Source organism: Anaerocolumna sp., assembly GCF_032079385.1.
Taxonomy (GTDB): Bacteria; Bacillota; Clostridia; order Lachnospirales; family Lachnospiraceae; genus Anaerocolumna.
In genome coordinates this window covers 8,951-66,621 of the sequence record NZ_DAMAUC010000010.1, presented here as the reverse complement: position 1 = coordinate 66,621, position 57,671 = coordinate 8,951, and the positions used below count along the sequence as shown (strand labels likewise).

At 36.3% G+C, this 57,671-nt stretch carries 44 protein-coding genes (1 of these 44 cut by a window edge); 6 read left to right on the top strand and 38 right to left on the bottom strand.

The window, feature by feature from the left end:
- The 8 genes from rpsA to rimO all read right to left on the bottom strand — a co-directional run.
- Window positions 1–671, bottom strand: the 5' portion of a protein-coding gene (gene rpsA / locus RT261_RS09755) for a 30S ribosomal protein S1 (protein WP_313132152.1). Its footprint begins 433 nt before the window's first position; the window shows 671 of its 1,104 coding nt (coding positions 1–671); the start codon lies at window positions 669–671; its stop codon lies beyond the left edge, outside the window.
- Window positions 659–1,504 (bottom strand): 4-hydroxy-3-methylbut-2-enyl diphosphate reductase, encoded by an 846-nt coding sequence (gene ispH / locus RT261_RS09750; RefSeq protein ID WP_313132151.1) that lies wholly within the window; start codon window positions 1,502–1,504, stop codon window positions 659–661. The genes rpsA and ispH overlap by 13 nt, the downstream gene beginning before the upstream one ends.
- A gap of 70 nt (window positions 1,505–1,574) precedes the next feature.
- Complete coding sequence (gene cmk, locus RT261_RS09745) at window positions 1,575–2,252, bottom strand: (d)CMP kinase (RefSeq protein ID WP_331665448.1); 678 nt, start codon at window positions 2,250–2,252, stop codon at window positions 1,575–1,577.
- 75 nt (window positions 2,253–2,327) lie between these two features.
- Window positions 2,328–3,578, bottom strand: a complete 1,251-nt coding sequence (locus RT261_RS09740; RefSeq protein WP_313132149.1) for an NAD(P)/FAD-dependent oxidoreductase — start codon at window positions 3,576–3,578, stop codon at window positions 2,328–2,330.
- Window positions 3,579–3,798: 220 nt separating this feature from the next.
- Entirely contained in the window at window positions 3,799–4,428 is a 630-nt protein-coding gene (locus RT261_RS09735; protein ID WP_313132147.1) for a hypothetical protein, read from the bottom strand.
- 292 nt (window positions 4,429–4,720) lie between these two features.
- Window positions 4,721–6,025, bottom strand: coding sequence for a competence/damage-inducible protein A (locus tag RT261_RS09730; RefSeq protein WP_313132146.1), 1,305 nt, complete (start codon window positions 6,023–6,025; stop codon window positions 4,721–4,723).
- 23 nt (window positions 6,026–6,048) lie between these two features.
- The gene (gene pgsA / locus RT261_RS09725; RefSeq protein WP_313132144.1) at window positions 6,049–6,588 is read right to left on the bottom strand and encodes a CDP-diacylglycerol--glycerol-3-phosphate 3-phosphatidyltransferase; all 540 of its coding nucleotides are present in this window, start codon (window positions 6,586–6,588) and stop codon (window positions 6,049–6,051) included.
- A gap of 65 nt (window positions 6,589–6,653) precedes the next feature.
- Window positions 6,654–8,027 (bottom strand): 30S ribosomal protein S12 methylthiotransferase RimO, encoded by a 1,374-nt coding sequence (gene rimO, locus RT261_RS09720; protein WP_313132142.1) that lies wholly within the window; start codon window positions 8,025–8,027, stop codon window positions 6,654–6,656.
- A 286-nt stretch (window positions 8,028–8,313) separates the two neighbouring features.
- Here rimO and RT261_RS09715 point away from each other — a divergent pair, with 286 nt between their 5' ends.
- Window positions 8,314–9,930: a tripartite tricarboxylate transporter TctB family protein gene (locus tag RT261_RS09715; protein WP_313132141.1), complete on the top strand. Its 1,617-nt coding sequence runs from the start codon at window positions 8,314–8,316 to the stop codon at window positions 9,928–9,930.
- 99 nt (window positions 9,931–10,029) lie between these two features.
- On the opposite strand, the gene RT261_RS09710 is transcribed toward RT261_RS09715, so the two are convergent.
- The 4 genes from RT261_RS09710 to RT261_RS09695 form a co-directional block, all read right to left on the bottom strand.
- On the bottom strand, window positions 10,030–11,400 hold the full coding sequence (locus RT261_RS09710; RefSeq protein WP_313132140.1) for a hypothetical protein: 1,371 nt from the start codon (window positions 11,398–11,400) through the stop codon (window positions 10,030–10,032).
- Between the two features lie 54 nt (window positions 11,401–11,454).
- The gene (folD, locus tag RT261_RS09705; RefSeq protein WP_313132139.1) at window positions 11,455–12,297 is read right to left on the bottom strand and encodes a bifunctional methylenetetrahydrofolate dehydrogenase/methenyltetrahydrofolate cyclohydrolase FolD; all 843 of its coding nucleotides are present in this window, start codon (window positions 12,295–12,297) and stop codon (window positions 11,455–11,457) included.
- Window positions 12,298–12,746: 449 nt separating this feature from the next.
- Window positions 12,747–15,035 carry a hydratase gene (locus RT261_RS09700; RefSeq protein ID WP_313132138.1) on the bottom strand — a complete coding sequence of 763 codons (2,289 nt, stop codon included), beginning with the start codon at window positions 15,033–15,035 and terminating at the stop codon, window positions 12,747–12,749.
- A gap of 371 nt (window positions 15,036–15,406) precedes the next feature.
- The gene (locus RT261_RS09695) at window positions 15,407–16,429 is read right to left on the bottom strand and encodes a sugar kinase (RefSeq protein WP_313132137.1); all 1,023 of its coding nucleotides are present in this window, start codon (window positions 16,427–16,429) and stop codon (window positions 15,407–15,409) included.
- A 340-nt stretch (window positions 16,430–16,769) separates the two neighbouring features.
- Between RT261_RS09695 and RT261_RS09690 the strand changes: the two genes are divergently transcribed.
- The 3 genes from RT261_RS09690 (at window position 16,770) to RT261_RS09680 (ending at window position 18,550) form a co-directional block, all read left to right on the top strand.
- The gene (locus RT261_RS09690) at window positions 16,770–16,961 is read left to right on the top strand and encodes a ferredoxin (protein ID WP_313132135.1); all 192 of its coding nucleotides are present in this window, start codon (window positions 16,770–16,772) and stop codon (window positions 16,959–16,961) included.
- Window positions 16,962–17,213: 252 nt separating this feature from the next.
- Entirely contained in the window at window positions 17,214–18,134 is a 921-nt protein-coding gene (pyrB, locus tag RT261_RS09685) for an aspartate carbamoyltransferase (protein ID WP_313132134.1), read from the top strand.
- Window positions 18,128–18,550 carry an aspartate carbamoyltransferase regulatory subunit gene (locus RT261_RS09680; protein WP_313132133.1) on the top strand — a complete coding sequence of 141 codons (423 nt, stop codon included), beginning with the start codon at window positions 18,128–18,130 and terminating at the stop codon, window positions 18,548–18,550. The genes pyrB and RT261_RS09680 overlap by 7 nt, the downstream gene beginning before the upstream one ends.
- A gap of 205 nt (window positions 18,551–18,755) precedes the next feature.
- Here RT261_RS09680 and RT261_RS09675 read toward each other — a convergent pair whose 3' ends face one another.
- Window positions 18,756–19,343, bottom strand: a complete 588-nt coding sequence (locus RT261_RS09675) for a superoxide dismutase (protein ID WP_313132132.1) — start codon at window positions 19,341–19,343, stop codon at window positions 18,756–18,758.
- A gap of 127 nt (window positions 19,344–19,470) precedes the next feature.
- Window positions 19,471–21,141, bottom strand: coding sequence for a formate--tetrahydrofolate ligase (locus RT261_RS09670; protein ID WP_313132131.1), 1,671 nt, complete (start codon window positions 21,139–21,141; stop codon window positions 19,471–19,473).
- A gap of 360 nt (window positions 21,142–21,501) precedes the next feature.
- On the opposite strand from RT261_RS09670, the gene RT261_RS09665 reads away from it, so the two are divergent.
- Entirely contained in the window at window positions 21,502–22,155 is a 654-nt protein-coding gene (locus tag RT261_RS09665; protein ID WP_313132130.1) for an HAD family hydrolase, read from the top strand.
- A 300-nt stretch (window positions 22,156–22,455) separates the two neighbouring features.
- Here RT261_RS09665 and RT261_RS09660 read toward each other — a convergent pair whose 3' ends face one another.
- The 21 genes from RT261_RS09660 to RT261_RS09560 all read right to left on the bottom strand — a co-directional run bounded on the left by RT261_RS09660 (window position 22,456) and on the right by RT261_RS09560 (window position 52,188).
- A complete protein-coding gene (locus RT261_RS09660; RefSeq protein WP_313132129.1) occupies window positions 22,456–23,841 on the bottom strand; it encodes a sensor histidine kinase in 1,386 nt (461 codons plus the stop codon).
- Entirely contained in the window at window positions 23,838–24,524 is a 687-nt protein-coding gene (locus tag RT261_RS09655) for a response regulator transcription factor (RefSeq protein WP_313132127.1), read from the bottom strand. Before RT261_RS09655 ends, RT261_RS09660 begins: the two co-directional genes overlap by 4 nt.
- Before the next feature lie 24 nt (window positions 24,525–24,548).
- The gene (locus RT261_RS09650; protein WP_313132126.1) at window positions 24,549–24,818 is read right to left on the bottom strand and encodes an SHOCT domain-containing protein; all 270 of its coding nucleotides are present in this window, start codon (window positions 24,816–24,818) and stop codon (window positions 24,549–24,551) included.
- A gap of 267 nt (window positions 24,819–25,085) precedes the next feature.
- Window positions 25,086–25,817 carry an HAD family hydrolase gene (locus tag RT261_RS09645; RefSeq protein ID WP_313132124.1) on the bottom strand — a complete coding sequence of 244 codons (732 nt, stop codon included), beginning with the start codon at window positions 25,815–25,817 and terminating at the stop codon, window positions 25,086–25,088.
- A 140-nt stretch (window positions 25,818–25,957) separates the two neighbouring features.
- The gene (locus RT261_RS09640; RefSeq protein ID WP_313132123.1) at window positions 25,958–26,872 is read right to left on the bottom strand and encodes an ATP-grasp domain-containing protein; all 915 of its coding nucleotides are present in this window, start codon (window positions 26,870–26,872) and stop codon (window positions 25,958–25,960) included.
- Window positions 26,873–27,267: 395 nt separating this feature from the next.
- Window positions 27,268–28,266, bottom strand: coding sequence for an ATP-grasp domain-containing protein (locus tag RT261_RS09635; protein WP_313132121.1), 999 nt, complete (start codon window positions 28,264–28,266; stop codon window positions 27,268–27,270).
- A 74-nt stretch (window positions 28,267–28,340) separates the two neighbouring features.
- On the bottom strand, window positions 28,341–31,127 hold the full coding sequence (locus RT261_RS09630; RefSeq protein ID WP_313132119.1) for an FtsK/SpoIIIE family DNA translocase: 2,787 nt from the start codon (window positions 31,125–31,127) through the stop codon (window positions 28,341–28,343).
- A gap of 260 nt (window positions 31,128–31,387) precedes the next feature.
- On the bottom strand, window positions 31,388–33,049 hold the full coding sequence (locus RT261_RS09625; protein ID WP_313132118.1) for a DUF4091 domain-containing protein: 1,662 nt from the start codon (window positions 33,047–33,049) through the stop codon (window positions 31,388–31,390).
- Window positions 33,050–33,311: 262 nt separating this feature from the next.
- Complete coding sequence (locus RT261_RS09620) at window positions 33,312–34,199, bottom strand: sugar phosphate isomerase/epimerase family protein (RefSeq protein ID WP_313132116.1); 888 nt, start codon at window positions 34,197–34,199, stop codon at window positions 33,312–33,314.
- Between the two features lie 57 nt (window positions 34,200–34,256).
- Entirely contained in the window at window positions 34,257–36,392 is a 2,136-nt protein-coding gene (locus RT261_RS09615; protein ID WP_313132114.1) for a discoidin domain-containing protein, read from the bottom strand.
- Between the two features lie 47 nt (window positions 36,393–36,439).
- Entirely contained in the window at window positions 36,440–37,519 is a 1,080-nt protein-coding gene (locus RT261_RS09610) for a peptidylprolyl isomerase (protein ID WP_313132113.1), read from the bottom strand.
- 22 nt (window positions 37,520–37,541) lie between these two features.
- On the bottom strand, window positions 37,542–39,854 hold the full coding sequence (locus RT261_RS09605) for a hypothetical protein (protein WP_313132111.1): 2,313 nt from the start codon (window positions 39,852–39,854) through the stop codon (window positions 37,542–37,544).
- A gap of 53 nt (window positions 39,855–39,907) precedes the next feature.
- Window positions 39,908–40,798, bottom strand: coding sequence for a carbohydrate ABC transporter permease (locus RT261_RS09600; protein ID WP_313132109.1), 891 nt, complete (start codon window positions 40,796–40,798; stop codon window positions 39,908–39,910).
- Window positions 40,799–40,812: 14 nt separating this feature from the next.
- Window positions 40,813–41,739 (bottom strand): ABC transporter permease, encoded by a 927-nt coding sequence (locus tag RT261_RS09595; protein ID WP_313132108.1) that lies wholly within the window; start codon window positions 41,737–41,739, stop codon window positions 40,813–40,815.
- 155 nt (window positions 41,740–41,894) lie between these two features.
- The gene (locus RT261_RS09590; RefSeq protein ID WP_313132107.1) at window positions 41,895–43,676 is read right to left on the bottom strand and encodes an extracellular solute-binding protein; all 1,782 of its coding nucleotides are present in this window, start codon (window positions 43,674–43,676) and stop codon (window positions 41,895–41,897) included.
- 179 nt (window positions 43,677–43,855) lie between these two features.
- Complete coding sequence (locus RT261_RS09585; RefSeq protein WP_313132106.1) at window positions 43,856–45,217, bottom strand: helix-turn-helix domain-containing protein; 1,362 nt, start codon at window positions 45,215–45,217, stop codon at window positions 43,856–43,858.
- Window positions 45,214–46,995: a sensor histidine kinase gene (locus RT261_RS09580; RefSeq protein ID WP_313132105.1), complete on the bottom strand. Its 1,782-nt coding sequence runs from the start codon at window positions 46,993–46,995 to the stop codon at window positions 45,214–45,216. Before RT261_RS09580 ends, RT261_RS09585 begins: the two co-directional genes overlap by 4 nt.
- 947 nt (window positions 46,996–47,942) lie before the next feature.
- Window positions 47,943–48,191 (bottom strand): YlzJ-like family protein, encoded by a 249-nt coding sequence (locus tag RT261_RS09575; RefSeq protein WP_313132104.1) that lies wholly within the window; start codon window positions 48,189–48,191, stop codon window positions 47,943–47,945.
- Between the two features lie 52 nt (window positions 48,192–48,243).
- Entirely contained in the window at window positions 48,244–49,161 is a 918-nt protein-coding gene (locus RT261_RS09570; protein ID WP_313132103.1) for a ClpP family protease, read from the bottom strand.
- 382 nt (window positions 49,162–49,543) lie between these two features.
- A complete protein-coding gene (locus RT261_RS09565) occupies window positions 49,544–50,818 on the bottom strand; it encodes an O-acetylhomoserine aminocarboxypropyltransferase/cysteine synthase family protein (protein WP_313132101.1) in 1,275 nt (424 codons plus the stop codon).
- Between the two features lie 122 nt (window positions 50,819–50,940).
- Complete coding sequence (locus RT261_RS09560) at window positions 50,941–52,188, bottom strand: M16 family metallopeptidase (RefSeq protein ID WP_313132100.1); 1,248 nt, start codon at window positions 52,186–52,188, stop codon at window positions 50,941–50,943.
- A gap of 306 nt (window positions 52,189–52,494) precedes the next feature.
- Here RT261_RS09560 and RT261_RS09555 point away from each other — a divergent pair, with 306 nt between their 5' ends.
- A complete protein-coding gene (locus RT261_RS09555) occupies window positions 52,495–53,289 on the top strand; it encodes a cell wall hydrolase (protein ID WP_313132099.1) in 795 nt (264 codons plus the stop codon).
- Between the two features lie 202 nt (window positions 53,290–53,491).
- Here RT261_RS09555 and RT261_RS09550 read toward each other — a convergent pair whose 3' ends face one another.
- The 3 genes from RT261_RS09550 to RT261_RS09540 all read right to left on the bottom strand — a co-directional run.
- Window positions 53,492–56,110: an ABC transporter permease gene (locus RT261_RS09550; protein ID WP_313132098.1), complete on the bottom strand. Its 2,619-nt coding sequence runs from the start codon at window positions 56,108–56,110 to the stop codon at window positions 53,492–53,494.
- A gap of 150 nt (window positions 56,111–56,260) precedes the next feature.
- A complete protein-coding gene (locus tag RT261_RS09545) occupies window positions 56,261–56,929 on the bottom strand; it encodes an ABC transporter ATP-binding protein (protein WP_313132285.1) in 669 nt (222 codons plus the stop codon).
- Window positions 56,930–57,287: 358 nt separating this feature from the next.
- Window positions 57,288–57,671, bottom strand: a 384-nt coding sequence (locus tag RT261_RS09540; RefSeq protein WP_313132097.1) for a sensor histidine kinase, incomplete at its 5' end; no start/stop codon positions are given.

Below are 57,671 nucleotides of genomic sequence, written 5' to 3'. Positions count from 1 at the left end.
TCTGATATATGAAGAAGACCGTCAGCGCCACCTAAATCAATAAATACACCGAAATCAGTAACGTTCTTTACAACGCCTTCTACTGTCATTCCTACGCTGATTCTTTCGAATAATTCTTTTTGCATAGCTTTTTTCTTCTCAACGATTAATTGCTTACGATCGCCGATAATTCTTCTTCTCTTAGGGTTAAATTCGCTGATTACGAACTCAATTTCTTGTCCTGCATATTTTGCTAAATTCTTTTCATAAGTATCGGAAACTAAGCTTGCAGGAATAAAGATTCTGGCTTCATCAATAATTACACTTAAGCCTCCGTCTAATACTGCAGCAACTTTCGCTTTTAATACTTCTTTGTTGTTAAATGCTTCCTCTAATCTCTTGTTTCCTTTTTCAGCGGCCAATCTTTTATAAGTTAAAAGAACTTGTCCTTCGCCGTCATTTACTTTCAATACTTTGGCTTGCATAACTTCGCCTTCGTGAACAAGTGTAGTTAAATCTACGTTAGGGGTATTAGTATATTCATTTCTAGTAATAATACCATCTGCTTTGTAGCCTATATTTAAGACGATTTCGTCTTCTTTTACACGTATTACAGTGCCCTCTACTACCTCTCCATTGTGTATTGTTTTAAATGATTCCTCTAATAATTGTTCAAAACTCATTTCTGACATGCGGTATGAACCTCCTTGATAATATTGTTTGGGGTGGATGCCCCTGCTGTAATACCTACGCTACGAAAAGATTGGAGTTTCTCCAAATCCAGGTCTCTAAGTGTCTGTATATAGTAAGTATTTTCACATTCTAATTTAGATATTTCGTAAAGCTTTTGGGTATTCGAACTATGCTTGCCACCAATGATAATCATGGCATCTGACTCTTTTGCAAGCTGTCTGACTTCTGTCTGACGTTCTTCAGTAGCATTACATATCGTATTTAAAACAATTATATCATAACCCTTTTTAGAGATAATTTCAACTAAATCTTGAAATTTCTTGTAATTATATGTCGTCTGGGATACAATACATACTGTTTTTCCTTTCGGTATTTTTAAATGCTCAATTTCGTCGGCATTTTTTATTACAGAATAGTTATTTTTTTCACACCATCCCTTGATTCCTTCCACTTCTGGGTGGATATCATTTCCAACGATTACGATATAATGCCCTAATTCACTGTGTTCTTTTACAACCCTATGGATTTTTAATACATAAGGGCAAGTGGCATCAACTAAATTCAGCCCCTGCGCTTTAATGATATCATAGATTTCTCTTGATACACCGTGGGAACGTATAATTATTGTGCCCTCAGTAATTCCTTTTAATTCTTCTATTGTATGAATCAATTCCACACCTTTGGAAGCTAGATCATCCACCACTTCTTCGTTATGAATAATCGGTCCAAAAGTATAGACTTTTTTGCCCTTTTCAGCTTCTTTATAAACCATATCAACAGCTCGTTTTACACCGAAACAAAATCCTGCTGTTTTTGCTAATGTTACTTTCATGACCATGCTCCTTTCAAAGCCTGGAGACTTTGCGGATAGCACAAATCTCCGGTTGAATGAACTTCAACCTTTAACCTATTTCTAGTCTTTCACGGTATAGAGCAATGATAGTATCAACCACTTCTTCTATGTTCATATGGGAGGAATCAACCAGCACCGCATCTTCAGCCTGACAAAGAGGAGATATCTCCCTGTTCATATCTTGTTTGTCCCTGGCTATAATATCTTGTTCAATTTCATCTATATTACAAGGAATACCTTTTAGTCTCAGTTCATTCTGACGTCTTTTGGCCCTTTCTCCGGAATCGGCTGTTAAATATATCTTTAATCCAGCATCGGGAAGTACAACTGTTCCAATGTCTCTTCCATCCATAATAACCGTTCTGATTTTGGCTAAATTTTGCTGTAACTCCACCATTTTTTTTCTAACTTCATAATGTTTTGCCACAGAAGATGCCATTTTTCCTACTTCTTCCTTTCGAAGAAGATTTGTTACATTTTCATTATTTAAAATAACCTGTTGATCCTTATTCTTGTAATCAATAGTAATTTCAAGAGAATCACAAGCTTTTTTTATCTCTTCCTGACTTTCGGTATTTATATTATGTCTTATAAAATACAACGCCACTGCCCGATACATGGCACCTGTATCTACGTATACAATTTGAAGTTTCTTTGCTATACTTTTTGCTATAGTGCTTTTTCCTGCACCTGCAGGTCCGTCAATAGCTATATTTTTATTTATCATTCTACTTGTCCTATCTGCCTTTATTTTGTAAAACCAAATTGGTCATAAATTTATTTTATGATAATTCAATCCAATTTACACTGCGTTTCCTGCAATATATCCGGTTGACCAGGCAATTTGAAGATTAAAGCCACCGGTTAGCGCATCTAAATCAAGTACTTCTCCTGCAAAAAACACATTGGAAACCAATTTGGATTCCATAGTGGATGGATTGATTTCTTTTACTTTTATACCGCCTCTTGTTATAACCGCTTCATTATATTCACGCAAGGTGGTTATATGGAAAGTAAGACCTTTTAATAAGTTAACAAGTCTGATTCTTTCATCTTTAGTAATCAAATTAACTTTTTTTTCTGGATCAATAAAACTTAATGCTATTATAACTGGAATCAGTTTATGTGGCAATAGTTTATCTAACGCATTCTTAAATTGTCTGTTATTAAATTCTCCAAAATCTCTTAAAACCCTGTCATCTAATTGTTCCAGGGTAAGTGCCGGTTTTAAATCTATGGAAAGAGTCAAATCTTTATTCTCCATATAGGGAATACAATAGCTGCTGGCACTTAATATAACGGGCCCGCTGACTCCAAAATGAGTAAATAGCAGCTCTCCAAAGTCTTTATATATCTGTTTCTTTTTTGAAGTAATTTGTATTTCGATGTTTTTTAATGATAAACCCTGCAGTTCTTTTATTGCTTCTATCTCTTTTATATTCATAGGAACTAAAGATGGATTACATTTTGTTATGGTATGGCCCATAGACTTTGCAAATTCATATCCGTCTCCGGTAGAGCCAGTTGTTTTATACGAAAGCCCTCCTGTAGCAATTATGATTTTATCTCCACATAATATATCGGAATTATTCTTTATAACTACACCTTTAAAGGCATTGTTTTCTATTAGTATGTGGTCTACTTCCTGCTCAAAGCGAATATCTACATGTAAGCGGTTTAATTCTCTGGATAATGCAGAAATAACATCGGAAGATTTATCAGATTCGGGAAAAACACGATTACCTCTTTCAATTTTAGTCCTTAATCCCAGCTCTTCAAAGAATGCAATCAGATCATAATTACTAAATGTATAAAAAGCACCATAGAGAAATTTGGAATTTGTAACTACGTTATGAAATAATTCTTCAGTATCGCAGGCATTTGTAATATTACATCTGCCTTTTCCGGTAATATATAATTTTTTACCTAACTTATTGTTCTTCTCCAATAAGATTACTTCATGATTATTCCGGGCAGCAATAATCGCCGCTATCATACCAGCAGCTCCTCCACCTACCACAATTACTTTTTTTCTTGAAAACGCCTCTAGCATATATCCTCTTTTCTCATATGGTATTTCCATATATTTTATCTTTGTAGATTATTTATCTTTAATTTCCCAGGCTATTATAAAACATCTTAAATTCATGATACAAGAAAGAATTTTGACCTCAATAATATGTATATAGTAAAAGTCAAAATTCTTATTGTTTTTATTCATAATCTAAATTAGAAAAATACTATAATCCATATTAAATGACATAAAGTCTATATTATTTGGAGGTGTTTCCATCCAGATATACTTCATTTACTTTAAATTTATAATGGCCTGATTCATAGCTTTTCCCTTCCACCCGGTAAATTACTTTTGGATATTCAGGAAAATTTTCAATGATACTTTGGGCAATGGCATCCAAAATAGTTGTTTCCAGAGAGGATCCCACATTTACCAGTGGTGCCTGATCAGAAAGAAAACTTACAACAACCGTATCTTCTTCTATGAGAATTTTATCAATTCCCACGGTAATAGAACGATCTGCAAAGGAATCCACTACCATATTCACTACCAATTCAGGAGTCAATTCAGTTTCTTCCGGTACTAATGCGATTGCAGGCTCGATTTCAAGGCTGATATCATTAAAAGTATAGATAGGAATTTCTTTATTGGCCACCGGTGCGACGATTTCCTTTTCTCCGGAAGCTTCCGCTTCTTTGTATTCAACCGGATCATCACTTAACGTTTTGGATGTATCTTCTTCTGTTGTCTTCCCTTCTACAGTATCTACTTGTGTGTTTGGTGTACTTTCATTAGATTTGTCAGCGTTGGAAGAACAGGCGGTTATGAATAACATACAAGATATAGATAAAATTATACCTACTTTCATAATTGAGTTCTTTTTCATAAACTTCGCTCCTTACTTAAGTTCAATTAGCTTAAGAGCACTAAATATATTTCTTTTAAAAAGAATTATATTTCAGTATCATCATTAGCATATCAATATATTTAAACATGACTTCTTATTATTATTTATACTTTATATAGGTAAATACAATTTGGGGTACAATTTATTAACCTACACCTCTACAATAAAATATTATGCTTTAACTTTGTCATTTCTATGTTAAAACCTTGATATTTTATGGTCAACATCATATCTTAATTATTTGATTGATCTGAAATACGCTAATTTGAGTTTATTCGAATTCTTCAATTATGGAAGTCCTTAATAAATCCAGTCCATTAATAACAGAATATTCTCTAACTTTTTGCCTGTTACCTTTGAATTGATATTTTTTCACTCTAACATGTCCATTTACCATACAGCCAATGTAGACGGTTCCAACCGGTTTTTCTTCCGTGCCGCCTCCTGGTCCTGCAATACCTGTAATTGCTAAAGATGTTTTTCTGCCAGTGTTATTATCGTCTCCGTCATTAACGTCAACAGTATAGCCGTCATAGCCTGATATATTCTCGCATGCACCACTTGCCATTTCAGCAGCAGTTTCTTTACTTACCGCCCCGTATTTTTCTAAAGTTTTGTGACTTACCTTCAAATATTTTTCTTTCGCTTCATTAGAATACGTAATAAAGCCTTCCCCAAGGACTTCCGATGCACCTGCTACATTAACTAATCTTCCGGTTAAAAGTCCTCCTGTGCAGGATTCTGCTGTGGAAATGGTCAGCTTATGTTTTGCCAGCAGGTTTACTACCACATCTTCCAGATTTTCTTCTTCTTTGTTGGTGTAAATATGTGTGGAAAAACGCTTTTGGAGTTCTTCTACAACTGGTTTTACCAAAGCTTTCCCTTCTGTCATATCAGAAGCACTTGCCGTAATTCTTAAATGCACTTCTCCGGTTTTGGCATAAGGTGCTATGGTAGGATTGGTCTGATGAGCAATTAAATCCTGTATCATTGTCTCTGCTTTACTTTCTCCGATACCACATATTTTCACCATTTCTGAATACAGAACTCCTGGTTGAAGTTTATTTAAATACGGGAATATAGCTTCCTCAAACATTGGGTGCAATTCATTGGGGGGACCCGGTAACAAAATAATAATTTTTTCTTCTTCTGTCTTTACAATAAGGCCCGGTGCTGTTCCATTGTGATTATCTACAACAGTAGAACCTTCTATTATTAAGGCTTGCTTCCAATTGTTCTCCGTAATCTCCAGGCCTTTTTTTCTGGTGAAGTATTCTCTTATCCTCTCTTTGGTATGAGAATCTTCTATTAATTTTTTGTTTAAAACTTTTGCTGTAACTTCTTTTGTTAAATCATCTTTTGTGGGCCCAAGACCCCCTGTAAAAATCAGAATCTGGGAACGTGATAATGCTGTCTTAATAACATCTGTTAAACGTTCTTCATTATCTCCCACAGATACCTGATAGTAATTTGTAATACCTAACTCAGCGCATTTTCTTGCTAAGTAGTTGGCATTGGTATTTACAATATTTCCAAGTAAGATCTCTGTGCCTACACTTATTAGTTCTGCAATCATGATTAATCACCTTCGTTTTATATTTACTTATTTTCTGAAAGTACTTTCCTATTCTTATATAAATAATCCACCAAGGAAATAACCGTAAGAGCCAATGCCAAATAAGTAAATATCAACTCTAACACATTAAAGAACGGGTTATCCAGGTTAATGATTAAAAGAATACACATAATCATCTGAGAGGTGGTTTTAAATTTTCCCCAATAACTTGCCGCAATCACAACTCCGTTATCAGAAGCAACCAGGCGGAACCCACTAATGATAAATTCTCTGGATATAATAACTATTATAATCCATGCGGGTACTAGCTGTAATTGTACAAAACAAATCAAAGCTGCACTTACTAAAAGTTTATCTGCCAACGGATCTGCAAATTTACCAAAGTTTGTGACTAAATGATACTTTCTTGCTATATATCCATCAATAAAGTCAGTTAGACTTGCTGTAATAAATATAATTGCAGCAATCAATTTTCCGTAAGGTATACCAGGAACCAGAAAAAATATTAAAAATATTGGAATCATAAAAACTCGTAATATGGTTATTTTATTTGGTAAATTCATGACAAACCTTCCTTTCAAAGATCAACTATTTTATTTTCTTTTGTGTATTCTTTCATTGTCATTAACTAAATTAGTTCTCCTATTAAATCATAACCGTTTGCATCCGTAACCAGTACTTCAACAAATTCTCCTGACATTAATTCAGCACGAGTTGGAACAAAAATATAACCATCTACATTTGGTGCATCTTTATAAGTTCTTCCTATATAAACATTTCCCATGGACATTACTTCTTCCTCGGAAAGCTGTGTTTTGTCTGCATATTCTTCAGCAGGTAATTTACCTTCAATCATAACCTTTAGTTTTTGACTTATCATATCTTTTGCTTTTGTAAATGCGATTCCCTGTTGCAATTCCATAATTTCAGCCTGACGGCGCTTTTTAATATGTCTGCGAATCTGGTGCTTCATTTTAGCTGCCGGTGTTTCTTCTTCTTTAGAATAAGTAAATACGCCTAAACGATCAAACTTCATTTCATTTACAAAATCCTTTAATTCATTATGTTCTTCATCTGTTTCCCCCGGGAAACCTGTAATCAAAGTAGTTCTAAGTGCAATATCCGGTATTTCTTTTCTTAACTTACTAATAATATTAACCAGCTCTTCTTTGTTGGTTCTTCTTCCCATTCTTTTTAAGATATTATCGGAAGCATGCTGTATCGGCATATCTAAATAGCTACAGACTTTATCTTCTTCCTTTATTACCTGAATCAGCTCATCTGTAATTTCTTCCGGATAGCAATACAGAATACGAATCCATTCAATTCCTTCAATTTTACATAATTCTCTTAAAAGTTTTGGAAGAGACTTCTCTCCATATAAATCTTTACCATATAAAGTGGTTTCCTGTGCTACCAATATCAGTTCTTTTACTCCGTTTTCGGCAAGTTTTGCAGCCTCTTCTAACAGAATTTCCATAGGTACACTTCTATAGTTTCCGCGAATCTTAGGAATAATACAGTAAGTACAATGTTTATCACAGCCTTCTGCAATCTTTAGGTAGGAAAAATATCCACCCGTCGTATTCACTCTGTTGGTTTTTACCTGTAAGGAACTATTGTTATCTTTTACAGCCACTGCCTTTTTACCTTCTAATACTGCATCGATAACATTCCCGATTTCATCATAACTGGTAGTACCAACAATTGCATCCACTTCCGGTATCTCATTCTGAATATCTTCTTTGTATCTCTGGGCCATACATCCGGTTACAATTAGCCCTTTTAATCTTCCGCTTTTTTTATATTCGGCCATTTCAAGGATGGTATTAATACTCTCTTCCTTTGCATCATTTATAAAACAGCAGGTGTTAACAATAATAATATCTGCCTGATCTTCATCATTAGTGATTGTAATGCCTTTCTCGCGAATAAGACCAAGCATTACTTCGCTATCTACTAAATTTTTATCACAACCTAGTGATATAAATAATATATTCATATAATCCTCCAAAAATAAATAACTTAACAATTTATCAAAATTAACATGCTCGCATGCCCAAAGACATTTTAACAGTTTTCTTTTTAAAATGGAACCTTAATTTCATTCTTTTATAAATTTTAAATATTTCTAATCTTATTCTAATTGACTTTACCATTTATTTTGTTATGATATATCTTATAAATAGTCAAAAAATGGACATTCCACCCAAATAACCGCCCGTCAAATAAGTTTGTCCTTTGATTGCATGTACAAATGGCGCTAAAGCGCCGGAAGCGAGGTTTCTATGAAAAAATTTATAAAACGATTAATTGCGGTATTAGTTTTAATATTCATTGTATTTATTTATTACTATATTGCATTGCCGCCAATTAACATCCATTCACCAGGTTTTTGGTTCTTCATTATCGGGGGGCTGCTGATACTTTCCATTGTTATTGGTTTTGCTACTGCAAATATAGATAAAAATGGGCATCGAATTCCAGGTCCTGTATTTTTTAAAAACAATTATTTTAAAATATCTTTAAGTATAACCGGCATTATCATCGCCTTATTTATTATTGGAAGTATTTTATCTTCTGCTATTATAAATGCAAATAAATATCAAAGTTTACTTACCATTACGGAAAGAGACTTTAATGAAGATATTAAAGAAATTTCTTATGATGAAATTCCTATTCTTGATAAAGATTCTGCCTCCTTACTTGGCTCAAGAAAAATGGGAAGCATGGTGGAATATGTATCACAGTTTGAAGTTGCAGACAACTATACTCAGATTAACTATCAGGGTAAGCCAGTTCGAGTAACTCCGTTAAAATATGGGGGCTTGATAAAATGGTTAACGAATCGTAATAAAGGTATTCCGGCTTACTTAAGAATAGATATGACCTCACAGGAAGTTGTACCGGTTAAATTACAAAAAGGTATCCGATATTCAGAATCCGAGCATTTTGGGAGAAATATATACCGTCATTTAAGATTTAATTATCCTACTTATATCTTTGATACCATTAATTTTGAAATTGATGACGAAGGCACTCCTTATTGGATTTGCCCTGCAAAAGATTATACTATTGGCTTATTTGGGGGACAAATGGTTGGCAGTGTTGTGGTTGTCAATGCAATAACCGGAGAACATGTTTCTTATAAAGTTGAAGATACACCAAAATGGATTGACCGGGTCTACTCAGCAGAACTTTTAATCCAGCTATATGATTACTATGGTACATTAAGGCACGGTTTCTTCAATTCAGTATTTGGTCAAAGGGACGCATTACAGACTACAGACGGTTATAATTACCTTGCCTTGGAAGACGATGTATGGGTATATACCGGTGTCACTTCCGTTGGCAGGGATGAATCCAATGTAGGTTTTGTATTGATGAATCAAAGAACTGCAGAAACTCGTTACTATTCCATTGCCGGTGCAGAAGAATACTCTGCAATGGCCTCTGCGGAAGGCCAGGTACAACACTTAGGATATAGAGCAACTTTCCCGTTACTCCTTAATACTGGCGGAGAACCTACCTATTTTATAGCTTTAAAAGATGCAGCCGGCTTAGTTAAAAAATATGCTATGGTAAATATTGAGCAATATAATATTGTAGCCATTGGAGATTCTGTCAGCCAGTGCGAAAAAATATATGACGAATTACTGCAATCCAACGGCTTCACTATAAAGAACGTTACAAATTTATCCAAGGTCACAGGCCGTATTAGGAAAATAGCTGAAGGTGTTATTGAAGGAAATTCCCATTACTATATTTTATTGGATTCCAGTGATGAAATATTCGATGTTGAAGTAGTTGATCTCATAGATATTATTAAATACAATGTGGGAGATTTAATAACCTTTACTTATTCAAAAGGCACCAAATCAAATACTGTATTAGAAATTGAATAAACAAACTAAAAATTTCTAAGATAAACAAATTTCAAAGATGAACAAATTTCAAAGATGAAGGAGTGAATAATCTGCAAATCGCAAATTATTCACTCCTATTTATTTGGAGCCAAATTTTATTAAATTCTGTTTTATTTTATCAAAATATGTTCTTTTACCGGATTCCATAATATGTACATCTTTATTTTTAACATTTTTACTCTTACTAGTATCTTTCCAAATTCCCTTTTGCTTTTTCTTCTGATACTGATAATCGCCGATAAAAGAAACTTTGATGAATTTTTTAATACAATTGATATCCTGTTTTTTATCAAGGGAACGCAAACCTAAATCAATATTTTTTCTGATACGACGCATTGCCTTGTTATGGTTTACTGATGTAATAAGTTTGCCTTCATCAAAAATTAATTCACCAACAAACTTATAGCTAAAACATGGTGGGTTGTACAAATCCATATGGTAGGGTAATCTATAATCCTTAACTAAAGAATTAGCAAACATAATTGCACCGGAATATTCCATTGGTTCATTTATATTTATATACTGCACCGTTTCAAAGCCATGTTCTAAATTACAAACCTCAGGTTTTACACCATTAATAATAGGATATCCTCTGTCACAAGTTGCCTGAAAGCTTTTTAAATAAAGCTGATGATCTTCTAATTCAAACAGACATTTATATCGGAAATTTGAATCGTTTGTCCAGGTTGGTGATATACCAAAGTATTCAGGATGAAACACATAAGAATGTTCACAGGCCAAAATTTCATATCTTTCTTTGTTAATGATAATTATATCCCTATCACTGTCAGATAAAATTTCCTTTTGCTTCTGAATCTCCATGGCATCTTCTTTTTGGCCTATTATATCATCCAAAATTAATTCCAAATCTGCTACCTCTGATATAGTATTGACTATTGTCTCTGGGGTAGTATCTGATGGTGCTTTTTCTATTGCTTCTGGAATAGTATCTTTTATTGTTTCCTTTATAGTTTCCGAAGTAGTATCTGATATTATTTCTTTTTCTTCTAAAGTAGTATTTGGTTTTGTTTCTTTTGTTATTTCCGGAGCATTATTTGATATTATTTCTTTTGTTACTTCTGGAGTAGTATCCAATATTATTTCTTTTGTTACTTCCAGAGTAGTATCTGACATTGCTTTTTTTATTTTTTCTGGAGTGGTATTTGATATAGCCTCTGCCATCATTTCTGGTATATCCGAATCTGTAATCTTTTGGATTGGATTATTTTTCTTATTTTTCTTTGTATTATTATCTATATCTTTATCCAAATTAGCTTCTGCTGTATTTATTAATGTATCTTCTTTGTTTTGATCAATATTTGGTTCACTTTCTGTATTAGTAGGAATATTCACACCGGAATCCGTAACATCTTTCACGCTTTCTGCAGCTTGGTTCTCATTACCCGGTCTATAATACGGTCGATTATTTGGTCTATAATTTCTTCTCATAATAATTTAAAAACCCCTCAAATTCATATAATGAAATGTTGAAAAATTAATAGTTTACAAAAGTTCAATACTGTCTACACAATTATGCATCAGCATTGCAATGGTCATAGGGCCAACTCCGCCCGGAACCGGTGTAATTGCGCTGACATGGTCTACTACGTCATCAAAGTCTACGTCACCGCATAACTTATTATTTTCATCACGGTGAATTCCAACATCAATCACTACAGCGCCTTCTTTTATATATTCTTTATTAATAAACTTTGGCTTTCCAATTGCGGCAATTAGAATATCCCCGCGTTTTGCAACTTCTTTTAAGTTTTTAGTTTTAGAATGGCATACTGTAACTGTTCCATTCTCTCTTAACAGCAACATTGACATTGGTTTACCTACAATATTGCTTCTTCCAATAATAACACATTCTTTTCCTTCAATGGATATACCGGAACGCTTTAACAATTGAATAATTCCGGCAGGTGTACAAGAAACAAACCCTTTTTGTCCAATGCTAAGGCGTCCTACACTTTGAGGATGAAAACCATCAACATCCTTTAAGGGTGAAATAGTCTCAATCACTTTATCTTCATGAATATGTTTTGGCAATGGTAATTGAACTAAGATTCCATTTACTTTTCTATCCCGGTTAAGCTTATCTACTAATTGTAATAATTCTTCTTCTGTAGTTTCTTCCGGCATTTCATAAGATAATGAGTTAATACCAATATATTCACATGCTTTCTTTTTATTACCCACATATACGCTGGAAGCAGGATCATTGCCCACTTGAATTACGGCAAGAGTAATTTCAACACCATCTTTTTTAAGAGCCAAAACCTTATCTTTTAGTTCCTCTTTAATTTCATTTGATATTTTTTTACCATCAATAATTAGTGCCATATTATCACTCTCCTATATAGTTTACATAATAATTATATGTTATATCTGTTTTATCTGCTATGTATAAGTTTTTATTATTACATTTTTATTATTACTTTATTGTAATACATTTCTAAGTATATCACAAGTATATTAATTCTTAATATTTCTTGATTAGTACATTACCTGTAATGTCAGCATTATTCTATACTATGCTAACATAATTTAAAAGCTGTCAACAAAAGGTTTCCGAGAATTAATATCCCGAAAACCTTTTGTTGACAGCCTGATACCACTCAACTGAGTAGCCATATATTTTTATTAATCAAAAACACAATACATAGTTCCTGAGTATACTACCGAATATCCTGTAGATGTACTTGTTACACTTTTTAAAGATAAATTTCCGGATGCCCATCCATAATCTTTATAATACTCCGTATAGAAATATGTTATATACTTTGTATTCCTTAATTTTTATCTCTATAATAATTGATTAAACATCCACTTTGAATAATATCTCTTTCGTCTTCTGTCAATTCGCCTAAACTCAAAGTAAATTCCTTCATATCTTTGCCTACAACATAAGCTTTTATTTCAGAAGTCTTTTCAGCTACTGCCTTTTTAATATCTTTTATATAAATATAATCTCCATTGTCAAAAGCTATCTCTTCTTTTAATAAGAAAGGAAGCATACCCCAGTTAATAAGATTAGAACGGTATCTTTTCGTAGCATATTCTTTTGCGATATTAGCAAGTCCCCCCAGAACCTTCTGACAGCTTGCTGCCTGCTCTCTTGCAGAACCGTCGCCTGGTTTTACAGCATAGATCACGCTTCCGATTTCTGTAATCTTAGGATCTACTGGGAATTTTTCATTTATTTTTTCAAAGATTCTTTTTACTTCCTTGTAAGCACCATAGATATCTTCTTCTGCAATCCTTGCTTTCTCTGCTTTTTGAATCTCTTTAGCACGTCCCACATAAGAAGGGTCTTTTCTTGATAGGGTAAATTCTGCTAACTTTAATGGGTTTGAACGGTAAGAGGAAGTTTCGCCGGAAGGAATTAATTCATCTGTTGTAGTTACCGGATCATGGATAACCGAAACCACTTTAAGCACCAAATCCTCTGTTAAAGGTGACATGGCAGGCCAGTCCACAATACCCGGGCCAAACTTTAATTCCACGGAAGGATCCGCTTTTCCTGCTCCGTTATATACACGGTTATCATATATTTTACTGTCAAAGAAATATTTAGGTTTATTAAAGTCTACATCTATATTCTCAGCAGATGTTAAATACCCTTTGTTCGCTGCAGTGGCTGCAATGGAACGTGCATCCATTAAAGCTACGGAAGCAACCTGTCCGTTGGTAATCTTAGAGCCCTCTCGATTAGGGAAGTTTCTTGTTGTATGACGAATACTAAAGCTGTTATTAGACGGAACATCTCCCGCACCAAAACATGGTCCACAGAAGGCAGTCCTTATCGTGGCGCCTGTCTCCATTAATTTTGCAACACTGCCATTCTTAACTAGTTCCATAAAAATCGGCTGACTTGCAGGATAGACACTCAGGGAGAATTCGTCTGCACCAATATAAGCTCCATTTAAAATATCTGTGGCATCGCATATATTTTCAAAACCGCCTCCGGCACATCCGGCAATAACACCCTGTTCTACATAAAGCTTTCCATTTCTGATTTTATCTTTCAATGTATATTTTATATCATTATTATCCAGACTAATTCCGGCTTTCTTTTCAACTTCATCAAGAATATCATATAAGTTAGCATTCACATCATCAATAGTATATACATTGCTTGGATGGAAAGGCATGGCTATCATTGGCTTAACTTCTGATAGATCCACATAAATGAAACCGTCATAATAAGCAACATTCTTTGGTTTTAATTCTTTGTAATCTTCCGCTCTATTATGTATCTCATAGAATTCTTCTACCTTTTCATCTGTAGTCCATACGGAAGACAGACAAGTTGTTTCTGTTGTCATAACATCAATACCAATACGGTAATCTACACTTAGATTCTTAACGCCGTCTCCTATGAACTCCATAACTTTATTATTAACATAACCATTGGAAAATACCTCTCCTATAATGGCCAACGCAATATCCTGAGGTCCAACACCTTTTCTTGGAGTTCCTGTTAAATAAACACCAACCACACCTGGCATATTAATATCATAGGTTCTGGAAAGCAACTGTTTAACAAGTTCGGGGCCCCCTTCTCCAATAGCCATAGTTCCCAATGCACCATATCGGGTATGACTGTCAGAGCCTAAAATCATCTTTCCTCCGCCAGCTAACATTTCTCTGGCAAATTGATGAATAACTGCCTGATGGGGTGGAACATAGATTCCGCCATATTTCTTCGCACAAGATAAGCCAAACATGTGATCATCTTCATTTATGGTACCGCCTACGGCACACAAGCTATTATGACAATTGGTAAGTACATAAGGTACTGGGAATTTTTCTAATCCGCTTGCCCTTGCTGTCTGAATAATCCCTACAAATGTAATATCATGAGAGGTTAATTTATCGAACTTAATTTTTAATTTTTCCATGTTACCGGAAGTATTGTGAGCTTCCAATATTTCATAAGCTAATGTATTTTTAGCTGCTGATTCTTTGGTCCACTCTTTCCCAAGCTTTTGAAATAAAAGTTCTGAAGTTACATTTTGTTCATCCATAATTTCAGTACCATTTAATACATAGGCACCTTTTTCATAAAGTTTAATCATATGCTTCTCCTTCTAATCTATGTAAATGTGCTTTCTCTATTCCGTTTTTATATATAATAATAGTTCATTGTGAAATAATCAAGATATTTTTATATTTATATAAAATATTTTTTATAAATTTACATTTTTATAAATTATCGAAAATAATATACATAAATAAAAAAAATAAAAAAGAACTACTTCTAATCCTATCATTCTTAAAACCAATTCAGCAAAGGCGGGTTTACGCTGGAAGAATCTACATTTCACATGAGGTTCTTCCACCCAAACTTTAAAAAGCTGAACCGGTTCTTAGAATAACAGATAAGAAATAGTTCTTTCCTGACATTTAAGATACAGTAAAAAATTAATTTTTATTCATAATTATCGAATTATCTTTGTACACGTCCGGAAGCATCTCCACCAACTAATGTTTCAACATCAGCACGGGTAACTAAGTTATAGTCTCCAGGAATGGTATGTTTTAATGCAGATGCTGCAACTCCGAATTCTAGCGCATCTTTCATGTTCTTTCCATCGATTAAACCGCAGATTAATCCGGCTGCAAAGGAGTCACCGCCGCCTACACGGTCTACGATTCTTACATTGTATTTTCTTGAATGATAGAATTCTTTTCCGTCATAGATGCATGCTGACCAGCCATTATCAGATGCGGAATAGCTTTCTCTTAAGGAGCTTACTACATATTTGAAGCCAAATTTATCAATCATTTGTTTGAAGATGTCTTGGTATCCTGCTAATTCAAGTTCACCACTGGTTACATCTGTGCCGCTTGGTTTAAAGCCTAATACTTTTTCAGCATCTTCTTCGTTACCAATACATACATCAACATATTGCATTAAGTTAGTCATAACCTTTTGAGCTTTTTCAGAAGTCCATAGTTTCTTACGGAAGTTTAAGTCAACAGATACTGTGATTCCCTTTGCCTTTGCTGCCTTTAAAGCTGCTTCTGTTAATTCTGCCGCTCCATCACTTAAGGCTGGAGTAATACCTGTAAAATGGAACCAATCAGCGCCATCAAAAATAGCGTCAAAATCAAAGTCAGCTGCAGTTGCTTCTGCGATAGAAGAATGAGCACGGTCATAAACTACATTGGAAGCTCTCATGGAAGCACCAGTCTCTAAGTAATAGATACCTAATCTCTCTCCGCCTTTCGCAATAAAGTTAGTATTTACATTATATTTTCTTAATGATGCAATCGCGCAATCACCAATAGGATTCTTTGGAACTTTTGTTACAAAATGAGCTTCATGTCCATAATTAGCTAATGATACTGCTACATTTGCTTCTCCACCACCATAATTTACATCAAAACTGTCAGCCTGAATAAATTTTTCATATCCTGGAGTAGATAATCTTAACATAATCTCTCCCATTGTTACTATTTTTGCCATAATAATATCTCCTTTATTTATTATTTGGACGTCTATTTTTGACGTTATTCCCATTAAGTTTAATTTTATACAACAATAAATTAACCTGGCTATTTACAATAACTAGGTTAACCAAAAGATAAAATTATCATTCTTTTCCTGTTGCCTTCACATTAATCCTTAATCCCATGTAATACACTAGTATACATGAATATTCTACATATAAATCCATCCTATGTCAATTACTATTTTCTATTAAAACAAAACACTGTGTCTATTCTAACATTATTTGCTTATTCCTTGCATAATTTACAAGTGTTTTTGCAATAATAGGATGGATAATTAGGAAGGAGGCATTTATATGAAATCAAAAGTAGATCCGGATTTATGTATCGGATGCGGGTTATGCCCAAGTGTATGTCCGGAAGTTTTTAGTATGGGTGATGACGGTTTAGCACATGCAATTGAAGAAGATATTCCAGAAGATCAATTAAAAGATGCGGAAGATGCCCGTGACGGCTGTCCTGTTAGTGCAATTGATATATTTGAATAATATTAGTTCATTAATATAGGTGATTAAATTCCTATACCCCTGTTAATAATATGAGATGTTGCATATATAAGAAATATACTTGCAGCATCTCATTTTTACTTTTGTAAATACATATTTATTTATCTTTTATTAAAATTTACTATGAAAATCATAAAAAATACTAATAATTAAAGCAAAAATAACTATTGTAATCGAAAAAACGCTATAGTATAATATGCAGTTGAATACAAAACAATTATTATGGAGGTGCTCATGAAACATTTGATTAGTCCCCTTGATTTAACTGTTTCAGAATTGGATGAAATCTTAGATTTAGCGGAAAGCATAATTCAAGATCCCAAAAAATTTGCTAATGTTTGTCATCATAAAAAATTAGCTACCCTATTCTATGAACCAAGTACAAGAACTCGATTAAGTTTTGAAGCTGCTATGTTGAATTTAGGTGGCAGTGTATTAGGTTTTTCTTCAGCAGATTCAAGCTCCGCTGCAAAAGGCGAAAGCGTTGCTGATACCATTCGTGTTATATCTGGTTATGCCGATATATGTGCTATGCGACATCCAAAAGAAGGTGCTCCTTTAGTCGCTTCTAAATACTCTTCTATTCCTGTAATCAATGCTGGTGACGGTGGTCACAATCATCCTACTCAAACCCTTACAGATTTATTAACAATTAAACAATTAAAAGGCAAATTGAATAATTTAACGGTAGGTTTATGCGGTGATTTAAAATTTGGACGAACCGTTCATTCATTAATCAACGCATTGGTTCGTTACGAAAATGTATCATTTGTACTTATATCACCGGAAGAATTAAGAATACCTAATTATATTAGAGAAGAAGTTCTAGAAGCAAATAACATTCCTTATAAAGAAGTAAATGTATTGGAAGAGGTTCTGCCTGAATTGGATTTACTCTACATGACAAGAGTGCAAAAAGAACGTTTCTTTAATGAAGAGGATTATATTCGTTTAAAAGATTCCTTTATCTTAGACAGAAAGAAGATGGAATATGCAAAACCGGATATGCTTGTGTTACATCCTCTTCCACGTGTAAATGAAATCTCAACAGAAATAGACAATGACCCAAGAGCCGTATATTTTAAGCAAGCTCAGTTTGGTGTGTATGTAAGAATGGCTCTTATTATGAAACTATTGGAGGTGGAAGCATGCTAAACATTGGTGGATTAACACATGGTATCGTAATTGACCATATTGCAGTTGGGGGCGCTATGAAGATATACGAATATCTGAATTTAGAAAATAGAGATTGCAGCGTTGCCATTATCAAAAATGCAAAAAGCAATAAAATGGGAAGAAAAGATATTATTAAAATTGAAACACTTGACATTGATATCGACAATCTTGGTGTATGGGACCGTGATATTACTATTAATATCATAGAAAATGGAGTCATTAAAGAAAAACGTAATCCCAGACTTCCTGAACAAGTAACGAATATTATTAAATGCAAAAATCCAAGATGTATCACTTCCATCGAACAGGAATTAAAGCATGTCTTTAAGTTAACTGATCGTAGTAAAGGTATCTACCGCTGTGTTTATTGCGAACAAGCCTTTAAAAAGAATTAAAGAACATATCTCATAAATGTAATTTATTTGAACATCCCACAAAAAAGAGGGAATGGTGCTTGACATTTTAAAATGTTAAGCACCATTCTTTCAAAATTCGATATGATTCTTTCTAGAACTATTTTATACGGTATTCTTCTATCCAGCATTATTTTTCAGTGTATGACATTACTCTTTTTTATGTCAACACTATATACATCTACTACTACATACAACTTTCAAAACGTGCTTTTATTACTTCCCAATCAATATTTTTCATGAAATTATTGATATATTCTGCCTTGTTATCTGCATATTGCAGAAAATAGGCGTGCTCATACATATCTAATACAATAAGAGGTATGGATATTTGAATATTACCAACGTCATGAGCATCTAAACTGATATTCCGGTAACGGTTGGAACGTGGATCAAAGCAAAGGATAGCCCATCCCCTGCTAGCTGTAGCTGTAGCTACAAAATATTTTTTCCACTTTTCATAGCTGCCAAAATCTCTGTCTAAAGCTTTTTTTATCATTTCATCCGGCTCTTTCTCATATCCACCTATATTCTCAAAATAATACTCATGAAGTATTACTCCGTCTAGTGCATAAGTTTCTCCTCTTTTTAATCCTCTGAATTTACTGTACGTGGAATTGGCATTTTCCAAATCCGGATCTTTCATTAAAATTTTATCAACTTCATTTATTTTATTAATATATCCTTCGTATAATCTCATATGAACATCAAATTGTTCCCTGTTGATAACAGTTACATCATCTGTATATTGGAATTCTAATTTTACTAATTCCAATTTACACCTCCAAAAAATTGTTTTTCTATATTATACGCAAGATATTTTTTTTATCTACCAAAAACAAGGATAAAAACACCTTCTGGAATGACATCTTTTATTTATAACAGCCTCTTGCTGTTTCCTATTAGAATAATCCGGTTATAATTCCTTCATTATTTACATCAATTCCTTCTGCTGCAGGGATCTTTGGCAAGCCCGGCATGGTCATAACAGTACCGGTAATGGCTACCACAAAACCTGCCCCGGCTGATACATATACTTCCCGGATATTTATATTAAAACCGGAAGGGCGTCCTAACTTTGCAGGGTCATCCGATAAGGAGTATTGATTCTTTGCCATACATACGGGAACTTCCTTAAAACCAAGGTTCTCAATTTTTTTAATTGCTGTTTCAGCAGCCGGATCATAAGTTACAGAAGCAGCTCCATAGATTTCTTTCGCTATGGTTTCAATTTTTTCTTTTATAGATAATTCTTTCTTATATAAAGGTGAAAATCTACTCTCTTTTGTTTCCACCGTTTTTATTACTTTGTTGGCTAACTCAATACCACCATCACCGCCCTTTTCCCATACTTCGGATAAAGCAAATTCACAGCCCTTCTTTTCACAGAATTCTTTTACATACTTTAACTCCGCTTCCGTATCCGTTAAGAAGCGATTTAAAGTAACAATAATTGGCACGCCATATTTATGTAAGTTCTCAATGTGTTTTTCCAGATTAGCAATACCATCCTTTAAAGCTTCCAAGTTTTCACTTCCAAGCTCTGTCTTTGGTACCCCGCCATTATATTTTAATGCACGCACAGTTGCTACTAATACTACTGCAGCCGGTGTTAAACCTGCACTGGTACATTTTATATCAAAGAATTTCTCAGCACCTAAATCAGCACCAAAACCTGCTTCTGTAACCACAATATCCGCAAGTTTTAATGCAGTCTTCGTGGCTCTTACACTGTTGCAGCCATGGGCAATATTTGCAAAGGGCCCACCATGTATAATTGCTGGCGTATTCTCTATGGTTTGAATCAGATTTGGTTTCAGAGCATCCCTAAGTAAGGCAGCCATAGCTCCTACCCCATTTAATTCTTTCGCTGTTACCGGTTTTCCATCATAAGTATAGGCAACAATAATTCTGCCAAGTCTGTCTTTTAAATCTTTCATATCATCCGCTAGGCAAAGAATAGCCATAATTTCTGATGCTACAGTTATAATAAAATGATCTTCTCTTACCACTCCATCTGTTTTACGTCCAAGACCAACTACGATATTACGAAGAACACGATCATTCATATCCACGCAGCGCTTCCAAACTATCTGGTTAGGGTCAATATTTAGAGCATTTCCCTGCTGAATGTGATTATCCATCATTGCAGCAATTAAATTATTAGCTGATGTAATAGCGTGAAAATCACCAGTAAAATGTAAGTTTAAGTCTTCCATGGGAACTACTTGTGCATATCCGCCGCCGGCAGCACCCCCTTTGATACCAAAGCAGGGTCCTAAAGATGGTTCCCGTAAAGCAATCACCGATTTTATATTCAATTTTCCTAACGCTTCGCCTAAACCTACCGTTGTAGTGGTTTTTCCTTCACCTGCGGGAGTTGGATTAATTGCTGTTACTAAAACAAGCTTTCCGTCCCTATTATTCTTAACTTTATTCCATAATTCGTCCGATAATTTCGCTTTGTATTTCCCATAATACTCTAAATCATCTTCTTCAATATTAAGTTTTGAAGCTACTTCTCTAATATGTTTTAATTTTGATTCCTGAGCAATTTGAATATCCGTTTTCATTTATACACCCATTACATATTACATCTGCTTGCAGATATAGCACTCTGATTTACAGATGTGATATTGCCACCAAAGATTTGGTTGAAAGACTTTCATTGTGGCATCCTTTCTATATCTTATTTTCCTTCAACCTTTCAAATAGGATACCGTTTTTGCGGCATCAAACACTTCTAGTAATTCCGTCAGAAATTCGTAAAAGCAATCTCTTTTGCTATATTCTATTATATCAAATCAGTATAATAATAAAAGAGTAAAATATATTATATTTATTCTGAAAACTTATTAGTATATATTCTTTGACCTTATTCGATCCCCGGGTTATAATAAAGCTAATACTATTTAAAGGAAGGCAGGATATTTATGACTTATACTACAGTGATTTTTGATATGGATGGCACCCTTTTAAATACTCTGGACGATTTGAAAGACAGTTTAAATTATGCTTTAAATCAAATGGGTTTTCCAACAAGAACCTTGGATGAAGTGAGACAGTTTGTAGGAAATGGTGCGAGACGTTTAATAGAAAGAGCAGTTCCTGCCGGAACTGCCAAAGAGACCCTTGATACCTGTTTAGAAATCTATGCTAAACATTATGCAGCAAATAACCAAAATAAAACCAAACCATATGATGGTATTATAGATTTGTTAAAAGAATTAAAAGATAAAGAATATAAACTGGCTATTGTTTCAAATAAATTTGATTCTTCCGTAAAAGCATTATGTAAAGAACATTATGATGAATACATTAAAGTTGCTATTGGAGAATCTCAACATGTTGCCAGAAAACCGGCTCCGGACAGTGTATTTACCGCTATGAAGGAATTAGGTTCCAAAGTCGAAGAAACCATTTATATTGGTGATTCCGATGTGGATGTACATACGGCTCATAATGCCGGTTTAAAATGCGTTGGTGTTACATGGGGGTTTCGGGATAGAGAAATACTCCAGAATGCAGGAGCTGACTATATTATAGATAAACCCATGGAATTACTAAAAATTCTGGCTGATACTTAATCTTTATATTACTTTCAGGCTCCGTTTCTTATTTCGTGTAAACTCGTTTTACAGAATACTCCATTTTGAGCTTAATGATAATACACAAAATCCATGAAACGCTGTCAAGGCAAGGGGTTCAGCCTTGACTGTGGTTCATGGATTTTATAAAATAATTAAGGCTCAAAAGTTCCAAAACACTGAATTTGAAGCGGTCTCTACTTTCATTCTGAGCCATTAGGCAAAGAATCCTTTTAATACACCATTCCTCCTCCCCTATCGGCTCAGAATGAATGGTGTATTAAATTATTTATTTCCGTATTAGATATCTTTTTCTCTGGGCAATTGGAGGATAAATTTACTGCCTTTGTTTAATTCTGAGGAAACAGACAATTTTCCATTAATGCTTTTCATATTCTCAATGGCTACATATAGTCCAATACCCTCTCCATCTGAATTAAGTACATGGTCACTTCTATAATAAGCTTCAAATATCTTATTTTGATCTTCTTTACTAATTCCAATGCCGTTATCCTCGATGGATATTATTACCTTATCATCTGCTAATTGATAATCAATTTGTACTCTGCCGCCGGAACTCGTATATTTGTATGCATTTGTAAGTATATTATAAATAGTTTGGCTTAGTTTATATGGATCCGTAAATATGTTTATTTTTTCATTGCCAATTATAATAAGATCAATTTCTTTTTTCTCATATTGCGCCTTTAATCCGCTTACTATCTGTCTTAATAAATGATTAATATTAACCTTTTCCATATTGGTCATATCTAATTCTTTATCGGCATCAATCATGCTGCTCATATTAGTAATAATATTAGTTATATTCTCTATTTGGTTCTCACATATTCTGATTTCCTCCGGAGTCAATTCTATGATTCCATCTTCAATACCTTCTAAGTGAGTTTTCATTATAGTAAGGGGTGTTCTGGTTTGATGAATCATTTCATCGATTAATGCTTTTCTGCTTTTTTGCTTTATTTTTAGCCTTGTCTGTAAGGATTCTAAGCTTTGTTGTATTACTCTGATTTCCTTCACATTAGACCGAAGTTTTATTGTTTTATTTCCCATATCAATGTTCTGAGCCATATTAGCAGTCATAATTAAATCTTTACTGGTTTTTTTACTTATGAGAACTCCAATTATAATTACAAAGATTAAAACAATACTAATAGAATATATGCTATTTTCCATAAGTGAGGATTGAAAAAGCCAGGCATCCATGGAATTCTCAGCTGAACTGTATTTTGTGATGTTAACCTGGCCAAGCACTTTGTTTCCATATCGGATTTCGGCATTATCAATTTCTTCCAGGCCGGGATTATAGTTTCCCATCATCATACCGTGCATGCCATGTCCATTGCCATTCATCATGCCTTTTCCCATTGTATCAATACTACTAACATCTGCTATAAGAAGGCCTTCTGCATCATATACTTTTATTCTGTTAATTGGGTCAACCAGATGGGTTTCTAATTGAATTGCCATCTGATTTTTTGAATAATTTTCTGCAGATAAGGTTTCGGTAATATATGCAACAATTTGTTCAAAATGTTTATCATAATTGTCTTGAACATAATCTTTAAAGTATTTTTCCGTTAAGGAACTTAAAACAAATGAATTAACAACAACAGAAAATATCGCTACCAGAATAAGCATTATTAACCATTGTTTTCTTATAGTCATAGTTCCTCACCTCCAAATATATAACCGGCTCCATATTTTGTTTTAAGCAATTTCGGGTCTTTTGGATTGTCTTCTATTTTTTGACGTATTCGTTTTATATAGCTGTCTATATTACGATCATATCCCTCGTAATCATCTCCATAGGATAATGTTATCAGTTGTTCTCTTGTAAGTATTTGACCTTTATGCTTAAATAATGTTTCTAATAATTTATATTCAGCAGCTGTAATAGAGATTTCCTGTTCCTCTTTATATAGCTTCATACTATTTGCATGTAAACTTAAACCCCTATATTTATAAACGGTTTCATCGGAATCATGATAAATTCGTTTTAAAAATACTTTAATACGTTTCATCAATTCTCTTGGACTAAATGGTTTTACTACATAATCATCTCCACCAATTTCAAATCCTTTTAGACGATCCACTTCCGCTTCTTTCGCTGTTACTAAAATAACCGGTATATCAGAAATTTTACGGATTTCTTTTAAAACTTCAAAACCGCTGATACCAGGCATCATAATATCCAAAAGAACAAGGTGAAATTTATTTTGATTAAAAAAGTTCAAGGCCTCAAATCCGTCTTTTGCAATTGTATAATCATAGCCTTCTTTCATAAGATATTTGGCTACCACATTACTAATCTGCTCTTGATCTTCAACTAACAAAATATTGTATTTCATAATTTCACCTCATTCTAAAGCATACTATTTATTTTCCAGAATATCTTTATGTCTGAGATATTCTTCTTCAGTAATATCCCCATTGGCAAATTTAGTTTTCAAATTGTCCATTGCAATATTGGAAACTGTTTTAGACTTATTATTTTGAATCAATTTAACAATAAATATAACTGCTACTATAATTAATAAAGTTGTAAATATAATAGTAAGCCAGTTGTTGTTCATAAATCCAAAGCCCGAACAACTGTAACCGCTGTTTCTAAGAGTATTAGAATATCCTCTTCCATACATCATAAGAATCACTCCTTTAATTTATTTATCTTTCTTAAAAGATAAACTTATTATATAAGCAGATTATGACTAAAATATGATTTTACTCTATCACTGAAAAATGAAGTCAATCATGCAGAAATAATAAAGGGAAAGCATCTGAATAAAATATTTAATGCTTTCCTTTATTTTAAATTTAATTATCTATATTCTTAAAGTTCTTACTTCGTTTAATTTAGTACCTGCGGTTAATCGAAGTGCTCTGATATATTCAGCATGCTTTACCCAATTCTACACATGAAGATTATTTAGCATATCGATCAATTCTCTCCAGTTTTCTATATGAATATGATTAGATTTTGGCATTGCGCTTTTATGTCTGATTGCACCTGTATACCACACACCTGTCATACCGGCATTTACAGAACCATCTACATCGTAGGCTGGATTATCACCACAATACCATACTTCTTCTGGTTTTAAACCGGCTTTTTTTAGGGCGAATTGAAAGATATATTTTGACGGTTTACGGAAAACATAATCACTGGTAGCCATTATGAATTCAAAGTGATTGGTGGGGATTAATTCATTAATGCGTTCTTTTAATGAATCTTCCCCAAAGGAAATGTTACTGATTACACCTGTTCGAATAGTATTATCATCCAGATATCTAAGTAATTCTTCAATTCCTTCTGTTACAGCAGCAGGGGAGGCATTGTCCCAAAATATCTTCTCAAGTTCCCAGAGTTCCATATTAAATTCCAATTCAAAATATTCATTGATGTATCTTTGAAAATTGAAATTATGAATTTCGTATTTGTAGGAATCTACCGTATCCAGATTATATCTGCCGATATCTTTTTCCAATTCTTCTACAAAATTATTTATTTCTTCTGCTGTAGCACCGGAGCCGTTTTGGATAGCCCTATTTAGAAGAGCTTTCTGACCTGCTAAGCCATTAAATACGCTTTCGTTTATTAATGTTTGTCCATAATCAAATAAAATCATCTTTGGCTTTTTCATATTTACCCCCGTTGCATATCCCAGGCAAACCTGCGATATCTACTTTTTTAATTTCCAGATGGGACGCCGCTTGTCATCTAAAACCTTTAGTTCCAACTCCCATATTTCATTTATTCTTTTTCTATGAGCTTAGTTAGAAATTATAAGTTCATTTTAATATAATCTAAATACAAACGTACCAAATTAATATCTGTGCATTGATAAAGCATTCTTGCACCTACCACATCTTCGATTTCATTAAAAATAAGTTCTCCTTTGTCTCCAATAATAAAATCTATTCCAACTAATCCGAAATCAAAGAGGCTGATTATCTTTTCTACAGTTGTAGTTTCTCCTTTAGACAGGTGATATTCTCTCACATCACCGCCTAAAGAAAAATTTGATTTAAATCCCTCTTTGGCTGTTCTTAGTATGGCTGCAATTATCTTCTTCCCAATCACATAAACACGCAGGTCCTGATGTTTAGATCCTGTAAGAGGTTGTAATACAATATCAGATTGATTTAGTCCGTTAAGAATCTCCCGTTTATCGAATTCTACACTTGTAGTATTATTGGTTTTTTCATTCGAAAACTCTTTTTCCCCCGTTTCTTTCGTTGGTGGTTCCAGAAAAAACACCTGAGTTCCTCCATGTCCGGCAACCGCTTTTATAACGGAAGGTTCCTGTATCTGATTCATTGCCTCTTCTGTCATATAATTCTTAACAAACGCAGAGTCTACCATATCAATATCTAACTGAGCAACGTATTGATAGGTCCTCGCCTTGTCATTACATATTTCTGCAACTTTTGAATTATTAAAGACTTTAATGCCCATATACTCTAATTGCTTATTCAGTAAAGGATAAATAGTACGGCAGATTGCAAAATCCGGACGGCCTATTTCATTATTTTCATACTTAAAGTACCATGTATTGTTACGAACACCAAACTCTAATTTTTCAATTAATATAAGTTTGATTTGCATACTTTGAAGTTTGCCTTCTTTTATGTAAAATTCAATATATCTTTTGTTTTTTTCAACATCATGCCCACTGTATATTAACCAGCCAACCATAGTTTCTCCTTTTATCTCTTAAAACTAAAATTATTATATTTCTCTCTTATTATTTCCCTTTACTATTTTCCTTTATCATATCTCTTACATATTTTTCTTTATTATTTCTCTTTATCATTTATCATATCTCTTTACATATTTTTCTTTTTCTAGTTATTCTAATTACTTAATAAAAATTCAATAAAATAATTTTAATCTACTTATCTATAAAGCTTTCAAAGAAGGGGCTATTGCAAAACGAATGTTTCATACCTGATATTAATTACATGACCAGCTTTCCTCATATCTGATATAACTATTCCATTTTGCAACAGCCCCTTATAAAATTCCTTTATTTCAAAATACAGCAATTCTAATAACACCATATTATTTCCTTGTAACGCAATAAGAGAACTTTAATATGAACGGGCTTTTTTATCAGATGATTTTATGGAATCACTCAATCTTTTTAAAATATGTTCCATAATATAATCAGCTGCATTTACCCCCGTACAATCAAAAATATTCCTAAAATGGGCGTTGGAATTCACTTCACAAACTATTGGTTCATCCTTTTCCCCAAATAAAATATCTACACCGGCAAAATCTAATCCAAGTATTTTACAACATCTAACTGCCAAGTCCTTTTGCTCTTTTGTTGGATGATATGCTTTCATTTTCCCACCATTGGTTATATTTGCTCTAAAATCACCTGTGTCGGAATACCGATACATAGACGCCACAACCTGATCTCCTACCACCTGAAGACGAACATCCTTACCACTGCTGGTTTCAATAAATTCTTGAAATAACATAGGCTTTGGCTGAATCTCTTTCACCTTTTCTTCTAACTCTTTTTTATTATAAGTCAAATAAACCTGTTGACCAAAAGATCCAAAGCATTCCTTCACTACCATTGGAAATGAAAGTTCTTCTATAACTTGCTCCAGAAAATCCATACTAGTATATCCTATATTAGAATATGTCATAGGAGCAAGTATTGTTTTTGGCATCTTTATACCTGAACTTTGAAGATATAAGTGAGTCAGAGATTTATCATCACAGATTGCAATAGATCTAGCGGAATTAAATACTGGAAGTTCTTTTAACTCCAGATATTCAGCTAATCTTACATCCTTATCCCAAAATAGTATAAAGTCTGGTCTACCTTTGCCCACCTCTATATGTTCTGTTGAATTCTTAGAACCCAATTGTACCAACACTTCTTTGTTAGTTTTAATAATTAATTCAACACCTGCTTTTTTAGCAGCTTCTACTAACCAAAGGTTAATTTCCGTAAATTTATACGTATGCAAAAAACCATTTGTAATAAGCCATGCCGTCATCTTTATACCTATCGTATAAGGCCCTGTTGCAGATGAATCCTTTATACCGGATATAATTATAATAATCACCCTAATACTAATATCCGGCATCCTTTTTCTATCTTGCAGCAATCCTTTCCTTTCTTTATTACCTTCAACCTTGTCTATACGTATTCGTCAATAAACTGCTCAAATTCTTCTAAAGACATTAATACCTTTCTTGGTTTTGTTCCTTCTTCCGGACCTACTACACCAGCTTCTGCCAGCTGATCCATAATTCGTGCAGCGCGGTTAAAACCTATTTTATAGACTCTTTGTAACATACCAATGGAAGCCTTGTCTTTTTCTATTATAAATTTACCGGCTTCCATAAAATATTCATCACGGTCATTTGCAGGCGATGAACCGGAAGCTTCATTCGCTTGTACACTGGTTATTTTTTGTGCAACTTCTTCATTATATTCCGCTGAAGAATTCTGAGCAGTTAAGAAATCTACCACTGCACTGACTTCCTTATCGGATACAAAGGCTCCCTGTACACGAATAGGTTTTGGATATCCCGATGGGAAGAACAACATGTCACCCTTTCCAAGTAACTTTTCAGCTCCGGAACCATCAATAATCGTTCTGGAATCAATAGCTGAAGAAACGGAAAAGGCAATTCTGGATGGAACATTTGCTTTAATCAGACCGGTGATTACATTAACGGACGGTCTTTGGGTAGCAATAATTAAATGCAATCCGGCAGCACGTGCCATTTGTGCCAAACGGCATATTGCATCTTCTACCTCTCCCGGTGCAACCATCATAAGATCAGCAAGCTCGTCTACAATAATGACGATCTGAGGCATCTTCTGATACTTCTCATCGTTAAATTCTTCTACTTTAGATACCTTTTCGTTATAGCCTTTTATGTCCCGGACACCTAATTCCGCAAACTTCTGGTAACGTTCGGTCATCTCCATAACCGCCCAATTTAGTGCGGCAGAAGCCTTTTTAGGATCCGTAACAACAGGTATTAATAAATGTGGTATTCCATTATAAACACTAAGTTCTACCACCTTAGGGTCAACCATAATCAGACGGACATCCGATGGTTTTGATTTATATAAGATACTCATAATTAGTGTATTAATACAAACGGATTTACCGGAACCGGTAGCACCTGCGATAAGTAAATGGGGCATCTTAGCTATGTCCGTAACAATAGGTTGTCCACCAATATCCTTTCCTACTGCAAAGGCAATATCGGATGGATGCTTCTTAAACTCATTGGCTTCAATTAATTCACGAAACATTACCATAGTATTTTCTTTATTGGGTACTTCAATACCAACAGCGGCTTTTCCCGGTATGGGTGCTTCAATTCTAATGTCTGCGGCTGCCAGATTTAATTTAATATCATCTGCCAAACTTGTAATTTTACTAACCTTTACACCTTGTTCCGGCTGTAATTCATAGCGGGTTACAGCAGGACCACAGCTAACATTGGTAATAGTTACCTGAACGCCGAAACTCTCTAATGTTTTCTGGAGCTTCAATGCAGTTTCTTTTAGATCTTTATCTGTCATACCTTTCGCATTTGCCTTTGGCCTTGTGAGCAAATCAACGGTTGGGAAAATATATTCCTTCTTTTCCTCCAGATTTTGATTAATATTCATAGGTTCTACCTCCCCATCTCCTGCAACACTTGATTTTGCTGAAGAACTACGGGAGGATACTTTATTCGTTACCTCATGGACAGCCCCTTGCTTCTCTTCTTCAGGAAAGCTATTCATTTGGGTGCTCTGGGATTGTTCTTTCTCTGTATTATATGCTCCGGCATCACTATCAACTACATCCTCACCGGCTGCATGAAGGAGCCTCTTGATATCATCATCAATGCCAGGACGATTCTGCACTTCAGGATTGGATAGGGTACTATCACCCCCGGTACCAAACTTCGCTTTTAACTCTTCCGAAACCTTTTCATTTACTGAAGTTTCATCATAATAAGAATTACTTCTTTGGATTGGAATATCATCTACGTCCATTGGTTTGATTTCTTCCATATCAAAAGAATCTATATTTGGTGAAGAAACATTGTCATGTGCAGCAGCTTTTTTCTTTTTCTTAAAGCCAAAAAGCCCGTCACCTTTTTCAGCAGCTCCTTTATTCCCGGCATTCTTGTCCTGGGAATCATCCCCTGTAGCTGCCATCTTCTTAGAATCTTCCTCTTTCTTTAGTGTAAAAGTTTTAGCAGGCCTGCGCTCTTCTTCTGCTGCCATTTCTTCTTCTCTTTGTAATCTGCGTTCTTTCATTTGTTTTAAAGAAGCTTCACTCTTTACTCCAAGAATGGTTAGAAGCGCTTTGCCTGTAATAAACATAATAGAAATAATAGTAAGGGCTATTAGTATTATATAAGTGCCTGCTTTTCCAAACAAAGGATATAAAACATTACAGAGAATTCCCCCTATAATTCCGCCTCCGTTTTTAGATTCCGATGACATTTTATAAATGTCGCCAATTTTACTGTTTTGGGTATACCCATATGTAATAAGATGTATTAAGGAACTGACAGCAATACTTAAAGCAATTGCACCCATTAATTTTATACGTGCAACATAATTACCCCGGTTTGCTATGTAAAATGCCATTCCAAAGAATAAGAAAAAAGGTAAAAGGTAGGCCAAAAATCCAAACAGACCAAAAGTAACACCATTAATGAATCCGCCAACTTTACCGCTTAAATTAAAATTGCTTAAAATAAGCAATAAGGCTATTACTAAGGATGCTACCAATAAAATTTCATCATAGAATAAGGCTTTCTTTTCCGGATCCATGCTCTGTCCGGCACTTAGGTTACCAGCTTTCCCCTTATTTTTAGGTGGTCTTCCTCTTCTGCCTGAATTGGAACCACTGCTTTTTCTTTTCGTAGTTGATTTTTGTGAACTTTTTTGTTTCGTAGCCATTTATAATCCTCCTTAAGCTACTGAATCTATTCTAAATAATATAAAATATAATACAGTCATAAACGACAAATTGATTCTAAGTCATTGAATATATTTATTCAATGAAACATTAGAACCAATTTCATTATACCTTTTATTCCATTTCCATGCAAGGGAATTTCCTTTCAAGTTAAAAAATACGTGAAAGAATCTTTAATTAACTAACCAGTTATATATCTATAGCGAAATCAGAAAAATTAGGAGGATTTGGATGATTGATTTTACTTTTCCATTCTTTTTGATATTTCACTATTTACCCGCTTTCTTAAGTTTAATAAATAGGAAGCATCCTGAGGATATTCTTTAAATGTAATAGGCCGGTCATATCCCTGATAAATCATTGATTCTACAAAAGACCTGTCTGTTAATTTCTCCAAAAGCCTGAGAGTTCTCAGGTCATATAACGCTTCCGAAAGTACCATCAAACGTATTGATGCATAAGGTGTCCCATCCTCTGCAGGATATACCAGAAAGGGGTCACCAGAAGGGAAGGCACCACCGGCATCTGTAATTTGGAAAGGGTTGATTGGTGAAATAGAATATTGGGAATTATAAAAATTATAGCCCCAATGCAGAAATCCTTTTATATTGTAAAGATAAAGCTGCAGACCCAGAATGCGGTTACGTGCCGATGGCATGGAAAAGAAACGGTTGCTCACATCCAGACTCTGTGCACAGCAGTAGTAAGTCCATAAATCAGGTACATTTGCATCAATGAAGTCCTGGATATGGTCATTGCAAACCACAGGTTTTTCTACGATTCCCTCCTGATACATGCTGTAACTGCTTAACGCATCAATCACATTACAATCTGATAATTGCTCCCATACAATCCTTTTTGCTGCCGCATATGACTCCTTGTGTTCTGTCCCAGGCTCATCCGATATATGAAAAAATGTATGAGCAAGGTAACCCTCCTCCTCCAGTACTTTTTTAAGTTCCGGCAGCATCTGATCCAGAAATTCCTTATATTCTCTACTGCAAGCAGCCGTTTCCCATCCAAAAATCTTCTTTAGCACTCCGTTTTCCTCTGCAATAACCTTAGGTGCATGTTTCGCTCCCCATTGTGTAAAGAGATGGCTAATTTCAATATATTCTACTTTTTTCTTTTTACAAATGCCAAGCCACCGTCTTAACAAAGTAAAGTCAAACTTATACTTACTGCTTTCTTTCTGAATTTGAAGCAGCTGAACCGTTATTCTCTCTCCTCCCTCTTTCGTATCAAGAGGCGGCGTTAAAATAGGTGTTAAAATCATATTGATTCCATGTTTTACTGCTGTCTCAATAAAATTTTCAATGATTATCCAGTGTTCTTCTGAAAATACAGGTACCTTATAGTAATTGGCAAGACAATCCGTATGAAACCACTCGGTATGAATCAATTCCTGATGGGGAAGAGTTACGTTAAGAGACCGGATGTGGACTGCTTCCTCCCAGATTGTTTCCTCCCCCTTATTTATTCTGATTATAATCGGATATCTCTGCCCCGCCATATCTTCAGTAAGCACGATATCAAACCATAATGCTCTCCATTGATAAGGATACAACTTTAACTCCTCATCCTTTTTAGGAAGCAATAAATCCGGGTAAAGGCCCGGTCTGGTACTTATATAATTACTGTCATATTTATCATAGGCCGGCAGGTCAGAAGGCACCAGTTCAACGCTCCTGATATTAATTTTATCTTCAATTTCAGAGGCAATCTTAAAACGGAATAATTGGTCAGTTTCATTTTCATCGCAATTAATCCTGTAAGCCAGCTGGAATGAAACGGTTTCGCCAAGGAGTCCGCTGATTTCCAGCCCTTCCTTTAATATAGTGGGTTCCGTTTCAGGAAATATTTTTTCTAATGAACTTACCACACGAAAGTCATATTCTATCATTTTGATTTTTTATCCTTCCTATCATATCTGTAAAAGGGACTTCGAAAATATATTCTTGGGATTATGTCCTTTTTCACATCCGTTTATCTTATCCTATTGATAATGTAACATTATTTTTCCTTTTTTCCAAGTATAAGGCAATGATTACGTGTACATTCATGGAATTTTTCTTCCGGAACGCAAGACATAATCAAAAAACTGCCTGGTGAACCAGGAGAAACAACCTTTGCAAGTTCCTCTGGTTCACAGGCGGTACACACTTCTAGCAATGAGAATACATCTCATTAAGCCATATTCCTGCCTTATATGCTTTTTGAAGGAATTCCTCCATGTCGTCCTCATAGCAATTCAATTCCATAACCAAAGGAGGTATATAGGCTGATTTTGCAATTGCCTTCATCACAGCAGGCCATTCAATTGAGCCCTCTCCCGGAATAAGATGAAAATCCACGGCACCTTTGTTATCATGAAGATGTACGGCATAGAGGCGTTCTCCATACTTTTCTATTATTTTAGGAATATCCTTGCCCCAAATCATATTTGCATGTCCCGTATCAAGACAAAAGCCCAGAAACTCCGGAGGATATTTGGAAAAAAGAAGGTCTAATTGTTCCAGTTGTTCTTCTTCCGGCATATCAAACAGATTCTCTATACATATCCGTACACCTTTTTTTATACAATAAGGCTGCAACTCATCCATAGATTTGTAGACCTGTGTGTAAAATTCTTTCTTAACTTCCGGCCTTTTTCTGATTGTAATATGTGGAACATAAAGATGAAGTACAATTTCAGTTGCCCCCAGGCAGTCTGCCAAATCCACTCTATTCTTAATAAGTTCCACCCCTGCTTTTCTATTGTACTCAATGTCCGAGGTATAATCCTTGCGGTAATGTCCATTCAGAATATTTACATTCCGTCTAGAACCTTTAGAAGCGTGGAGTGCCTTTGCTTTTAATCCATATTTTTCAAACCACTCCTTAATCTGCTCCATCTCATAAGAAGAATACAAGTAATCTCCATCCCACTCATGACACCAGTGAATATGAGTAAAACCCGCCTTTGCTGCCTTATAAAGAATTTTTTCCACTTCTTCAATCTGCGGACTTTCTCCCGCAAAATCCGTCGCTATACCAAGCTCTATCTGTTCCATTCCAAACCTCCGTTTTTGACCAAACCATTGTGCAGCTCTCATACGGTATATACTTTTTTAATTTTCCTTATCTTCCATGCCAAAGGAGTCAAAGACAGCATCCCTGGCATCACCAGTCGAAGCTGGCATTTGCCTGGCTGATGGTGAATCTTCAAGTTTAAATTCAAGTTCAGTAAGGGTAATGTTTTTCCATGTCAGATTGGCACCGGTAACCTTCAATCGGAGCTGATACGCTGTAACCGTTGGAAAGGTAACTGACTGGGGTTCTTTCGTCCCATTGTTCAACTCCCATTCAATCTTTGCATCGGATAAGGCTGTCTCCCAATTTTGTCCGTCGTAATACTCCACATCAAAATTGGTGATGCCTTGACCTTTTCCGAAATGTACCCACAACGTGAGCTTATTTAAGGTTATGGGATTATCACCGAAGTTCACTGTGATATCGCGAGGGAAGGTGGCGGTGGTAATATTGGCAGTACTTGCCCAATATGTGTCAACATTGCCATCGATAATATTTGCAATTGTGCCGTCTCCTGTAGGGAAGGTCGTGGTGACTGCGGCGATAGGGTGGCGATTGATAACATCAATCGGATCGGGCATATCCCCCGCCGCTGGCACACTGCCGGTGTACTCATGTGCACCAATATCGGGAGCCTCGTTATATAACGGATTACCAAAATAATCCCGTCCCCCATTATTGTTAATACGGATACCTGCGCCGATTAAAGGAGAACCTTCCTGCAATTGGTATCCATTGACTGTGTTCATACCGGCTGCTCCTGTTCCGGGAGCTGTAAATTTCGGCTCTGCGGTAACCTTATGGGCATCGGATGCTACTAAGGTATTTCCGCCGTAATAGGCATTGTAGTCAAAGGTTTGTCCTGTCAAACTCTTCCATCCCCGATCCCCTTTACTATAATACGCATTGTTGTAATTTTTTATGTTGCGCGGTGCTCCGGAGGGCTTTGTAAAGTAATCGCTCATCACCGGGTTTTGGGAGGCTGCTCCCACATAAACCGTATTGTTGTAATTATAAACATTATCAATTGAGCCACTGTAACGGAATATGCTGCCTTTGTCATTTTGACTGATGTTATACCTGACGATGGTATTGAGGGTCCAGTAGGTATCGTTTACATAAAGCATAAACCCACCGGCGTTATCATGGCTGTAATTGTACTGAACCAGGGAATTGATATTTCCTGCATCCACATCAAATCCATGTCCATCTTCCTTGCCGTTTACACACTCAAAGGATTCGTTGAACTGAACCAGGTTATTGTCGGTATATGCCCACCAAATGGAGGCATTTGTGGCCAGATAGGTAGCTTGTTGCACCGTGTTGTGTTCTACAACTGCACCATCGGTTACATTCCATGCGATTCCGCCTGTTGCCGCTCTGATGATGGTATTGTTGGAGATTTTTACATTTGTGGAAGGCGTCCATGGTCCATAAGGCTTTGGTACCCACTCCCATAAATCGCCCATTCCGTAACGCAAGATACAATTAGAACTAATATAAATACCATAAGCATCCACATCCTTGAGCATATTGCCGTCAATTAGAATATCATCAAAGGCACTTGGTGTTTCTGAGCCTACTGAATCAAAAATAATTCCCCCGGAGCGGGTGGTATAAGCGCCGTCAACATCATGAATATCCATGTTTTTAATTTGAATGTGATGCAATATACCGGCTTCTTCGTTCAAAATGTATACGCCCCGGCGCTGCCCTCTGGGATTCTTCCAGTTTCTATCAAAAGGCAATGGTGAAGTATTGGTAACCTCTAGGTTATTGATTTCCCAATACTCCTGATTCTTCAAAAAGATGGCTTCCATCTCGGAGGTTACCCCTGCGATTAATGGCTTGTTTCCGGTACCGTACATATCGATGACGATAGGATTGCCCTCTTGTCCGGAACCCTTGGGCCACAGCCGGCCATCCCAGCGTTCCCCGGCCTTAAACAAAATCTTGTCGCCTGGTTTGAAGTCGGTAGCATTGACTTTATCCAGCGATTTCCATGGAGAGGCCTCACTTATGCCGCTATAGCTGTCATCCCCTCCCCTGCTATCCACATAGTAGGTCGTTCCCCCGGCCATTGCATTCATTGGCAAAGCGGTAACAAACATGGTGCAAAGCATTGAAAAAAATAAAAGTAAACAAACAACCTTTTTAAAACAGTGTTTCTTCAAATAACTTCATCCCTTTCGTTTTTTATTTATGTAATGCCATGTTGGCTCTACATCTCAAATTTTCTGTACTCTTCTTCATTCAAAATAATCTCTGCTTCCAATATTCGTTTATGAACATACTCCTCATACTTATTATCGATATAGTCTTTTATAACATGGTCTTTAACCTCATCAAATGATAGCTCTCCTGAGTCAGCCTTTACATTTTCAATGCATTTGATGATATAAAAACAGCCATTTTCTTCGATTACCCCTCCAACTTCTCCCTGTCCAAGATTTTGTACGGCTTGAGCAACCGGACTTCTTGCCACATGGATGTAATTACTAAAGCTATATAGTTGCTCGGTAACTTGTACATTCTTATCCATTTCCTTTACTGCCTGTTCCAATGAAATCCCGGATAAAATCTTTGTCAAAGCAGAATCCATTTTTTGTTTTGCCTCTGTTTTAAGCTGTTCATCCAGATTCCACCCTTCATCCAGAAATGAAAGGGTTATTTGTTGTACCTTAACGGATGGCATTGCTTGGTACAATATGCTTTTTTTCGTTTCATAAAACTGTTTCAATTGCTGTTCATCCGGCTTCCAGTCATTTTCCATCAACTTATTCTTGACCTCCAATACCCCATTGCTCATCACATATTCAAAATAAGCATCCTCTGTGTACTGAACAGGTCCGAAAATGACCTGGCTATTTTTGATTGCTCTTTCTCTCCTGTGGTTTTCAGTTTTCAGGCTTTTCAAAAAACCTTTGTAGCTGATATCCGACATAACTCCCTGCTCCTTTGCAATCATCTGTTGAACTTTAATGCTCACACAATCTTCCAGCGCTTTCTTCTTTATCACCTCCTGCGGAATTTCTCCTCCGTATGGCGTACTCCAAAAAGAATCCGACTGTTGTGCCTTATATTTATTTTGAAAATAGTCGGTGACCTGGACTTTATTTGCCTGAATTGCTTTTAGAAATTCATTGACATGAATCTGAACACCGTTTACCGTTGCTATATTATAATCCTGACGGTTCTCTTTTGAAAAAACGAATCCTGTGATGACAATCATGACACTAACAAATAAAACCATTATTCCTGCAATATACCACTGTTTATAGCTGTTGAATTTACGTGCCATTTTCCATTCACACTCCTCATCATCAGACTACACCATTCAGCGAAAACATGAGCGTATCTCCCATGCGCATGGTAAGCTCCAACTTTGTCACATTATGCCCGTAATACTGCTTTTCATATACTTCATAAGGGCTGCATGGCTGCTTAAAATAAATTGTATGTTTTCCCTTATAGGAAGCATGAATGGTCACAAAATTCTTATTGGCATAAAGGACATCATCCTCTTTATTGTAAAGATGGCAGCCCGCATATTCAGCCAGAGAAGAAAGCAGCTCGGCCCTTAAAATCTGGGGTGCCAGGTATACACTGGTCCAGCCGTCCATTTCCTTTAGGGCATAGGCCGGAACCCCCATCTCGCAATAGGTTCCCAGAATCTCAGCATCCGGATCATCAATATAGAAGCCCGGATTCATATAAGGGGGACGGATTACATTTTCAAGCCATACGTTACTGTGTACATCCCTGTCAATATAGCCGTACCTGCGATCTTCTACCCCATAGCGCACCGCCGGATGGGAAAGGTTAGTTATCTTAAACCAGGGAGAGCAGGTATGATCTATCCGCCTGGTCCTGAATCCGGTAAGTTGTTCTATATTTTCATTGCACATCACCTTTTCTTCCTCCGGATTAATAAAGCCCGGGGCATAAAGCCAGAGCACAACCGCATGATTCTTTTGGGCCTTTTTAATAATAGCTTCTCTTTCCCTGCCTGTCAGACAGAAAGCATTCATCATCACATAGAGCTTATAATCCGGCATATCTTCCCTGCTGCAGTCATTATGAAAATAATAATCCACAGGTGCTCCGATTCTCGCCAGATCAGAGGTTCTGTAGTAATCCAGCATCAATATATTGGTATACATGGAAACTGTATGGCAGCTTTCCTGATCATATATGAGAGCAATTTCGTTTACCTTGCGGCGATCCAGAGTGTAAGCATATTCTGCAATTTCTTTTTGCCGCTGGAACAGCTTATAGATATCCTCATGTTGATATCTGCCCCCCTCCGGGTGCTGATCAAACCACCATGCATAAATATCTTCACAAAGAACCCTGGCAAAATCCCTTTTCAGCGTCACAAGACTGTCTCTTATATCATACAGCCCCATGGCATCCCTGTAGAAAGTGTCTTCCAGATGGGTTCTGCTGTCTTCCTCCGCCACAAACATCTGTCCACGCAGACGGAAGGAATCCTGCATTTCCCTCTGAGCCACATAACCGCCGGGTTCTCTATTGTTGTAGACCCCGGGCGCCGCCAGAAAGTCCACATAACCGCAATCCAGAATGGGAAGGGTGGATGTGGCGGTACTGCTGTTGAAGAAATCCGTGCATCCATAGGAACCGTAAAAAGCACCTACCACTTTTCCCTCATAACGCTCCTTCAAAAGCTTTGCAAAATAGATAATAGCCTCCGCCGTGGCCTCATGGAATGCATCATAGAAATCTGCCACATAGCGGTAATCCTCCATGTTAAGGAATACCCCCAGATTGGCTGGTTTTTCCCCATCCATATCAATGGCTTTTCCAATGATACGCTCCGCACTTTCGTAGTACTTCATGGCATCCATGATGCCCTCTTCCATAAAAATAAAATACTGCTCCTCCACATTGGGAATAATGGGATTTACAAAAGAAGCTTCTTTTTTCTTCCAGGCCTTTTTAAGGTTTTCTTCCGTTTCGTACCTTTTTTTTAAAAATTCCCCATAAGACTTACGGAACGCTGGGGAAAAATCCCCATATTTCTTTTTCTCCCTGTCACAAATGTCATTTACCGGATACCATTCGGAAGTTCCACCTGCTGCCAGAAAATATCCGATTACCCGGTCTGCGAAAGGCAGAGTATCCACCTCATCGCAGAATTCTTTCAGAGCCTTTCCGACCGCAGTCTTCCATTTTTCAGAGGCAAAGGAATACATTCCCGGAATCTCATCTTTATGTACCTCAGAGGAAAGTATAGCCGGTTCATGGCTTCCATCCTGATAAGTAATCAATTCTTCTTTATTTTCCTCCATCCATTCCACCGGAGGATGCAAACCGATACGCACGATAATATAAGCCTCCGGTACCTGTGAAAGAAGGGTCCGGGCATTTTTTATAAAAGCTTCCATGCCACTCATTTCATGACGCTGCACTCCTTCTTCATCCATATAATCCCTGCCCGGGCGCAGCCAGTCCGTATTGGTCATCAGAAAGAAAACTCTCATTCCCGCTTCCCCCAGACTCCGTATATAATCTGGTTTATCGAATCTTGCGGTCATTGCCATGGGAGGACAGGCCTTTCCATCAATAACCAGAGCAGGGCTTCCATTGATATTTTTTATCTCAGCAAAACTCATAATCTCATCCTCAAACTATTCTATTTTTTTGTTATAAAACATAATATCAATCACTATTCCTTAACGGAGCCAACTGTAATTCCTTTCACGAAAAGCTTCTGCAGAAACGGATAAACCACAAGTATTGGCACGATAGATATACATAACTGGGCACTTCTCACCGTCTTTTCACTTAATTTGGAAAGCAGAGCAAGCTGTTCCGACGTCATACTAGTCATATTCTGGGTTTTACCTATAATCTGCGTAGCCAAATAGGTAGCCATAGGGTAATTATTGGGGTCATTCATATAAAACATGCCATCAAACCAGGCGTTCCAGTGTCCAATCATGGAAAACAGGAGTAGGGAAGCCAGAGATGCTTTGGACATTGGCAGAATAACCCGAAACAATGTCTGAAAGTGGTTCGCTCCATCCACATACGCAGCCTCCTCCACAGCCCTTGGAAGTCCCCTTATAAAATTCATCATAATAATCACATTCCAGATATTCATAGCGCAGGGCAGAACCAATACCCAAAAGCTGTTTAGCAGATGCAGGTTTTTAATAACCATATAGGTAGGAATCAATCCGCCTCCAAGGAACATGGTAATCGCAAAATAAGTCATATACCATGTCCGTTTCCTGAACTGGTTGGAAGAACGGGAAAGCGGATAGGCTGTCAGGATAATCAGCAGCATGTTAATTGCCGTACCCACAAGAACCCTCATGCCTGCAATTCCTACAGAACGAAAGAAATCTTTTTTCTTCAGCAGATATTCATAAGCTGAAAGAGTAAACTCCACCGGAGCAAAGGCCACACGACCTGCCATTGCAGCATTGCTGCTGCTTAAGGACATAGCTAATATATGCAAAATAGGAAAGATGCAGGACAGCGCCAGAAGAGTCAGAAAAATAGTATTAAAAACCTGATATATATAATAAGATACCGGACGTTTTACCTTCAATTATCTCGCCTCCTTTAAAATACACGGTAATCACTTTTTTTATAGAGAATCCAGTAACTGGGTCCTACAAAAATCAGAGAGATAACCGATTTAAACAATCCCATGGCCGCAGCAGCTGAATATTGATGACTGGTCATACCCAGCCGGTAAACCAGGGTATCCAGAATATCCACTGTTTTTTCTACGGTAGGATTATACATAATCAGAACCTGTTCAAATCCCGCATTCAGAATATTTCCCAATCCCAGTACCGTCAGTACGGCTACCATTGGCAAAATACTCGGCAGGGTCACATTAAGGGCCTGCTTCCACTTGCCTGCGCCATCCACCTGGGCGGCTTCATACAAAGTCTGATCCACATTAGTGATTGCTGCCAGCAGGAGTACCGTATTATATCCCATTCCCTTCCAGACATCCGAACCTATAATAATAGTACGGAAATATTTGTTGCTTACCAAAAAGGCCGTTGGTTCCCTACCAATCAAATGTAGAAGCGTATTATTAATAAAACCGTCATATGCAAATATCTCCAACACCATTCCCGCCAGAATAGCCCATGAAAAAAAGTATGGAATAAAAACAATGGTCTGAACGGAACGTTTAAACCAGCTTTTAGTTACCTCATTCAACATAAGGGACAGTACCAGAGGAACCATAATACTTAATACGATTTTGAAAAAGGAAATAATCATTGTATTCTCAAATGCCTTTTGAAAACTAGGCATAGTAAAAATATATCGGAACTGCTTCAATCCCACAAATGGAGACTCCTTGAATCCCATCAGAGGTTTAAAATCCTGGAACGCCATTACCAGGCCAAAAATCGGCAGATATGCAAATATTGTGGTAAATATCATCGCCGGTATTAGCATGGCGTGCAGTTCCCTGGATCTGTACAGACTTTTCTTTTTATTCTTTTTTTTAGTCTTTAGTTGTGCCACGGACAGTCTCTCCTTTCCTATCTCAAAGGAAATGCCATATTTTACAAAGAAGTGAAAAATCCTTTTTCACCCGCCATATCTGACATAGTGTACATATCAGGTATGGCATACATGTAAAACATGGCATAATTCCTTTAAAGGCTGCATCTTAAAATTTACTTGTTACTCTGATACCATTCATTCACTTCTTTTGCAATTTCATCGCCGCCTTGTGCCTTCCACTGTTCCACAAATTTGTCAAAATCAGAAATAGGTGTTTCACCCATTACCATACTTAAGAAGGTATTGTTACGTAGCTTATCAAGTTCCGCTTTTCTGGATACCATTGACGGGGTAGTAATATAAACCTCATCGTAAATAATATCAGCAGTTTCCACAGTCTTTATCATATTGGCAACGCCTCCGTCCGGAGCAAGACGACTGAAATAAACTCCCCAGGCAACACCATCGTTTGGATTCTCTTTATATTTAAGATATCTGTCCCAGGCTCCCCAAAATTCATTGTTTCTTGCTGCTTCCGCTTCGGTTATCTCTGTCTTGCCTTCAGATACTAGCTTATTGATAGTCTCGAAATTGGTTCTAAGGCTGGTTGGAGAGAAAATGCGGTAAGGAAGCCAGGTATAAACATTACTGTGCCACTCTATTTTCTGTTCTTCTGTCATAGCCCTCTGATATTCAGGGGTACTTTTCTTCAGTGTATCCTGTAAAGACCAGTACATCATCTTAAATATAGCTTCCGGATTCTTGCAGTTTCGCCCTACAACTACAAATTTGTTTACCGGATAACGGTCAATCATGATAGTTGGCTGGTTTCCATCCGGTGAAAGATTAGGTCCTATAACCCAGTTGGATTCTGGATGCTCTACCTTATTGGTGTTGAGAGGCCAGTTGGGAACCCACCAGGAAGCGGGTACAATAGCATACTTTCCTGCCACAATATCATTTACAATGGGTGAATCTGCTGCCCAGATATCATATGCTGCAAAATCCTTCTGGAAATAGCCTTTGTTATACCATTGATTCAGCTTTTCCAAAGTGGTCTTAATTCCTTCATCGATTCCCGCATATTGCAGTGTTCCGTCTTTATCATACCAGCCATCAGCCCATGTTTCATAGGCATGGAAGAAGGGTTGGAAATCCGCAAGCTGGGCATCCATATAATTCTTACAGGCCGGAATAACAGGACCGCCTGTTTTTCCGTCTCCGTCATAATCCACTTTCATCAACTTGTCGCAGAGAGCTTCAAACTCCTCAATGGTTTTGGGAAGCTGATCCACAGATGTGATGCCCACGCTTTCAAGCTGTGTCATATTATAAATCATCTGAGAGGTCATCTGAGCCGGGTCCGTTCCCATAGGAAGACCGTAGAGTTTGCCATCCCTCTTGCCTACATTGATGAACTTCCCGTCATAATTAAAGATACTGTCCAAATCGTCATTACGGTATTTCTCATAGTATTCCGTGAGATCCGCAAGGCCGCCCTGACTTGCCAGATCCTCAAAATCATTAGGATCTTCTAACAAAAATATATCAGGAAGGTTTCCGGCTGCTAGCTCGGCACCGAATTTTTCTTTAAACTGGTCCGCATTTACTACCCAGTCATAAATAAGATTAATATTCAGTTCTTCCTTCAACAGCTTAACCGCAGTTGATTTCTCAGGCGTAACACCCTCAGGGGTGTCGGGATCCTCAGAATCCTTGTACTGCAGTACAACATGAATATCAACGGGTTCAGCATAAGGCTCCAGTAGAAGTTCCTCCACGCTTTTTGACGATTCACCGGCAATGTCCTTATCTGCAGGCTTCTGAGTATCCGTCGTCCCGCTGTCTGCAGGCTTTGGAGTCTCCGTTACCGCCGGCTTACTTTTCCCGCACCCGGCAAGGGATCCGGCAATCATTACTGTTGAAAGCACTAATGCAAGCAATTTCTTCTTCATAAAATTTCCTCCTTAATCTATTAATTTAATATGTAACATCATTATATCCTTAATTCCCTTGTGTTTTAAGGCTTTTTTGTGCATAATTATGAGATAATTGTATTTTCTTATTTTTCCAAATACAATTATCCCCCTTTATGGCACTATTGTCTTTTAAAGCTATTTATGTATATTTTTACTTAGCAATTTTGACGATATTCTTTGGGATTTTCTCCTGTCCTTTCCTTAAAAATCCTTCTAAAATAATGTTCATCGGCATAACCTACTTGTCGTGCAATCCAGTATATGGACTGTTTTGTTTCCATCAGGTACTTTTTTGCAGAATCGATTCTCATATCATTTAAATAAGTCACAAAAGTTTTACCGGTAATTTCCTTGAAGTTTCTGGAGAAATGACTTTTACTCATTCCGGTCATACGTAAAAGTTCTTCTAGCGCAATCTCTCTGTCCATGTGCTCTCTGATGTAGTTCATCGCAGTATGAATGGCTTCCATAGTGCTGATTTCTGCATTGGTCTCTCCGATTTTTTTCAGAACCAGGCGCCGGATTTCATCAAACCATTCCCGCCATTGATACCACCACTGAAAATGGCCCACCTCTTCAAAATAATGGGTAAAATCCTTACCTGAAAATTCGGACCAATACAGATTGAAACGGTAAAAGACAGCAATTCTTTCCTCCAAAGACAGATCTGCATACTTTATTTTTTCCATACCACTTTCATAGCAGTCTCCATTAACCATGAATTCCATTTTCATGCTCAGCTGTGTAATTTCCTTTCTGGAAACACCTGGTTTAACATTCAAAAGTTCAGGATAGATGTAGATATAGGTAAAGCAGCCAGGACGACAATCTGCAAATAGTCTCCTCTTCATCACAGTCTGCAGAATATCTTCCAGCTGATCATAAGGAATACCCTTGACCTGCTTTAATTCCAGCAGGGACGATTTTTCTGCTCCATATTCTTCAATGAGAGATTTTAAGCGGATAATATTACATTCTCCGGAAAAAGTAAGATGATTTTCACTTAATGGTTCAAAGGGAAAGCGGCTCTTTTCCAATAGCATTACCGCCTCTTCCAACTCCTTTTTTCCTTCCGTCTCCCAGATATAGACTTCATTACTTGTTATTTTTCTTTCTCCCAGCTGGGAATGATGCATTGTCTCAAGATAACGTTTTTTCACGCTGAGCATTAGTGCGTCTATATTTTCCTCTTCAATCTGTGCTTTGGTGATATAATCCAGAATTCCAATTCGCAGTGCCTGCTGAATCAGTTCAAATTCCTGATGCATGGTAAGAACAACAACCTGCATGTCAGGGCGGACTGCTTTTACTTCCCGGAGAAACGGTATTCCTGATAACCCGGGCATCTCTAAATCAGAGAAAAGGAGATTTACTTCCTCTTTCCTTATAAACTCCACGGCTTCCTCCCCACTTCCCGAGTCTCCTACCACCTTCATATCATACTTTTCCCAGTCAATCAATCCGATAATTCCGTGACGTACCAGCTTTTCATCATCAACTACATATACTTTTATCATTTTCCTGATGCCCCCTCTCCGAATGTATCAGACTTTTTAACAATCTCCTCCGCCTCAAAGGGGATCCTGATTTCTACCACATTCATTCCGTCTTCGGTACGTTCCGCTTTCAGCTCAAACTCATCCCCAAACCGGTTTTCCAGCATACGCACCACGTACTGCAGGCCGATTCCATTGGAAGAAATATCATTTTTCTGTAGAAGAACCTCTTTAATTTTCTCCGGATTGATAGGTATTCCGTCGTTTTTAACTAAAATTGCTATTTTCCCGTTTGCCAGAAGCTCTACTTCGATCCCTATTTTCCCTCGATTGGATCCGCTGTGCAGAATGGCATTTTCCACTAGAGGCTGTAAAACAAACCGGGGCATATCCGCCTGAAGGATTTCCTTGTGTTTTCCGGTATCCACCTGGAAATCAATATCATACTTCAATTTCTGCAATACAATATAGGCATTTACAGCATCCAGCTCACTTTTCAGGGTAGTTTCCGTGGTTTTGGACATGTTATACAAAAGCAGCCGGTTAAGAGCTGTAATAAAATGTACCATTTCCTTGTCGCTTTTTCCCGCCGCATACCATTTCAGGGTATCCAGCGTATTGTAGAGAAAATGAGGATTTATTTTACCCAGTACTTCCTTTATTTCCAGCTCTGAACGCCGCTTTTCTTCTATCTGTACCCGGTTCAGCAGAAGAAGAATATTCTTTTTCATTTTCTCCAATAGCGCAAAGCTGTCGTCAAATTCCTGGATATTCATCTGCTCCACTTTCGTTTCCACATCATTGTCCGACGCTATCAGCTGAAGCTTTTTTTCAAACCGGGTAAATGGTCGGTAAATACTCCGCCACTGAATAATGGAAACAAAAATACATACGATAACCGCCAGTATTGTAACAAAGCCAAAATTCAAGGCCATGCCATAAATCTGTCTGTAATATTCCTTTACCGGAACCCATAAATGAATCTTCCAGCCGCCTTCCTCCGTTTTTTCATATGCTTTGTAACGGTGTGTGTTTACCGTAAGGTTATTCAGATAATCATCTGTTCGGGAATAAAGGGGCACCAGGTTTTCATCCGAGCAGTACATGGTCGCTCCGTTTTCAGATTCAATGAGAAAAACCGTATCCATTCCCATAATCCCCTCTGGAATCAGTTTTTGAAAATATTTGTAGCCAGATTCCAGATAGATATAAATATTTCCACGTTTCTGATCGATTTTATAAGAACGCAGAAGGGAAAGACAGGGATAAGACCCCGCCTTTGATTTGGAAGGATGAGGGCCATAAAAAGTAACATTCTTCCATTTGCATAAATAATCTTTCTCCTCCGGAAGCTCTCCGTTTGCCAGGGATGACTGATTGATCTTTTCAGGCATTTTCCGGTCCTTGGAAAGAAAGATATAAGTCAGGTTGCCGATAGACGGATTCGCCACTTCATAGTTGGCAATCTGTTCCTGCAGGTAAATAAGAAGGTCTCCTTTTTTTACAGTATTTTCCTCTTCAAAATAAAGATGCAGGTTTTTTCCTACCGTACCGTCGGCTTCCAGAAGCCAGGATATGGAATTCATACTTTTCATCAGAACGCTTATATTGTTCGATACCATGTTCAGGCTGTTTTCAATCTCCTTATCAACATCGTTATGATTAATCCTGTAGAACTGCCATAGGATCAATGCTTCCACAATAAGAAGAGGAACTGCAATCCCAAATATCCAGACCTTTATGATACGTCTGGAAAAAGATTTTGCGCTCCTCTTTTTACCTTTCCACTCTTTGAACATCTTCCTTGCTCCTCCTCTGTGTTTATCAAGTCAAATCGGATATTCCCACTTGCTGACAGGCAAGTTTCGCTGTCAAGCAAGTTTTGGTGTCAGGTAAGTTTTGCTGACAACCTAGTTTTACTGACAGGCTAGTTTTTCCGACGGGCTAGTTTTTCCGCTTACACTGCTTGCTCATAACCTCATTGCCACTATGTGGTATTTCATCAGAATCTTGAACTCCTGCTGAAACGGGCAAGTCTTACCCACTCTTCCAAAAGCGGTAGCTTCCCCGATGAGGTTAAACTATATAAAGTATAAACATTTACCTTTTTCATTTCATATGTAAGACTGAATGTTTGTCTCAAATAATTGCTGGCACTTTTATATGTTTCCTTACAATTAACTAAATTAATATATGTTTCCTTTTTATCTTTTATAGGGACTTTTACTGCACTGGGGTCGATGTGTTTTATTGTGATGAATGTTGTGCAGAATACGATTGCAGTAAAGAAATGATTCTATCTATAACAAATTCGTCCAGAATAGGGTCAGTGGGTATTGCAGTGAAGACAAGTGATTTTTACCGATCGTACTAATCTGGTGGAATAATACAGGGATGAATTTATGAGATGGTGTACTGGTTTTGCCTTCCAAAGCTGCAAGTTCATATTTGTTCTTTAAATAAACAGCATATTTTTATTCGGCATTATATTATTATACCTCTCCGCATCATATTTTTTTATTATACCATAAAACCAGTTTAATTTTAAGAGCCAGTTTTAAACCATTTATGAGATACAGAATAATTGTGACAAAACAGAAAACCCGCCATTCCTGATAAATACTAGCTGGCGGGTGCTTTTTACTCTATTTTCTGCAATACTCAGAATCATACTTTTTTACCATTTCCTTGAAGGAATATTTTCTTCCAAGTTAAAAATACGTTATATAAATGATGGAAAAACCAGTTATACATTTATAGAGGAACCAGGAAAATAGGAGGGATTCAGATAATCACTCATGTCCGTTGAATGAATGCCATCCACTATATATTTATCTCCTTCCCTTCTGGCATAAACACTGCCATGGGCTAAAGAAACAGTACGATATTCCGTCTCCTCACTGCCCTTCACTTTCTCTTCCCCTGTCCCATTACCTAATATACTTTGCGCTCTATTACTATAAATTCGTTCTAATGGCATAACCGTATATAACATATGAATCTCCTTTCTGTTCTTACATCATAACCCTCAAACCTTCCAATATTACCTAAGATCTGCCCGAAAGTTCATATAATTTATTTAAAGCCTCTTTAATACCGCCCACTTCATCAATAATACCTTTTTCTACTGCTTCTTTTCCTACTAAGATAGAGCCTACATCTTTCGCCAGCTGACTGGTATTCAGCATCAGTCCTTTTAAAGTCTCTTTATTAATTTTGGAATGATTCACAATAAAGCTTAATATACGGTCCTGAATTCTTTCAAAGTATTCAAAGGTTTGCGATACACCTATTACAGTTCCATTCATACGAACCGGGTGCACAATCATTGTCGCAGTAGGCACAATATAGCTGTAGTTGGAAGATACCGCAAGAGGAACACCGATGGAATGACTTCCGCCTAGTACCAAGGAAACAGTTGGTTTGCTTAAAGAAGCAATCATCTCCGCTATGGCAAGTCCGGCTTCCACGTCTCCGCCTACTGTATTAATAAGAATCAGCAAACCATCAATATCTGCGCTGTCTTCAATGGCTGCTAATTGTGGTAAAACATGCTCATATTTTGTTGTTTTATTATGTTGAGGAAGACATTCATGGCCTTCAATTTCACCAATTACAGAAAGTAAATGTATTTTAGACTTCCGTTGTTCATTTACGAGGGTTGTCTGACCAAATTGTCTGATCTTGTCATCGTCCAGTTCTTCTTTCTCTTTCTGCTCTTTTTCTTGTTGAATTTTTCTATCATTATTATCCACAGAATCAGGGTCAGGACCTTTATCATTACTTCTTTTACTCCCTTTATCTGGTTTTTTATTGTTATCTTCGACATCCTCTTGAAGATTTGAATTAGTATTACGATTATTACTCCTATTGTTCTGAGCATCAATCTCGTTGTGATTATAAAAATTTTTATCAAAGTTTGAATCCATGCCGCTATCGTATTCTTTGCTTTTAACATATCCCATACTTTTACCAAGCCTTTCTCATATTCTTATCAATATACCTGCTTATTATATGGAAAATATATAATATTATTTATTAAAGGATTAAAAAGATTCGTAAATAAGAATAATGGATTTTTATTTATAAAATAATATTTTAAGTTATTCAAGATGTGATATGATATATACCAAAAAAAGAAACAGGGCGCATTCTCCAGCTTCAAATAGTATCAATCTCAAAACTTGATTCTTATTGTAAATCTTTAATGTAGTCTTGCACTCATAAGACCACCTTGACCAACGAAAGTATGGGATGCTGTGTGATATCACTACACAGCATCCCATACTCTCGTTGGTTTGAATAACCTATATCAGGCAAAGCGTAGGTGCGTTAATACACTAACCTTTATATTTGTGCCAACGCCTGCTCTAAATCAGCTATAATATCGTTCACATGCTCAATACCAATAGACATACGAATTAAGTCCGGAGTAACTCCGGCTTCTACTAACTGAGCATCGGATAATTGGCGGTGGGTTGTACTGGCCGGATGTAAAACACTGGTTCTGGCATCTGCTACATGGACTACGATAGCCGCCAGTTTTAAACTATCCATGAATTTAACAGCTGCTTCTCTTCCGCCCTTTACTCCAAAAGAAATAACTCCGCAAGTTCCATTTGGCATATATTTTTTAGCCAAAGGATAATATTTATTGCTTTCCAGTCCCGGATAATTTACCCAGGCAATTTTATCATTTATTTTCAGCCATTTTGCTACAGCTAATGCGTTGCTGCAATGACGTTCCATTCTAAGGTGAAGGGTTTCCAAACCTAAATTTAATAGGAAAGCACTATTTGGTGATGGAGTGAATCCCAGATCCCTCATAAGCTGAACTCTGGCTTTAACTAAATATGCAGATTTTCCACAGTCCCTAGTGTATACCATACCATGATAAGATTCATCAGGGGTGGTTAGTCCGGGAAATTTACCATTATCCCAGTTAAAGTTTCCGCTATCTATAATAACTCCTCCAAGTGCTACGGCATGACCATCCATGTATTTGGAAGTAGAATGTACTACAATATCTGCACCAAATTCAATTGGCCTGCAATTAATAGGGGTAGCAAATGTATTGTCAATTATCAACGGTACACCATTTTTATGTGCTGATTTTGCAAACTTCTCAATATCTGCAACTACTAAAGCAGGATTGGCAAGAGTTTCTGTAAATACTAATTTTGTATTTTCACGGAAAGCTTCTTGGATCTCCGCTTCCGAAGCGTCTGGATTTACAAAAGTAACATCAATTCCCATTCTTTTCATAGTAACCGCAAATAAATTACTGGTTCCGCCATAAATAGCTGCGGAAGAAATCATATGATCACCTGCACCGCAGATATTAAGTACTGCAAGGGTACTAGCTGCTTGTCCCGAGGAAGTGCATATTGCTCCTATGCCGCCTTCTAATGCAGCAATCTTTTGTTCTACTGCATCTACTGTAGGATTTGCCAATCTGGAATAGAAAAACCCGGATTCTGCTAAATCAAATAATTTACCAACATGTTCGCTGGAATCGTATTTGAACGTTGTACTTTGGTATATGGGAAGCACTCTTGCCTCTCCGTTTTTTGGCACATAACCCTCTTGAATGCACTTAGTATTAATGTGATAATTATTCATGTTCCTCACCTTTCTTTTGTTCTTTAAATTAAACTCCAATTATAAGCCACCAAAATTCGGAAAAGCTTTCTTGCATGTATTTTCCGCAATTTTTCGCTAAGGCTTCTTATCGGAGTTTAGTATTATATACTTTTACCAATATTTATATTACTTAGATTACCAACTAATGAAAAACTGCAATTCTCTCTGTTTAAATATCTCTTTGCAAAGTCAGTAACTTCTTTCTTATCCACTGCATTAACTTTTGCTATAGTTTCTTCTAAAGGTGTGACATAATCTTTAAAGAGAATGGATTTACCATTGCTGTTCATTCTGTTCTTGGCACTTTCACTTCCTAGAATTAATTCTGTCTTTATTTGCTCCTTTGTCATAAGCAGTTCATCATCTGTTATTCCATTTGCCTTTATATCTTCAATGATTTCAAAGGTATATTGAATTACTGATTCCAGCTGCATTGGATTCATTGCACCGTATACCTGATATAAACCGGCCTTTTTATAGGCACTTCCATAAGAATAGATGGTATACGTTAAACCATGGTTCTCACGGATAATCTGGAACAGTCTGGAATTTATACTTCCACCAAATACAGAATTAAGAATAGTTAAGGCGTATTTTTCTTTTGCATCTGCAGGAACAGACTCAAAAGCTATATTCAGATGCAGCTGTTCTACATCCTTTTCTTTTGTATATATAGTAGGACGATAAATCGGAGAAGAACATTCCGGTTGTCTGGGTCCTTTCTTTATACCCGAAAAATGTTTCTCCAATAATTCCATAATATAATCTTCTTCAAAATTACCTGCAACAGATATTACCATATTCCCTGATACATAATATTGCTCCATAAAACTTAGAATTTGTTCTCTGGTCACAGACCTTACGGTCTTTTTGCTTCCGGAGATTTGATAGCCAAGGGAATGATGTTCCCATACTTTCATTTGAAGCATTTCATGGACTAAATCTTCCGGTGAGTCATCATACATATCTATTTCTTCTATGATAACCCCCTTCTCTTTCTCCAAAGCTTTTTCATCTAACAGAGAATTATTTAACATATCTCCAATAATTTCAATTGCATTTGGTAAATGGTCATCTAAGGTTACAGCATAAAAGGAGGTACATTCTTTGCTGGTATACGCATTACTATCTCCTCCTATTCTTGCCATGTCATCTGCAATTTGCTTTGCAGTTCGATTTTTAGTGCCTTTAAAAAGCATATGCTCAATTATATGTGAAATACCATTATTATCATCATTTTCGTCAGAAGAACCAACTTTCACCCATAGGCCAAAAGCTGCACTTCTTAAATATGGCATTTTTTCTAAAACTACAGTAATGCCATTGGACAGTTTTTTACGGTTTACCATTTATTACTTCCTTTCCATATTCTAATAGTATAGATTGTAACACTCTTAAAAAGAATATACAATAAGAAGAATTATTATGTCCAAGATTTCCTTTCACACTTATTCTTTATTACAAAAGTATATGTTTTGTACATAATACTAATACAATATGGCATTCAGCAACTTCAAATTGAGCATTTTTACCTCTCTTACCAATAATATAGCATAGATTTACCAAGGAATTATCATTTACAATAGAAAGGAAGTTTAAAAACCCAACCATAAGTTATAAAAAGTGTATGTTTTTTATAGCAGAAGGAGGTACATATGAAACAATTAAATAAAGGAAAGACTCTTATTGCAGGAGTTCTTCTATCGTTAACCCTATCACAAACAACTGCCTTTGCAGCCAATTATAAGGTGGTAAAAAACGACTCTCTTTATAAGATTGGAAATCTATTTGGAACTTCCATAAGCACACTAAAGACAAAAAACAAATTACAATCCGATAAAATTTATTCTGGTCAAGTATTAGATGTCCCTGCGAAATTACATACTGTTCAAAAAGGTAATACCCTTTATTCAATCGCAAAAAAATACAATGTAAAGCTTTTCTCATTACGAAAAGCAAACCATAAGTGGGATGATCTAATTATACCAGGACGAAAATTAATTATACCGGCAAGTAAAACTTCAAATACTGCCAGTTCCTCTTCCAGTACAGCAAAAGCCGCTCCGGCAAAAGCAGTCATATCTTATACCCAGGATGAGCTTGATCTTTTAGCAAGATTAATAACTGCCGAAGCCACCGGTGAACCATACAATGCAATGGTTGGAATTGGTGCCGTTGTAGTTAATCGTGTTAAAAGCGCAGAATGGCCAGACACCATATCCTCCGTTATTAACCATGTAGCCGGAGGATATTATCAATTTACACCAGTTGAAAATGGCTACATCAATAATCCTGCATCTAGTGACGCAATAAAAGCTGCTAAAGAAGCTCTTAACGGCAGTGATCCAAGTAAAAAAGCCATGTTTTATTATGATGATACATGTACAAATGAATGGATTAAATCCAAACCTGTTACAGCTAAGATTGGATCAATGATATTTGTAAAGTAAATGAAACCTATGAAGCTGTTACAAAAAGATAAAATATCATTTCCATAAGGCAAACTTAAAAAACTGTCATTCTAATATGCTGCTCCCCATATAGCACCTTGAAATATAATAAATCCTATATGGGGCAGCATAACATTATAATGACAGTTTTTTAATATATATAACCTTTTAAAAATGCCGTTTTATAAATCATCACGGTTTTCTAATCCACCTCACGCAAGCGTTCCACAATACTTTGTTTGCCGGTAGCTTTATAAGCAGAAAGAGGTATTATTATTCCTAAAAGAATAAATATTGGCAATACACCTAATATTGGAATCAAAGTAAAATGATATTGAAAAAACCATAGTAAACTTTCCAGTTGTCGGATTAGTAAAAATCCTACCAGTATATTTATAAATAAGGATATAACAATGGTGTTTCCACCATAGAACAGCCCTTCTATTACAAGCATTCTCTTTATCTGCTTTCCTGTCATACCAATACTGTTCAACATAGTAAGTTCTCTTTTTCTTGACATGATGCTTGTCAGCTCTGCATTAATAAAGTTCATAATTCCTATAAATCCTATGATTAAACTTAATATTCCTCCTACTAATATAAACATGCTTTGATAAGATTGGAATCCTTTTATGTAGGTGCTCTTGGATTCATAATCCATACCTGGTTCCTCATTACTTGTGTAATCTTTTATAAATGATTCCAACTTGCTTTCCTTTTCAGGAGCAACATTTATCATATAATTCATGATACTAAATGCATCTTTATTATAGTTGATGGTTTTCATATCTTCTTTCATCGTATCTGAGGTTAGTGCAAAACTTAGACTTCCAAAACGCCGAACAGAAATATTATTAGGCATAACTACGGTAGCTACCACCTTATATTCCATGTCAAAACCATTATTTCCAGTTAATACCCCCTTATCATCAATGGTATAGTCGGTAATATAGTGAATGCTTACCTTATCACCAATGTCATAAAGAGCTTGATACATAAAGGGATTCCCATAATCATCATCTGAAATAATCTGAATGATTCCATGTTCCTGATTCATTTGCTCCGAATCAATTGCGCCTTCTACAAGTTTTAAATGCTTCATTGGAAGTTCATCCAAACCATAAAGATCCAGACTCATCTCTACCAAATCTTCATCCTTTTTATTAAGAATATCAGAATCAAGATGATCTTCGGGCCAGCCACTTAAAAAATCCATATAATTTTTCTTTGTTTGTAAAACAGATGCTAATTCTGTATAATAGTATACTCTTCCCTCTTCGGTAATGCCTTCCTGCTCATGAATGGCGGAGATAAAGGATTCTGTAACTTTTTGTTCGTCATTCCAAAAATAACTTTTAAAATAATCTGAATGACCTGCTATAAAATCAGATACCACAAATTTGCTTAAAAATTTATCCATGTTAAATCCTTTTGCAAAAGTATATACACCGCTTAATAGAATTACACTAAGGGACAGTGAAAGAATTACTAAAATAGTTTTTTTACCATTTCGCATTAAATTAGCATGAGCCATCCGGTACACTTTAGAACCGGTTTTTGTTTTCCTCACTTTTTGCTTTACTGCACTTTTGTCTACAAACCGTACCGCTTCCATTGGAGAGACAGATGCAGCCATTTTACCTGGTTTTCTGGTGCTGATAAGTACGGTAATGCAGGAAAATAAGGCTGAACCAATGAATATCCATGGATTGAAGGTAACATAAGTGCTGGTATTCGTCATATTACTCATAATAACATTAGTCAGGGTATTGCCAATAAAAAAGCCAATTATTAAACCAATTGGAATACCTAGCAACGATAGCATTAATGCCTGATTTCGAATTAGTCGTTTTAGCTGCTTATAAGTTGTTCCTATGGTTTTCAATAATCCATAAAAATGGATATCATTGGATATGGATATTTGAAAAATATTATAAATAATTAAATATCCCGTAAGAACAACGAGAACCATAATCATGGCAAGTGCAAATAAGGTAAGCATTCTATCGGAAGAATTTAAGTGCGTGGAAGTATATGCCCAATTAACTCCTGTATGGAGAAAGTTCTCAGAAGTACTGTCAGAAATGTCATAACCTTTATCTTTCGCCACAATACTAAGATTCTTCTCTATATTTCTGCTGTTCTTAAACATAACGTCTAAAGACCAGGTGCCAATAATATTATCACCCCATCTTAAATCACTTTTGGCGTCATAAGAGGCTAATTTTTCTTCTACATACTCTTTAGAAAGCCAGATTTGACTTGCCAGCATGGTTTCATCTGTTTCCCAAAATCCACATAGTGTAAATGTATCGGTTATATTTTTGTTTCCAAGAGGATACGTAAAAGTTACTTTTTGACCTAGTTCATGGGGTACCCCCAGCAAATCCAGTACTTTGGTATCCGTAGCCAGTTCTTTCACCTCTGACGGCATCCGCCCGGTTGTGGGATAGGAGAAAAACATTTTTGCCCCATTATCATCACTGTAACGAATTTCTGTATGATGTTTATGAAAAGGTGCTTCCAGAGGCATGGATAACATTAGAGAACATCCATATTCTTTTATTAAGGGATGATTTTTTAACTTATTGAGCTGTTCCTCCGTTATATACTTAAATCCCCCATGAGAAGAGCCGCCTACCATTCTCATAGTCTGCTGCTGCCAGGAATAATTCATGGAGATAGCAATGGTAAATATGGATGTAAATAATATAGTCGTTAGTGCAATGGCAATTAACGCGATTATATTTCTGGTTCTATTTGAATGAAAACTGCGAAAGGATAACTTTCTGATTATTTTTTTATTTGCTACATTTAACATAATAACCTCAATTCCGGTGCTTTAGCACCATTTTATAATGAAGGCAATTTTGTACTCCGACGCAAATTGCCAGACGAAATAATCTATTCAACTTAGCTTCGATTCCAGCGCTTAATAGCTTTTATATTGTATTCAGAATCATACCATTACTTAGTTTTTCATTATGATTCCATCCTCAATATGGATAATGTAATCCGCCATTTGCGCTATTTCTTCATTATGGGTTATCATTACAATAGTTTGTCCGAACTGCTTACTGGTAACTTTTAAAAGTCCTATAACATCCAGGCTTGTTTTGCTGTCCAGATTGCCGGTAGGTTCATCTGCCAGGATTATAGCAGGCTTTGAAGCCAGGGCTCTGGCAATGGCAACTCTTTGCTGCTGCCCTCCTGATAAATTATTGGGAAGATTCTGTAGTTTCTGTTCCAAGCCTAAGGTTTGAATAATTTTATTCACATAAGAGTTATCTATTTTATTTCCATCCAATTCTATTGGTAAAACAATATTTTCATATACATTTAAAACCGGTACCAGATTATAGTTTTGAAATACAAATCCGATTTTTCTCCTGCGGAATATAGTAAGTTCTTCTTCTTTTAAAGAGAAGATATCTTTTCCGTCCACTACTACGCTTCCCTCCGTTGGTCTATCCAGTCCCCCAAGCATATGTAACAAAGTTGACTTGCCGCTTCCTGATGTACCTACAATGGCAACAAAGGAACCATTTTCAACTTGTATATTTACTCCATCCAGAGCCTTCACCACATTCTCGCCTGTTCCATAGTATTTTTTTAAATTATTTGTTTCAAGAATTATCATATTATTTAACCCTGCCTTTCTTAATTCTGCCACCTGCATAACAGGTGTGTTCTTGCTTTCTCTTATCCCCTTTAACAGCTAAATCCATTCATTAAAAAATCTATGCATAAACTTTGTTTACACATAGACGTATCACGAACGTAATGGATGTTCATAATCTTGGCACTCCATTCTGAAATCCCAAGCAAGCTTGTGCTTTCCTCATTACGTTTTTACTATATCATGAACATAAAACCTGTTCATGATCCTGGCACTCCATTCTGAAATCCCAAGCAAGCTTGTGCTTTCCTCATTACGTTTTTACTATATCATAAGAATCTTTCTAGATTCTTTCTAAAATCTAACAGTTTTGAAAGATTTAGTTGTATCTTGGTAAGAAAACAGAAAAGACAGACCCCTCTCCTACTTTTGAAGCCACTTTGATATATCCCCCTTCCGCTAAAAGGATGGCTTGTGCAAGATACAAGCCAATACCGACACCTTCTTGTTCTGTAACGGCTTGTGAGCGATAGAACCGTGTGAATACTTTATTAAACTCAGATTTATCTATTCCAATTCCATTATCTGCAATATCGATACGGCAAAATAATTCATAGGCGGTTGTTTTAATGGTAATCCTACCGGAATCGGGAGTATACTTAATTGCATTATCAACTATGTTTACTATAGCTTCTATTGTCCATTTCATATCAAAAAATGCTTTCTCTTGTGTTTGCTCTATGAAAAAAGCAATATGTTTGTT

What these genes read in the sequence shown, in the direction of transcription:
- ispH (WP_313132151.1), bottom strand. Translation starts at nt 1,504, where the DNA reads ATGAAAGTAACATTAGCAAAAACAGCAGGATTTTGTTTCGGTGTAAAA.
- cmk (WP_331665448.1), bottom strand. Translation starts at nt 2,252, where the DNA reads ATGATAAATAAAAATATAGCTATTGACGGACCTGCAGGTGCAGGAAAA.
- RT261_RS09740 (WP_313132149.1), bottom strand. Translation starts at nt 3,578, where the DNA reads ATGCTAGAGGCGTTTTCAAGAAAAAAAGTAATTGTGGTAGGTGGAGGA.
- RT261_RS09735 (WP_313132147.1), bottom strand. Translation starts at nt 4,428, where the DNA reads ATGAAAAAGAACTCAATTATGAAAGTAGGTATAATTTTATCTATATCT.
- RT261_RS09730 (WP_313132146.1), bottom strand. Translation starts at nt 6,025, where the DNA reads ATGATTGCAGAACTAATAAGTGTAGGCACAGAGATCTTACTTGGAAAT.
- pgsA (WP_313132144.1), bottom strand. Translation starts at nt 6,588, where the DNA reads ATGAATTTACCAAATAAAATAACCATATTACGAGTTTTTATGATTCCA.
- rimO (WP_313132142.1), bottom strand. Translation starts at nt 8,027, where the DNA reads ATGAATATATTATTTATATCACTAGGTTGTGATAAAAATTTAGTAGAT.
- RT261_RS09715 (WP_313132141.1), top strand. Translation starts at nt 8,314, where the DNA reads ATGAAAAAATTTATAAAACGATTAATTGCGGTATTAGTTTTAATATTC.
- RT261_RS09710 (WP_313132140.1), bottom strand. Translation starts at nt 11,400, where the DNA reads ATGAGAAGAAATTATAGACCAAATAATCGACCGTATTATAGACCGGGT.
- folD (WP_313132139.1), bottom strand. Translation starts at nt 12,297, where the DNA reads ATGGCACTAATTATTGATGGTAAAAAAATATCAAATGAAATTAAAGAG.
- RT261_RS09700 (WP_313132138.1), bottom strand. Translation starts at nt 15,035, where the DNA reads ATGATTAAACTTTATGAAAAAGGTGCCTATGTATTAAATGGTACTGAA.
- RT261_RS09695 (WP_313132137.1), bottom strand. Translation starts at nt 16,429, where the DNA reads ATGGCAAAAATAGTAACAATGGGAGAGATTATGTTAAGATTATCTACT.
- RT261_RS09690 (WP_313132135.1), top strand. Translation starts at nt 16,770, where the DNA reads ATGAAATCAAAAGTAGATCCGGATTTATGTATCGGATGCGGGTTATGC.
- pyrB (WP_313132134.1), top strand. Translation starts at nt 17,214, where the DNA reads ATGAAACATTTGATTAGTCCCCTTGATTTAACTGTTTCAGAATTGGAT.
- RT261_RS09680 (WP_313132133.1), top strand. Translation starts at nt 18,128, where the DNA reads ATGCTAAACATTGGTGGATTAACACATGGTATCGTAATTGACCATATT.
- RT261_RS09670 (WP_313132131.1), bottom strand. Translation starts at nt 21,141, where the DNA reads ATGAAAACGGATATTCAAATTGCTCAGGAATCAAAATTAAAACATATT.
- RT261_RS09665 (WP_313132130.1), top strand. Translation starts at nt 21,502, where the DNA reads ATGACTTATACTACAGTGATTTTTGATATGGATGGCACCCTTTTAAAT.
- RT261_RS09660 (WP_313132129.1), bottom strand. Translation starts at nt 23,841, where the DNA reads ATGACTATAAGAAAACAATGGTTAATAATGCTTATTCTGGTAGCGATA.
- RT261_RS09655 (WP_313132127.1), bottom strand. Translation starts at nt 24,524, where the DNA reads ATGAAATACAATATTTTGTTAGTTGAAGATCAAGAGCAGATTAGTAAT.
- RT261_RS09650 (WP_313132126.1), bottom strand. Translation starts at nt 24,818, where the DNA reads ATGATGTATGGAAGAGGATATTCTAATACTCTTAGAAACAGCGGTTAC.
- RT261_RS09645 (WP_313132124.1), bottom strand. Translation starts at nt 25,817, where the DNA reads ATGAAAAAGCCAAAGATGATTTTATTTGATTATGGACAAACATTAATA.
- RT261_RS09640 (WP_313132123.1), bottom strand. Translation starts at nt 26,872, where the DNA reads ATGGTTGGCTGGTTAATATACAGTGGGCATGATGTTGAAAAAAACAAA.
- RT261_RS09630 (WP_313132119.1), bottom strand. Translation starts at nt 31,127, where the DNA reads ATGGCTACGAAACAAAAAAGTTCACAAAAATCAACTACGAAAAGAAAA.
- RT261_RS09625 (WP_313132118.1), bottom strand. Translation starts at nt 33,049, where the DNA reads ATGATAGAATATGACTTTCGTGTGGTAAGTTCATTAGAAAAAATATTT.
- RT261_RS09620 (WP_313132116.1), bottom strand. Translation starts at nt 34,199, where the DNA reads ATGGAACAGATAGAGCTTGGTATAGCGACGGATTTTGCGGGAGAAAGT.
- RT261_RS09610 (WP_313132113.1), bottom strand. Translation starts at nt 37,519, where the DNA reads ATGGCACGTAAATTCAACAGCTATAAACAGTGGTATATTGCAGGAATA.
- RT261_RS09605 (WP_313132111.1), bottom strand. Translation starts at nt 39,854, where the DNA reads ATGAGTTTTGCTGAGATAAAAAATATCAATGGAAGCCCTGCTCTGGTT.
- RT261_RS09590 (WP_313132107.1), bottom strand. Translation starts at nt 43,676, where the DNA reads ATGAAGAAGAAATTGCTTGCATTAGTGCTTTCAACAGTAATGATTGCC.
- RT261_RS09585 (WP_313132106.1), bottom strand. Translation starts at nt 45,217, where the DNA reads ATGATAAAAGTATATGTAGTTGATGATGAAAAGCTGGTACGTCACGGA.
- RT261_RS09580 (WP_313132105.1), bottom strand. Translation starts at nt 46,995, where the DNA reads ATGTTCAAAGAGTGGAAAGGTAAAAAGAGGAGCGCAAAATCTTTTTCC.
- RT261_RS09575 (WP_313132104.1), bottom strand. Translation starts at nt 48,191, where the DNA reads ATGTTATATACGGTTATGCCATTAGAACGAATTTATAGTAATAGAGCG.
- RT261_RS09570 (WP_313132103.1), bottom strand. Translation starts at nt 49,161, where the DNA reads ATGGGATATGTTAAAAGCAAAGAATACGATAGCGGCATGGATTCAAAC.
- RT261_RS09565 (WP_313132101.1), bottom strand. Translation starts at nt 50,818, where the DNA reads ATGAATAATTATCACATTAATACTAAGTGCATTCAAGAGGGTTATGTG.
- RT261_RS09560 (WP_313132100.1), bottom strand. Translation starts at nt 52,188, where the DNA reads ATGGTAAACCGTAAAAAACTGTCCAATGGCATTACTGTAGTTTTAGAA.
- RT261_RS09555 (WP_313132099.1), top strand. Translation starts at nt 52,495, where the DNA reads ATGAAACAATTAAATAAAGGAAAGACTCTTATTGCAGGAGTTCTTCTA.
- RT261_RS09550 (WP_313132098.1), bottom strand. Translation starts at nt 56,110, where the DNA reads ATGTTAAATGTAGCAAATAAAAAAATAATCAGAAAGTTATCCTTTCGC.
- RT261_RS09545 (WP_313132285.1), bottom strand. Translation starts at nt 56,929, where the DNA reads ATGATAATTCTTGAAACAAATAATTTAAAAAAATACTATGGAACAGGC.